The sequence below is a fragment of the Pseudoxanthomonas sp. OG2 genome (genome assembly GCF_014192765.1).
In the GTDB taxonomy this organism is placed as follows: Bacteria; Pseudomonadota; Gammaproteobacteria; order Xanthomonadales; family Xanthomonadaceae; genus Pseudoxanthomonas_A; species Pseudoxanthomonas_A beigongshangi.
On sequence record NZ_JACHYM010000002.1, the window covers coordinates 1,309,732 to 1,355,112 of the forward strand.

At 67.9% G+C, this 45,381-nt stretch carries 56 protein-coding genes (1 of these 56 only partly in view); 27 read left to right on the forward strand and 29 right to left on the reverse strand.

The annotated features are described in order from the left end of the window. Positions 1-1,409, forward strand: the 3' portion of a protein-coding gene (locus tag FHW78_RS19105) for an efflux transporter outer membrane subunit (protein ID WP_183644488.1). The gene continues 64 nt to the left of window position 1, outside the view; 1,409 of the gene's 1,473 nt are visible here — the last part of the coding sequence; its start codon lies off the left edge, out of view; its stop codon occupies positions 1,407-1,409. Positions 1,410-1,501: 92 nt separating this feature from the next. On the opposite strand, the gene FHW78_RS19110 is transcribed toward FHW78_RS19105, so the two are convergent. Further along, positions 1,502-1,741 (reverse strand): hypothetical protein, encoded by a 240-nt coding sequence (locus tag FHW78_RS19110; RefSeq protein ID WP_141454044.1) that lies wholly within the window; start codon positions 1,739-1,741, stop codon positions 1,502-1,504. A 163-nt stretch (positions 1,742-1,904) separates the two neighbouring features. Here FHW78_RS19110 and FHW78_RS19115 point away from each other — a divergent pair, with 163 nt between their 5' ends. After that, a complete protein-coding gene (locus FHW78_RS19115) occupies positions 1,905-2,252 on the forward strand; it encodes a helix-turn-helix transcriptional regulator (protein ID WP_225562174.1) in 348 nt (115 codons plus the stop codon). Between the two features lie 135 nt (positions 2,253-2,387). Here the strand turns inward: FHW78_RS19115 and FHW78_RS19120 are convergent, their stop codons facing one another. Then, positions 2,388-2,762: a BON domain-containing protein gene (locus tag FHW78_RS19120; RefSeq protein ID WP_183644494.1), complete on the reverse strand. Its 375-nt coding sequence runs from the start codon at positions 2,760-2,762 to the stop codon at positions 2,388-2,390. 157 nt (positions 2,763-2,919) lie between these two features. On the opposite strand from FHW78_RS19120, the gene FHW78_RS19125 reads away from it, so the two are divergent. After that, positions 2,920-3,963, forward strand: a complete 1,044-nt coding sequence (locus FHW78_RS19125; protein WP_183644498.1) for an oxidoreductase — start codon at positions 2,920-2,922, stop codon at positions 3,961-3,963. 349 nt (positions 3,964-4,312) lie between these two features. On the opposite strand, the gene soxR is transcribed toward FHW78_RS19125, so the two are convergent. Further along, a complete protein-coding gene (soxR, locus tag FHW78_RS19130) occupies positions 4,313-4,792 on the reverse strand; it encodes a redox-sensitive transcriptional activator SoxR (protein ID WP_305076303.1) in 480 nt (159 codons plus the stop codon). Positions 4,793-4,868: 76 nt separating this feature from the next. Here soxR and FHW78_RS19135 point away from each other — a divergent pair, with 76 nt between their 5' ends. Continuing rightward, positions 4,869-5,441, forward strand: a complete 573-nt coding sequence (locus FHW78_RS19135; RefSeq protein WP_183644501.1) for an NAD(P)H-dependent oxidoreductase — start codon at positions 4,869-4,871, stop codon at positions 5,439-5,441. Positions 5,442-5,514: 73 nt separating this feature from the next. Beyond that, entirely contained in the window at positions 5,515-7,359 is a 1,845-nt protein-coding gene (locus tag FHW78_RS19140; RefSeq protein ID WP_183644504.1) for an ABC transporter ATP-binding protein, read from the forward strand. 313 nt (positions 7,360-7,672) lie between these two features. On the opposite strand, the gene FHW78_RS19145 is transcribed toward FHW78_RS19140, so the two are convergent. The 7 genes from FHW78_RS19145 to FHW78_RS19175 all read right to left on the reverse strand — a co-directional run bounded on the left by FHW78_RS19145 (position 7,673) and on the right by FHW78_RS19175 (position 12,577). Next, the gene (locus FHW78_RS19145; protein ID WP_183644507.1) at positions 7,673-8,110 is read right to left on the reverse strand and encodes a hypothetical protein; all 438 of its coding nucleotides are present in this window, start codon (positions 8,108-8,110) and stop codon (positions 7,673-7,675) included. Between the two features lie 71 nt (positions 8,111-8,181). Beyond that, complete coding sequence (locus tag FHW78_RS19150) at positions 8,182-9,486, reverse strand: sorbosone dehydrogenase family protein (RefSeq protein WP_183644510.1); 1,305 nt, start codon at positions 9,484-9,486, stop codon at positions 8,182-8,184. 67 nt (positions 9,487-9,553) lie between these two features. Further along, a complete protein-coding gene (locus FHW78_RS19155; protein WP_183644513.1) occupies positions 9,554-9,748 on the reverse strand; it encodes a CPXCG motif-containing cysteine-rich protein in 195 nt (64 codons plus the stop codon). 14 nt (positions 9,749-9,762) lie between these two features. Further along, on the reverse strand, positions 9,763-10,050 hold the full coding sequence (locus FHW78_RS19160) for a DUF3247 family protein (protein ID WP_183644515.1): 288 nt from the start codon (positions 10,048-10,050) through the stop codon (positions 9,763-9,765). 72 nt (positions 10,051-10,122) lie between these two features. After that, the gene (locus FHW78_RS19165; RefSeq protein ID WP_183644518.1) at positions 10,123-10,800 is read right to left on the reverse strand and encodes a type 1 glutamine amidotransferase domain-containing protein; all 678 of its coding nucleotides are present in this window, start codon (positions 10,798-10,800) and stop codon (positions 10,123-10,125) included. Positions 10,801-10,917: 117 nt separating this feature from the next. After that, entirely contained in the window at positions 10,918-11,820 is a 903-nt protein-coding gene (gene gnd / locus FHW78_RS19170; RefSeq protein ID WP_183644521.1) for a phosphogluconate dehydrogenase (NAD(+)-dependent, decarboxylating), read from the reverse strand. A 49-nt stretch (positions 11,821-11,869) separates the two neighbouring features. After that, positions 11,870-12,577, reverse strand: coding sequence for an alpha/beta fold hydrolase (locus FHW78_RS19175; protein WP_183644524.1), 708 nt, complete (start codon positions 12,575-12,577; stop codon positions 11,870-11,872). Positions 12,578-12,684: 107 nt separating this feature from the next. Between FHW78_RS19175 and FHW78_RS19180 the strand changes: the two genes are divergently transcribed. Then, positions 12,685-13,578: a TIGR01777 family oxidoreductase gene (locus FHW78_RS19180; RefSeq protein ID WP_183644527.1), complete on the forward strand. Its 894-nt coding sequence runs from the start codon at positions 12,685-12,687 to the stop codon at positions 13,576-13,578. 22 nt (positions 13,579-13,600) lie between these two features. Here FHW78_RS19180 and FHW78_RS19185 read toward each other — a convergent pair whose 3' ends face one another. The 5 genes from FHW78_RS19185 to FHW78_RS19205 all read right to left on the reverse strand — a co-directional run bounded on the left by FHW78_RS19185 (position 13,601) and on the right by FHW78_RS19205 (position 19,105). Beyond that, on the reverse strand, positions 13,601-15,811 hold the full coding sequence (locus FHW78_RS19185; protein WP_255443349.1) for a TonB-dependent receptor: 2,211 nt from the start codon (positions 15,809-15,811) through the stop codon (positions 13,601-13,603). A gap of 65 nt (positions 15,812-15,876) precedes the next feature. Next, positions 15,877-16,281: a DUF2946 family protein gene (locus FHW78_RS19190; RefSeq protein ID WP_183644530.1), complete on the reverse strand. Its 405-nt coding sequence runs from the start codon at positions 16,279-16,281 to the stop codon at positions 15,877-15,879. 12 nt (positions 16,282-16,293) lie between these two features. Beyond that, positions 16,294-17,670 carry a hypothetical protein gene (locus tag FHW78_RS19195; RefSeq protein ID WP_255443350.1) on the reverse strand — a complete coding sequence of 459 codons (1,377 nt, stop codon included), beginning with the start codon at positions 17,668-17,670 and terminating at the stop codon, positions 16,294-16,296. A gap of 61 nt (positions 17,671-17,731) precedes the next feature. Further along, positions 17,732-18,130 (reverse strand): DUF2946 family protein, encoded by a 399-nt coding sequence (locus FHW78_RS19200; RefSeq protein ID WP_183644533.1) that lies wholly within the window; start codon positions 18,128-18,130, stop codon positions 17,732-17,734. Between the two features lie 96 nt (positions 18,131-18,226). Continuing rightward, positions 18,227-19,105 (reverse strand): CPBP family intramembrane glutamic endopeptidase, encoded by an 879-nt coding sequence (locus FHW78_RS19205; RefSeq protein WP_183644536.1) that lies wholly within the window; start codon positions 19,103-19,105, stop codon positions 18,227-18,229. 58 nt (positions 19,106-19,163) lie between these two features. On the opposite strand from FHW78_RS19205, the gene FHW78_RS19210 reads away from it, so the two are divergent. Beyond that, the gene (locus tag FHW78_RS19210; RefSeq protein WP_183644538.1) at positions 19,164-19,580 is read left to right on the forward strand and encodes an MmcQ/YjbR family DNA-binding protein; all 417 of its coding nucleotides are present in this window, start codon (positions 19,164-19,166) and stop codon (positions 19,578-19,580) included. Here the strand turns inward: FHW78_RS19210 and FHW78_RS19215 are convergent. Then, a complete protein-coding gene (locus tag FHW78_RS19215) occupies positions 19,562-20,074 on the reverse strand; it encodes a DUF1993 domain-containing protein (protein WP_255443351.1) in 513 nt (170 codons plus the stop codon). The genes FHW78_RS19210 and FHW78_RS19215 overlap by 19 nt on opposite strands. A gap of 341 nt (positions 20,075-20,415) precedes the next feature. Between FHW78_RS19215 and FHW78_RS19220 the strand changes: the two genes are divergently transcribed. The 7 genes from FHW78_RS19220 (at position 20,416) to FHW78_RS19250 (ending at position 26,486) form a co-directional block, all read left to right on the forward strand. Next, positions 20,416-20,958: a porin family protein gene (locus FHW78_RS19220; RefSeq protein ID WP_183644541.1), complete on the forward strand. Its 543-nt coding sequence runs from the start codon at positions 20,416-20,418 to the stop codon at positions 20,956-20,958. A gap of 109 nt (positions 20,959-21,067) precedes the next feature. Continuing rightward, a complete protein-coding gene (locus FHW78_RS19225) occupies positions 21,068-21,586 on the forward strand; it encodes an adenine phosphoribosyltransferase (protein ID WP_183644544.1) in 519 nt (172 codons plus the stop codon). 51 nt (positions 21,587-21,637) lie between these two features. After that, positions 21,638-22,111: a hypothetical protein gene (locus tag FHW78_RS19230; protein ID WP_183644547.1), complete on the forward strand. Its 474-nt coding sequence runs from the start codon at positions 21,638-21,640 to the stop codon at positions 22,109-22,111. A 416-nt stretch (positions 22,112-22,527) separates the two neighbouring features. Continuing rightward, on the forward strand, positions 22,528-22,959 hold the full coding sequence (locus FHW78_RS19235; RefSeq protein WP_255443352.1) for a DUF6326 family protein: 432 nt from the start codon (positions 22,528-22,530) through the stop codon (positions 22,957-22,959). Between the two features lie 19 nt (positions 22,960-22,978). Next, positions 22,979-23,695: a DUF4386 domain-containing protein gene (locus FHW78_RS19240; protein ID WP_255443353.1), complete on the forward strand. Its 717-nt coding sequence runs from the start codon at positions 22,979-22,981 to the stop codon at positions 23,693-23,695. Between the two features lie 111 nt (positions 23,696-23,806). After that, positions 23,807-26,080, forward strand: a complete 2,274-nt coding sequence (locus tag FHW78_RS19245; RefSeq protein ID WP_183644550.1) for a CocE/NonD family hydrolase — start codon at positions 23,807-23,809, stop codon at positions 26,078-26,080. A gap of 79 nt (positions 26,081-26,159) precedes the next feature. Next, entirely contained in the window at positions 26,160-26,486 is a 327-nt protein-coding gene (locus FHW78_RS19250) for a hypothetical protein (RefSeq protein ID WP_183644553.1), read from the forward strand. A 10-nt stretch (positions 26,487-26,496) separates the two neighbouring features. Here the strand turns inward: FHW78_RS19250 and FHW78_RS19255 are convergent, their stop codons facing one another. From FHW78_RS19255 to FHW78_RS19265, 3 genes are read right to left on the reverse strand one after another with little or no spacing between them, the layout of a single operon-like run. Further along, positions 26,497-27,642 (reverse strand): MFS transporter, encoded by a 1,146-nt coding sequence (locus tag FHW78_RS19255; protein WP_183644557.1) that lies wholly within the window; start codon positions 27,640-27,642, stop codon positions 26,497-26,499. 40 nt (positions 27,643-27,682) lie between these two features. Continuing rightward, positions 27,683-28,471, reverse strand: a complete 789-nt coding sequence (locus tag FHW78_RS19260; RefSeq protein WP_183644571.1) for a DeoR/GlpR family DNA-binding transcription regulator — start codon at positions 28,469-28,471, stop codon at positions 27,683-27,685. Continuing rightward, positions 28,468-29,139, reverse strand: coding sequence for an HAD family phosphatase (locus tag FHW78_RS19265; RefSeq protein WP_183644574.1), 672 nt, complete (start codon positions 29,137-29,139; stop codon positions 28,468-28,470). Before FHW78_RS19265 ends, FHW78_RS19260 begins: the two co-directional genes overlap by 4 nt. A 163-nt stretch (positions 29,140-29,302) precedes the next feature. Here FHW78_RS19265 and FHW78_RS19270 point away from each other — a divergent pair, with 163 nt between their 5' ends. Then, positions 29,303-30,169, forward strand: a complete 867-nt coding sequence (locus FHW78_RS19270; RefSeq protein ID WP_183644577.1) for an endonuclease/exonuclease/phosphatase family protein — start codon at positions 29,303-29,305, stop codon at positions 30,167-30,169. A 143-nt stretch (positions 30,170-30,312) separates the two neighbouring features. Further along, complete coding sequence (locus tag FHW78_RS19275) at positions 30,313-30,822, forward strand: hypothetical protein (RefSeq protein WP_183644580.1); 510 nt, start codon at positions 30,313-30,315, stop codon at positions 30,820-30,822. A gap of 350 nt (positions 30,823-31,172) precedes the next feature. Here the strand turns inward: FHW78_RS19275 and FHW78_RS19280 are convergent, their stop codons facing one another. Further along, on the reverse strand, positions 31,173-31,385 hold the full coding sequence (locus FHW78_RS19280; RefSeq protein WP_141454075.1) for a hypothetical protein: 213 nt from the start codon (positions 31,383-31,385) through the stop codon (positions 31,173-31,175). A 98-nt stretch (positions 31,386-31,483) separates the two neighbouring features. Continuing rightward, positions 31,484-32,695 (reverse strand): DUF418 domain-containing protein, encoded by a 1,212-nt coding sequence (locus tag FHW78_RS19285; protein WP_183644583.1) that lies wholly within the window; start codon positions 32,693-32,695, stop codon positions 31,484-31,486. 312 nt (positions 32,696-33,007) lie between these two features. Here FHW78_RS19285 and wrbA point away from each other — a divergent pair, with 312 nt between their 5' ends. Then, positions 33,008-33,607 carry an NAD(P)H:quinone oxidoreductase gene (wrbA, locus tag FHW78_RS19290; RefSeq protein WP_183644586.1) on the forward strand — a complete coding sequence of 200 codons (600 nt, stop codon included), beginning with the start codon at positions 33,008-33,010 and terminating at the stop codon, positions 33,605-33,607. A gap of 127 nt (positions 33,608-33,734) precedes the next feature. Here the strand turns inward: wrbA and FHW78_RS19295 are convergent, their stop codons facing one another. Both FHW78_RS19295 and FHW78_RS19300 read right to left on the reverse strand, forming a co-directional pair. Beyond that, positions 33,735-34,730, reverse strand: a complete 996-nt coding sequence (locus FHW78_RS19295; protein WP_183644590.1) for an NAD(P)-dependent oxidoreductase — start codon at positions 34,728-34,730, stop codon at positions 33,735-33,737. A gap of 455 nt (positions 34,731-35,185) precedes the next feature. Then, positions 35,186-36,163, reverse strand: coding sequence for an alpha/beta hydrolase (locus tag FHW78_RS19300; protein ID WP_183644593.1), 978 nt, complete (start codon positions 36,161-36,163; stop codon positions 35,186-35,188). A 115-nt stretch (positions 36,164-36,278) separates the two neighbouring features. On the opposite strand from FHW78_RS19300, the gene FHW78_RS19305 reads away from it, so the two are divergent. The 3 genes from FHW78_RS19305 (at position 36,279) to FHW78_RS19315 (ending at position 39,132) form a co-directional block, all read left to right on the forward strand. After that, positions 36,279-37,100, forward strand: a complete 822-nt coding sequence (locus tag FHW78_RS19305) for a helix-turn-helix transcriptional regulator (RefSeq protein ID WP_218533670.1) — start codon at positions 36,279-36,281, stop codon at positions 37,098-37,100. Positions 37,101-37,192: 92 nt separating this feature from the next. Continuing rightward, positions 37,193-38,815, forward strand: a complete 1,623-nt coding sequence (locus tag FHW78_RS19310) for a hypothetical protein (protein ID WP_183644599.1) — start codon at positions 37,193-37,195, stop codon at positions 38,813-38,815. Positions 38,816-38,871: 56 nt separating this feature from the next. Then, positions 38,872-39,132 carry a hypothetical protein gene (locus tag FHW78_RS19315; protein WP_183644602.1) on the forward strand — a complete coding sequence of 87 codons (261 nt, stop codon included), beginning with the start codon at positions 38,872-38,874 and terminating at the stop codon, positions 39,130-39,132. Positions 39,133-39,420: 288 nt separating this feature from the next. Here FHW78_RS19315 and FHW78_RS19325 read toward each other — a convergent pair whose 3' ends face one another. Then, positions 39,421-39,828, reverse strand: a complete 408-nt coding sequence (locus FHW78_RS19325) for a helix-turn-helix domain-containing protein (RefSeq protein WP_183644605.1) — start codon at positions 39,826-39,828, stop codon at positions 39,421-39,423. A gap of 79 nt (positions 39,829-39,907) precedes the next feature. Between FHW78_RS19325 and FHW78_RS19330 the strand changes: the two genes are divergently transcribed. Continuing rightward, positions 39,908-40,495 (forward strand): NAD(P)H-dependent oxidoreductase, encoded by a 588-nt coding sequence (locus FHW78_RS19330; RefSeq protein ID WP_183644608.1) that lies wholly within the window; start codon positions 39,908-39,910, stop codon positions 40,493-40,495. Between the two features lie 38 nt (positions 40,496-40,533). Here the strand turns inward: FHW78_RS19330 and FHW78_RS19335 are convergent, their stop codons facing one another. After that, entirely contained in the window at positions 40,534-40,800 is a 267-nt protein-coding gene (locus tag FHW78_RS19335) for a hypothetical protein (RefSeq protein WP_183644611.1), read from the reverse strand. A 178-nt stretch (positions 40,801-40,978) separates the two neighbouring features. Here FHW78_RS19335 and FHW78_RS19340 point away from each other — a divergent pair, with 178 nt between their 5' ends. Beyond that, a complete protein-coding gene (locus FHW78_RS19340) occupies positions 40,979-41,722 on the forward strand; it encodes a dienelactone hydrolase family protein (RefSeq protein ID WP_183644614.1) in 744 nt (247 codons plus the stop codon). 27 nt (positions 41,723-41,749) lie between these two features. Here FHW78_RS19340 and FHW78_RS19345 read toward each other — a convergent pair whose 3' ends face one another. After that, complete coding sequence (locus FHW78_RS19345) at positions 41,750-41,890, reverse strand: hypothetical protein (RefSeq protein ID WP_183644617.1); 141 nt, start codon at positions 41,888-41,890, stop codon at positions 41,750-41,752. Between FHW78_RS19345 and FHW78_RS19350 the strand changes: the two genes are divergently transcribed. From FHW78_RS19350 to FHW78_RS19365, 4 genes are all read left to right on the forward strand, one after another. Then, positions 41,889-42,317 (forward strand): VOC family protein, encoded by a 429-nt coding sequence (locus FHW78_RS19350; protein ID WP_183644620.1) that lies wholly within the window; start codon positions 41,889-41,891, stop codon positions 42,315-42,317. The two genes, FHW78_RS19345 and FHW78_RS19350, sit on opposite strands and share 2 nt — an antisense overlap. Positions 42,318-42,382: 65 nt before the next feature. Next, the gene (locus FHW78_RS19355) at positions 42,383-42,697 is read left to right on the forward strand and encodes a metalloregulator ArsR/SmtB family transcription factor (RefSeq protein ID WP_183644623.1); all 315 of its coding nucleotides are present in this window, start codon (positions 42,383-42,385) and stop codon (positions 42,695-42,697) included. Beyond that, positions 42,694-43,056 carry an SRPBCC domain-containing protein gene (locus tag FHW78_RS19360; protein WP_183644626.1) on the forward strand — a complete coding sequence of 121 codons (363 nt, stop codon included), beginning with the start codon at positions 42,694-42,696 and terminating at the stop codon, positions 43,054-43,056. The genes FHW78_RS19355 and FHW78_RS19360 overlap by 4 nt, the downstream gene beginning before the upstream one ends. A 44-nt stretch (positions 43,057-43,100) precedes the next feature. Beyond that, the gene (locus FHW78_RS19365) at positions 43,101-43,709 is read left to right on the forward strand and encodes an ATP-dependent Clp protease proteolytic subunit (RefSeq protein WP_183644629.1); all 609 of its coding nucleotides are present in this window, start codon (positions 43,101-43,103) and stop codon (positions 43,707-43,709) included. A gap of 13 nt (positions 43,710-43,722) precedes the next feature. Here FHW78_RS19365 and FHW78_RS19370 read toward each other — a convergent pair whose 3' ends face one another. Further along, a complete protein-coding gene (locus tag FHW78_RS19370; RefSeq protein ID WP_183644633.1) occupies positions 43,723-44,136 on the reverse strand; it encodes a hypothetical protein in 414 nt (137 codons plus the stop codon). Between the two features lie 195 nt (positions 44,137-44,331). On the opposite strand from FHW78_RS19370, the gene FHW78_RS19375 reads away from it, so the two are divergent. After that, positions 44,332-44,544 carry a DUF6289 family protein gene (locus FHW78_RS19375; RefSeq protein ID WP_183644636.1) on the forward strand — a complete coding sequence of 71 codons (213 nt, stop codon included), beginning with the start codon at positions 44,332-44,334 and terminating at the stop codon, positions 44,542-44,544. Between the two features lie 92 nt (positions 44,545-44,636). Here FHW78_RS19375 and FHW78_RS19380 read toward each other — a convergent pair whose 3' ends face one another. Both FHW78_RS19380 and FHW78_RS19385 read right to left on the reverse strand, forming a co-directional pair. Further along, a complete protein-coding gene (locus tag FHW78_RS19380; RefSeq protein ID WP_183644639.1) occupies positions 44,637-45,074 on the reverse strand; it encodes a hypothetical protein in 438 nt (145 codons plus the stop codon). A 187-nt stretch (positions 45,075-45,261) separates the two neighbouring features. After that, positions 45,262-45,381 (reverse strand): putative porin (locus FHW78_RS19385; RefSeq protein ID WP_183636170.1); only part of this gene is annotated, 120 nt, incomplete at its 5' end.

Sequence of the window (45,381 nt, forward strand, 5' to 3'; positions counted from 1 at the left end):
GCCCGGACTACCGTGCGCCGGAACTGGCGCCGGCCACGCTGCCCAGCGCCAGCGAGACCGCGTTCAACGACACCCGGCCGGTCGCCAACTGGTGGTCGCAGTTCGAGGATCCCACCCTCGACCAGCTGATCGCCGACGCGCTCGCCGCCAATCCCGATCTTTGGATCGCCGCTGCCCGGGTCCAGGAGGCGCGCGCGGTGTTCAGCGAGCGTCGGCTGGATCTCGCCCCGCACGTGCAGTTGGGCGTGGAGCAGACCCGCAGCAAGCAGCCGGTGGCCGATCAGGGCCGGGTGGAAACCGAAACCGACAGCGTCGGTTTCGACGCCGCCTGGGAACTGGATCTGTTCGGCCGGCTGCGCCGTTCGGCCGAGGCCGCGCATGCGGACCTGCAGGCCCAGCGCAACGACATGACCGCGATGCAGGTCAGCGTGGCGGCGGAAGTGGCGCGCAACTACTTCGAACTGCGCGGCGCGCAGAAACGCCTGGACGTGGCCCGCAAGACCCTGGGCAATCTCGGTGAGACCCAGCGCCTGACCGAGTCGCGCTGGGAGCTCGGCGCGGGCACCGAACTGGAAGTGCAGAGCAGCCTGGCGCGGATGAAGGCCATCGAGGCGACCCTGCCGGTGCTGGAAACCGCCGAGGCGCAATCGCGCCATCGCATCGAAGTGCTGACCGGCCGCCGGCCGGGCACGCTCGACGCGGTGCTGGCGCCGCGCGAAACACCGGCGCTGGTGAAGGTGCTGCCGATTGGCGACACCGGCAGCCTGCTGCGCCAGCGTCCGGACGTGCGCGCGGCCGAGCGTCGGCTCGCCGCCGCCACCGCGCGGGTCGGCGTCGCCACCGCGGATCTGTTTCCGCGGGTGAGCATCCGCGGTTTCGTCGGCTTCCTCGCCGGTGATTTCAGCGGGCTGATCAACGGCGACAACAAGGCCTGGTCGGTGACGCCGTCGATCAGCTGGGCGGCGTTCGATCTGGGCAGCGTGCGTGCGCGCCTGCGCGCGGTGCAGGCGCAGAACGACGGCGCGGTGGCCGAGTACGAGAAGGCCGTGCTGGGCGCGCTGGAAGACACCGAGAACGCGTTGCTGGGTTACGCCAAGCGGCAGACCCAGTTGCTGCGGGTCAACGAGCAGGCCACCGCGGCCCGCCGTGCCGCCGATCTGGCGGAGGCCCGCTACCGGACCGGCGCGTCGGACTTCCTCACCCTGCTCGATGCACAGCGCACGCAACTGGCCGCCGACGACGCGCTCGCGCAGGCCGAGGCCGGCGTCAACGTCGGCGTGGTCGCGGTCTACAAGTCGCTGGGCGGCTGGGGCGAACCGGACGTGGATCCGGCGCTGGCCAGCGTCAAGCGCGAGATCGGTGATCCCGCGCCGCGTGGCGAAAGCGACACGACGCTGGTGCAGCGCTGAAGTGAAGTAGAAGTACAGGACAGGCCATCGGCGGAGCCGATGACGCCAAGGAAGGCGTGGGGCCGGGTCGGGTGGACCCGGCCCCGCTTATTTCAGCCATGCCAGCGGGTGGTACCGAGCGCGCGGGTCATCTCGTCGGCCAGTTGGCGAAAGCAGCGGGCCAGCGCGGAAGGCTTGAGCCGGATCGCGTCGTCGGCATCGTCGCGGCGATGTGCCGGCATCACCAGCGCCGCCATCATTTCCAGTTGATCACGCACTTGCTGCAATTGCAGTTGCGCTTCTTCCGGAAGGTGGTAACCGGGATCTTCGTCCGGCGTTCCGCGTGCCTGCATCGTCGTCCTCCTGTCAGCGATCCTTGCATCGTGCGCGCGGATGAAAAACGTGAAAAACCACACTATAAAAACGCACATCACGATGGTTAGAGAGCCTTGCATATGCACCCGTGATAGGCAAGCCTGTTTGCCTGCCGACGGGCGCGACCGTTAGCGTATGCGCATGGTCAAGTCAGGCCCCACTCTCGCTCAGCGACTCACACAAGCGCGTGCCGCGATCGGCATGTCACAGGAACAGATCGCACAGGCGGTCGGCATCACCCAGCCGAGTTATTCCGCGCTGGAACGCGGTGTCAGCAAGAGCACTTCGAAGATCGGTTCGCTCGCCCACGTACTCGGCGTGGATGCGTACTGGCTGGAAACCGGCGAAGGCCAGCAGCCGCGCCGCGGCCACGTCGCCGAATCGCGCGCGGATTACCGGCTCGCCAGCGAACAGCGCCGCCTGTTGAAGCTGTTGGGCCGGCTGAGTCCACGCAAGCGCCAGGCGCTGCTGGATCTGTTGCAGGAGTGATCGCGCATCCGTGCATCGGCGTGCGCCCGCCGATGGGGATGGATGCGATTGCCGGCGGAAAGAGAAACGGGCGCATCCTGCGTTGGGATGCGCCCGCTTCGTGCCACACACGTTGATGTCGTTTGTCGTTTCCGGTTACTTCGCGCCGACGCTCAGGCCGCTGCTGTCGACCTTGCCGACGCCCTTGACGCCACGCGCCACCGATACGGCCTTGTCGACCTGGGCCTGGTTGTCGACCCGGCCCGAGAGCTTGACCACGCCATTGGTGGTCTCGACCTTGATGTCGAGGCCGGAGACGTCCTCGGCGGCCAGCAGTTCGGTCTTCACCTTGGTGGTGATCCAGGTGTCGTTGACCGGCTGGCTCGAATCGCCCTGCGAGGCGGACTGCGCGCGCTGCTCTTCCGGTTCGGTCTGCTGCTGCGCGAGCGCGCCGGCGCAGATCAGCGACAGGCCGGTGGCGCAGGCCACGGCCAGCAACGGACGGAAAACACGGGGAGTTGACCTGTTCATGGTTCCTCCTGTTTTGCGGAAACCGTGGCCAGTCTTCCCACGCCGGCGTACAGCAGGCGTGAAGAGCGGCGGTTTGCGCCGCTTCCGGCAGGTGCGCCATTCAGTTGCGCCATGCAGACGTTAAGATCGCGGCACGATGAGTCCGGAGAACCCGCGCATGACCACCTCCCTCAATGTCGCCCTGCTCGGTTATGGCTTCGTCGGCAAGGTGTTCCACGCGCCGCTGCTGGGCCGCACGCCCGGCTGGATCCTGCACACCGTGGTGTCGCGCGATGCCGGCAAGGTGCATGCGGACCTGCCGCATGCGCGGGTGGTGGCCGATCCGGCGGAGGCATTCGCGGATCCGGCGATCGACGTCGTGGTGATCGCCACGCCCAACGACACCCACGCGCCGCTGGCCATCGCCGCGCTCGCGCAAGGCAAGCACGTGGTGGTGGACAAGCCGTTCACCCTGTCGCTGGCGGAAGCCGAGCGGGTGATCGCACAGGCGCGTGCCAGCGATCGGCTTGTCAGCGTGTTCCAGAACCGGCGCTGGGATGCGGATTTCCTGACCGTGCGCCAATTGCTGGCCGATGGCGTGCTCGGCGAGGTGGCGGAGTTCCACTCCCATTTCGATCGCCATCGCCCGCAGGTCGCGCAGCGCTGGCGCGAAAGCGACGTGCCCGGTGCGGGTCTGTGGTACGACCTGGGCCCGCACCTGGCCGATCAGGCGCTGCAGTTGTTCGGCACGCCGCTGGCGGTGCAGGCGGATCTGGCGAAGCAGCGCCATGGCGCGCGCGCGCCGGACTACTTCCACGTCCAGTTGCGCTACCCGCGCGTGCGGGTGCACCTGCACGCGGGTTCGCTGGTGCCCGGCAACGGCCTGCGCTACGCCGTGCACGGGGATCGCGGCAGCTACCTCAAGCACGGACTGGACGCGCAGGAAGATCGGCTGCGCGCCGGCGGCCTGCCCGGCGACACCGGCTGGGGCGCGGATCCCCGCCCGGGCGAATTGGTCCTGGCCGGCGAGGACGGCGTACCGACCACGCATACGGTCGACAGCCTGCCCGGCGACTACCGGCACTACTACGCGGCGATGCGCGCGGCGATCGTCGACGGCGCGCCGCTGCCGGTCACCCCGGAGGAAGCGCTGGCGGTGATGCGGCTGATCGAACTGGGCATCCGCAGCGCCGACGAACGCCGCGAAATCCCCTACGCGTAGAGCGGAGCTTGCTCCGCAGGTGCCGCGCGCGGGAGGTTTCTTTTTCGCCGGACATCTCGGAGCCGAGCAAGCTCGGCTCTACGTGTAGAGCGGAGCTTGCTCCGCTGGTGCCGCGCGGGAGGTTTCTCTTTTCTCCGGGCACCTCGAAGCCGAGCAAGCTCGGCTCTACGTGTAGAGCGGAGCTTGCTCCGCTGGTGCCGCGCACGGGAGGTTTCTCTTTTCTCCGGATGCCTCGGAGCCGAGCAAGCTCGGCTCTACGTGTAGAGCGGAGCTTGCTCCGCTGGTGCCGCGCGCGGGGAGGTTTCTCTATTCTCCGGACGCCCCGGAGCCGAGCGAGCTCGGCTCTACGTCATGGGTCGAGCAGGCGGGGGCCGGGGCCTTCGTCCGCCAGTTCATCCAGCGGGTTGCGCAGCGGGCAGACCTTCAGCGACAGGCAGCCGCAGCCGATGCAGCTGTCCATGTGATCGCGCAGGCGGGTGAGCCGCTCGATGCGGTCGTCCAGATCCGCCTGCCAGCGCGCGGAAAGCTTGCGCCAGTCGGCGGCGGTGGGCGTGCGCCCTTCCGGCAGCGAAGACAGGGCCTCGCGGATCTCGGCGAGCGGAATGCCGGTGCGCTGCGCCACCTTGATGATCGCGACCCGCCGCAGCACCTCGCGCGGGTAGCGGCGCTGGTTGCCGGCATTGCGCCAGCTGTGTATCAGGCCCTTGCTTTCATAGAAATGCAGGGTGGAGACCGCCACCCCCGCTCTCGCCGCCACTTCGCCCACGGTCAATTCCATGCAGACGTTCGCCTTTTTCTTCGCCGTTTCCGGTTTGGCTTGCGCGGACATGGCCACACTCGCTTGACCTCAATATTGATTGAGGTTTTACCCTGTGCAGCCTCTCCCTGCAAGTCCTTGATGCGTCATGACTCCTCCCCTCGACCTGGCCCTGATCTATGGCAGCAACCGTGAAGGCCGCTTCTGCGACGTGGTCGCCAACTGGATCCGCGGCCAGATAGACCAGCGCCGCGACTACGCGGTGGACGTGGTCGACCCCGCCCTGATGGACCTGCCGCGTCGGCACGGCATGACGCCCTCCGCCGATCTGGTCAACCTGCAGCAGCGGATCTGGCGCGCCGATGCCTTCCTGCTGGTGGTGCCGGAGTACAATTACGGCTATCCCGCGGCGCTGAAGTTCCTGATCGATTCGGTCCAGGAGCATTGGCAGGCCAAGCCGGTGGCGTTCGTCGCGTATGGCGGCGTCAGCGGCGGTTCGCGCGCGGTGGAGCAACTGCGCCAGGTGTTCTCCGGACTGCACGCCTGCGCGGTGCGCAATTCGGTACTGTTCCCGATGGCGTGGGACCGTTTCGGCGCCGATGGGCAGCCGCGCGACGCGGCGGCCAGCGCGCAGGCCGCCTCCACCATGCTCGACCAGTTGGCCTGGATGGGCCATGCCCTGCGCCAGGCGCGCGCGGCCTGGCCCTATCCCGCGCGATGACGGCCCACCGCCGCCGGAGATGGCGGGGCGGCATTCCCCCTGACGTGCCGCGTGCACATGGAAGACCCGACCGATGTTCCGATTCTTCGAAAAGCGGATTGATCCCTATCCCGCCGGCGAACCCGCCACGCCGCCGCGCAAGCTGTTCGCGTTCCTGCTGCATTACTCGCGGCCGCTGCTGCCGTGGCTGCTGCTGATGTCGGTCCTGACCGGTGCCATCTCCGCGCTGGAAATCCTGTTCTTCGATTTCATGGGCGATCTGGTCGACTGGCTCGGCAGCGCCGATCGCGCCAGCTTCCTGTCCACCCACGGTTCGACCCTGCTGTGGATGGGCACGCTGGTGGTGGTGGTGTACCCGCTGCTGGTGCTGGTGCAGTCGCTGGTGATCCACCAGACCATCTTCGGCAACTACCCGATGATCGCGCGCTGGCTGTCGCACCGCTACCTGCTGCGGCAGAGCGTGTCGTTCTTCCAGGACGAGTTCGCCGGCCGCATCTCGCAGAAGGTCATGCAGACCGCGCTGGCGATCCGCGAGACGGTGATGAAGCTGATGGACGTGTTCGTCTACGTCGCCGTCTATTTCGTCGGCACGGTGATCCTGGTCGGGCGCGCGGACCTGCGCCTGATCCTGCCGCTGGCGCTGTGGCTGGTCGGCTACCTGGTCATCCTGTTCTGGTTCGTCCCGCGCCTGCAGCGGGTGTCGATGGCCCAGTCCGACGCGCGCGCGCAGATGACCGGCCGGATCGTGGACAGCTACACCAACATCCAGACCATCAAGCTGTTCGCCCACACCATGCGCGAGCAGGACTACGCACGCGACGCGATGGACGAGTTCATGGTCACCGTGCACCGGCAGATGCGGCTGGTCACCCAGCTGACCGTCAGCCTGCACAGCATCAACGCGCTGCTGCTGGCCGGCGTGGGCGGACTGGCGGTGATGGCGTGGCTGCAGGGTTCGATCTCGCTGGGCGCGATTGCGGTCGCGATCGCCCTGGTGATGCGCATCCGCTCGATGTCGGACTGGATCCTGTGGGAAGTCGCCAGCCTGTTCGAGAACATCGGCACGGTCGAGGACGGCATGAACACCATCGCCCAGCCGCTGGCGATCACCGACGGCGACGGCGCGCGCGACCTGGAGGTCAGCCGCGGCGAGATCCGCTTCGAGCACCTGCAGTTCCAATATGGCCGCACCTCCAAGGTCATCGAGGATCTGTCGCTGGTCATCCGTCCGGGCGAAAAGGTCGGCATCGTCGGCCGCTCCGGTGCCGGCAAATCGACCCTGGTCAACCTGCTGCTGCGCTTCTACGACCTGGAGGGCGGGCGCATCCTGATCGACGGGCAGGACATCGCCCGGGTCCGCCAGGAGTCCCTGCGCCGCAACATCGGCATGGTCACCCAGGACACCTCGCTGCTGCACCGTTCCATCCGCGACAACATCCGCTACGGACGGCCGGACGCGGACGAGGCGCAGATCGTCGAAGCCTCCCGGCGCGCGCACGCGGATGAGTTCATCCGCACCCTGACCGACGCCAAGGGCCGCAGCGGCTACGACACCCATGTCGGCGAGCGCGGCGTGAAGCTGTCCGGCGGCCAGCGCCAGCGCGTGGCGATCGCGCGCGTGCTGCTGAAGGACGCCCCGATCCTGGTGCTGGACGAAGCAACCTCGGCGCTGGACTCGGAAGTCGAGGCCGCGATCCAGGAACAGCTCTACGCGCTGATGGAAGGCAAGACCGTCATCGCCATCGCCCACCGCCTGTCCACCATCGCCGTGCTCGATCGCCTGGTGGTGATGGACCAGGGCCGCATCATCGAAACCGGTAGCCACGACGAACTGCTGCAGCGCGACGGCCTGTATGCGGCGCTGTGGCGTCGGCAGTCCGGTGGTTTTATCGGATTGGATGTGGCGGAGGTGGGGTGACGGCGGGGATTCGGGATTCGGGATTCGGGATTCGGGATTCGGGATTCGGGATTCGGGAATCGGGAATCGGGAATCGGGAATCGGGAATCGGGAATCGGGAATCGGGAAATGCTGCTCTTGCCTCCCCCTTTGAAAAAGGGGGATTGAGGGGGATTTGCTTTTGGCGCCAAGAGCAAATCCCCCGTCACCTGCTTACGCAGGTGCCCGCCCCCTTTTTCAAAGGGGGCAATTGCGAGCTCCGGTTTTTTGCCTCCCGCTTGGCCCGCCATTCGGCGGTTGAGAAGCGCTTGAGGTGAGGGGGATTTGCTCTTCCCTACACCAGCCATCCGCGCACCACGCACTTCTGCGCGTAGCGCCAGAACAGCAGGGCGATGACGATCAACACCGCCGGCATCACCAGCCCCGCCACGCCGTAGGCATCCCAGGCCGGCGTCACCAGGTAGGCGCCGATCATCTGCACCAGCAGCGCGAGCAGGGAGACGAAGAACATCGTCACCGCCCAGCGTTTCCCCATCAGCATGCCGATTGCACCCAATACGCCGCCGAACACCGCGATCGCGAAGGCCACGTTGAGCCACATCGGCGTCGCCTCGTAGACCTGGCGCTGCTGCTCGGTCATCGCTGCCAGCGCTTCGGCGCTCATGTTCACCTGCATCCAGAACATCGCCACGCCGATCAGGTTCCAGATCAGCGCGAGGACGGCGACCAGCCAGAACCCCTTGGAACGCGGAATCTCCATCGTGCCGTTCATATGCCCTTCCCTCCCCAGGTTGTCGGACGGCGCGAGCATACGCCCGGCGGACTGTCATTGCGCTTACGTCCTCAACGCGGGGCGAGCCTCCAGACAACATTTCCCACATCGTCCGCCACCAGCAACGCGCCGCCGCGGTCGAACGCCACGCCGACCGGCCGACCGCGCGCGTTGCCTTCGGCATCGAGGAAGCCGGTGAGCACGTCGATCGGCGATCCCGTCGGCTGGCCCTGCGCGAACGGCACGAACACCACCTTGTAGCCCGCCGGTTCGGAGCGGTTCCAGGAGCCGTGCAGGCCGATGAACGCGCCTTCGCGGAAACGCGCCGGCATCGGTTCGCCGCGCGCGAAGGCCAATCCCAGCGCCGCCACGTGCGCGCCCAGCGCATAGTCCGGGGCGATGGCGCGCGCGACCCGCGCGGGATCCTGCGGCTGCACCCGCGCGTCCACGTGCGCGCCGTAATAACTGTAGGGCCAGCCGTAGAAAGCGCCCTCGCGCACGCGGGTCAGGTAGTCCGGCACCAGTTGATCGCCAATTTCGTCGCGCTCGTTCACCACCGTCCACAGCGCGCCGGTGACCGGTTCCCATGCCAGTCCGACCGGATTGCGAAGGCCAGAGGCATACACGCGCCGCTGGCCGCTGGCGATGTCGATTTCCAGCACCGCGGCGCGGTCGGTCTCGTGCGCCATCCCGTTCTCGCCGATGTTGCTGTTGGAGCCCACGCCGACGTACAGCCGGCGTCCGTCGGCGCTGGCCAGCAGGCTCTTGGTCCAGTGGTGGTTGATCGGCCCGCCGGGCAGATCGGCGAGCTTCACCGGCGTGGCGTCGATGCGGGTCTGGCCGGCGCGGTACGGCACCCGCACCACCGCGTCGGCGTTGGCGATGTAGAGCTGGTCGCCGACCAGCGCCATGCCGAACGGCGAGAACAGATCCGACAGCAACACGTGGCGGGTCTCGGCGACGCCATCCCCGTCCGCGTCGCGCAACAAGGTGATCCGGTTGGCGCTGGGTACGCCGGCCCCGGCCTTGGCCATCGTGCGCTTCATGAACCAACTGCGCAGTCCCCCCTTCTCGCCGGGCTTGGGTGGCGCGTTGGTTTCCGCCACCAGCACGTCGCCATTCGGCAGCACGTACAACCAGCGCGGATGATCCAGATCGCGGGCGAACGCCTGCACCGCCAGTCCTTCGGCGGCGGTTGGCGCCGCGCCCTCCGGCCAGCCGACCGCGGGAGCAATGTTGACCGTGGGAATCCAGCGCTTCTGCGGAGCCGGCAGTTCCGGCCGCGGCCCGGTTTCGCTGGCCTGTTGCGCAACGGAGGGGGCGCATGCGGTGATCAGCAGCGCCAGCCCTCCTCCCAGGATCTTCCGCATGCCCATGGCCGCGCTCCTCGAGAAGGACGATTCATGCTGGCCCTCCGAGGGCGAACGCCGTGTCAAGACCAGCTCAGGCGTCGTCCTGGCGTTGCACCGACACCGCCGGCACGCCGTCCTCGTCCATCCGCACACGGATTTCGATGGGCCGGCAGCAGACCTGGCAATCCTCGACATAGTCCTGATCCCCGGCCGTATCGTCGACGAACAGCGTGATCGCTTCACCGCAGTAAGGGCAGTCGATATCGGCGGAAGGCAGTTGCGGCATGGGTCGATGCCGGCTCAGGCGGAACCGAGCTGCACGATCTCGCGGATGCGATCCATCCACAGATAGTGCGCGCGTGCGGGATCGCGCTGGTCGTCCAGGCGGACCACCGCGTTGAAGCCTTCCACGCCGTCGGCGTCGCGGAACACCTGCACGCTCGGGCGGGTGGAGACGGTGCCGGTCAGCGTGCCGCCATCGGTGAGGCGCAGTTCCACCACCGCCTCGTCGGGCAGCGCCCGCACCATCGCCTCGAGCCGTTCGATGTCGGCCTGCCGCGTGTACAGCGTCTGCGGAACTTCGATCATGGCCGCCGCTCCAGGGAGGGACGATTCCACTCTAGCGCCGCGACGATAAGCACCCGTGAAGGTGGCGGACCGTCAGGCGATCAGCTCGAGCAGCGCGCGCGCCGCCGGTTCGGACGAGGCGGGGTTCTGCCCGGTGACCAGCTTGCCATCCACCACCACGTGCGGCTGGAACGGCGGAGCGGCCTCGAAGCGCGCGCCCTTGGCCTTCAGCTCATCCTCCAGCAGGAACGGCACGATGTCGGTGAGCTCCACCGCCGCTTCCTCGGCATTGGTGAAGCCGGTGACCCGCTTGTCCTTCACCAGCGGCTGGCTGAGCGTTCCCTGCGCGTGGCGCAGCACCGCCGGTCCATGGCAGACCGCCGCCACCGGCTTGCCGGCGGCGAAACGGGATTCGATCAGGCGGATCGAATCCGCATCCTCGGACAGATCCCACAGCGGGCCATGCCCGCCGGGATAGAACACCGCGTCCACGTCCTCGTCGAGCACGTCCGCCAGCGGCCGCGTCTGCGCCAGTTCGGCGATCGCGACGGTGTCGTTGTTGAAGCGCAGCGTCGCCGGCGTCTGCGCGTCGGCGGCGTCGCTCTTCGGATCCAGCGGCGGCTGGCCGCCGCGCGGCGAGGCGAGCACGATCTCCGCGCCCGCATCCTTGAACACGTAGTACGGCGCGGCGAACTCCTCCAGCCAGAAACCGGTCTTGTGGCCGGTTTCGCCCAGGCGATCGTGCGAGGTCAACACCATCAGGATCTTCATGATCCGGCTCCATGCGGGAACATCGGGGAAGTGGCGACGCTAGCAGCGCAACCGCTAAAGGCAGGTAACGATCCCGTGGCGATCGCGTTACCGTCACCGCCCTGTCAACTTTCCGGATCAGCCCTGCTTGATGCGATGCCCGCCGAATTCGTTGCGCATCGCCGCCAGCAGCTTGTCGGCGAAGGAATCGTCCTCGCGCGAACGCAGGCGCTCCAGCAGCGACATGGTGATGACCGGTGCCGACACGTCCAGATCGATGGCCTCGGCCACCGTCCAGCGGCCTTCGCCCGAATCCTCGACGTACGGCGCGATGCCGGCCAGGGTCGGATTCTTCTTCAGTGCATCGGAGGTCAGGTCCAGCAGCCAGGAACGCACGACGCTGCCATGGCGCCAGATTTCCGCGACCTGCTGCAGATCGATGCCGAAGGCTTCCTTGCGCTCCAGGATGGCGAAGCCTTCCGCGAACGCCTGCATCATTCCGTACTCGATGCCGTTGTGGATCATCTTGGTGAAATGGCCCGCGCCGGAGGGACCGACATGGCCCCAGCCGCGATCGGCCGCCGGCGCGAGGGTTTCGAACACCGGCCGCAGCGCTTCCACCGCCTGCTTATCGCCGCCGATCATCAGGCTGTAGCCTTCGGCCAGGCCCCACACGCCGCCGCTGGTGCCGCTGTCGACGTAGTGCACGCCGGCCTCGGCCAGGCGCGCGCCGCGGCGCATGGTTTCCTTGTAGTTGGAATTGCCGCCGTCGACGACGGTGTCGCCGGCCGACAGCAGCGGCAGCAGCGTATCCAGGGTGTCGTCGACCACGCCCGCCGGCACCATCACCCAGACAATGCGCGGCGACGGCAGCGCGGCCACCACCGCCTGCAGGGAATCGGCAATGGCGATGCCGCGCTCGGCCGCCTGCTTGCGCGCGGGTTCGCCGGGGTCGTAGCCGTGCACGCGGTGTCCGCCGCGGGTGAGGCGTTCGGCCATGTTGGCGCCCATGCGGCCCAAGCCGATCATTGCCAGTTCCATAAATGCTCCTGAGTTCGGGGGAAGTGAGTGGAGGGGGAAATCGCGTGGCTCAGGCGGCCAGCCAGGCCCGCAGCAGGTCGTTGGTTTCGCGCGGCTTTTCCATCGGCGGAAGATGGCCGCAATGGGTGAACACGTGCAATCGCGCGCCGGCGATGCCGGTCTGGAGGATCCTGGATTCCTCCGGCGCGGTCATGCGGTCGTCGTCGCCCACGCCGACCACGGTCGGCATCGACAGGGTGGGCAGCAGCGGCTGCGAATCGGGGCGTTCCAGGATCGCGCGCTGCTGGCGCAGGAAGGCGTCGCGGCCCACCCGCTCGGCCATCGCCATCACCTCCTCGCCGACCGGCGTGTCGACCCGGCTGGCATGCACCAGTTGCGGCAGCAGCTTGCGGGTGACCCCGGCGAAGCGGCCGCGCTCGGCCAGCGCCAGGCTGGCCCGGCGCACCGCCGCGCGCTTGGGCGGATCGGCACGCGCGCTGGTCGACAGCAGCGCCAGCCGCTCCACCCGCTGCGGCGCCTGGCGCAGGATCTCGAACGCCACGTAGCCGCCCATCGACAGCGCGCCCAGCGCGAACCGCGCCGGCGCCCGCGCCAGCACGCGCGCGGCCATCGCGCCGACGCTGTCGTCCAGGGTCAGGTCGGGGACGGTGATGTCGGCCAGGTCGGCCAGGCCCTCCACCTGGTCCCGCCACAGCCGTGCATCGCACAGCAGGCCGGGGAGCAGCAGGAGGGACGGGCGCGGGGAAGAAACGGGCATCCGCGAATTTTAGTCGCCCCGCGCCCCGAAGCCGAGCGCACGATGCTTTCCACGGGCGGAACACGCGCCTGGGCGTACCCTGAAAGGCCCCACGACGCCCCTCCTGAATGCGCATCCTGCTCACCGGCGGCACCGGCTTCATCGGCCGCGCCCTGTGTACCCGGCTCCTGGCCGGCGGCCATCGCCTGACCGTATGGTCCCGCCGCCCCGCCCTGGCCCGCCAGCGCCTGCCCGGCGTGGCGGTCATCGAGGATCTGGCCGAGGCGGGCGAGATAGAGGCGGTGGTCAACCTGGCCGGCGAACCGCTGGTGGGACGCCGATGGAGCGCCCGGCAGAAGCAGGCCATCCGCGATTCGCGCCTGAACACCACCGCCCAGCTGGTGCGCTGGATGGCCCCGCGCCTGCGCCGTCCGCATGTACTGGTCTCCGGCTCGGCGATTGGCTACTACGGCGCGCACGGAGACGCCCTGCTGGATGAATCCACGCCGGCCGGCGACGATTTCGCCGCCGTCCTGTGCCGCGACTGGGAACACGCCGCCATGCAGGCCGAGGATCTGGGCCTGCGGGTGTGCCGCCTGCGCACCGGCATCGTGCTCGGCGCCGACGGCGGCGCGCTGGGGAAGATGCTGCCGCCGTTCCGCTGGGGCCTGGGCGGCCCGATCGGCCACGGCCGCCAATGGATGAGCTGGATCCACCGCGAGGATCTGATCGGCCTGATCCAGTGGCTGCTCGAATTCGAATCCGCGGGCGGCGCCTACAACGGCACCGCCCCCGAACCCGTGCGCAACCGCGAGTTCGCGCGCACCCTCGGGCGGGTACTGCATCGTCCGGCATTGCTGCCGACGCCCTCGCCGCTGTTGCGGCTGGCCTTTGGCGAGGGCGCGCAGTTGATGCTGACCGGCCAGCGCGTCATGCCCATGCACGCGCTGGTGGAAGGCTTCCGCTTCCGCTTTCCGCAATTGGAAGACGCCCTGCGCGACGTACTGGACAAACCCGCCTGACCCGCGCGCAGGCGCATCGCGATCAGAACGACTGCCGCAGCACCAATTCCCAGCTGCGCGGATCACCCAGGTAGACCATGCTGTCGTTCAGCGCGTACACGACGTGGGTGCGGTCGCCGAGGTTGCGACCGCGCAGGGTGAGCCGCGTGTGCGGATTCCATTGCCAGCTCACGTGCGCGCCCCACAGCGCGTAGCCGGCGGTGGACAGCGTGTTGGCCGCGTTCGCATGACGCGAGGACACGCCACGCAGGTCCACGCCGGCCGACCAGCGATCGTCGAAGGCGTAGTCCACCCACAGGTTGCCGACCCGCGCGGGCGTGTTAGCCGGCCGGTTGCCCGCGCGCGACACCGGCACGCCGCCAACGTTCTCGAAGAAATCATCAAGGCTCGCGTCCACCCAGGCCAGGTTGCCCTGCGCATCCAGTCCCTCCAGCGGTTGCCAGCCGAAGGTGGCTTCGACGCCGCGCGCCGATTGCCTGCCGATCGGCAGGGTCTGGCCGGGATTGGCCGGATCGCTGATGGCCAGGTTGTGGCGCACGATTCGGTAGGCCGCCAATGTCGCGAAGTGGCGGCCATCGCGCGACTGGAATTTCGCGCCCAGTTCGCCCTGGCGGCCGGTGGTCAGATCGAAGTCGCGCACGTTGGCGAAGCTGGCCGTGCTGAGGATGCCGGCAGGCGGATCGGCGGCGGTGCTGTACTGCACGTACACGCTGGCCTGCGGCGTGATCGCCCAGTTCAGCGCGGCGCGGCCGGTGGTGGGCGTGTACTCGCGTTCGAACCGTGCCGGATTGCTCGCGCTGGCGGCGCGATGATTGACCACGTCCAGGCGGATGCGATCCCGGCGCAGGCCGGTCAGCAGTGACAGCGACGGGGTCAGTTCGGTCAGGTTCTCGACGAACAGGGCCTGGGTATGCAGTCGATTGGTGCGATCCGGCCGGTAGGCGAGCTGCGCGCCGGGCACGTCGAGGAAATCGCCCGGGGTGACCGCATCCAGCGGCACGGTGTCGATCACCGCCGGCAGCGATTGCGGGAAGCGGGTCTGGCGGTTGTAGCTGATGTCCAGTCCCGCGTTCCAGCGCGACGGCAGCCGGCCCAGGGCTCCGTCGTGCGACCACTCCAGCCGGTTGCCGTAGACCTGCTGATCGTGGCGCTGAAGCAGCGCGCCCGAGCGGATCACGCTACGGTTGTCGGCGCTCAGGCGATAGCTTTCGACATTGCGGTAATCACGCAGGGCGTCGTAGTGGTAGATCGTGTTGCGCACGGTGTCCGCCGCGCCCGGCGACCACTCCAGGATCGAGCGCGCCCACAGCACGTCCTGCCCGTAGTAGCCATCGGACACGTTGTAGTTGCGACCCACCGTTTCCGGCAGCACCGCCAGGCGCCCGCCGGCCGGTTGGCGCACCGGCGTGCCCCAGTAGGGACGGTCGTTGTCTTCCCGCTGATGCTCCAGCGCCAGCGTGTGGCGCAGCGTGGGCGTCCATTGCGCCAGCCACGACGCGGCGACGGTGGTCGCCTGGCGCCGCTGGCCGTCGATGGCGCTGCCGGCATCGCGTGTGCTGACATCCAGCCGCAACGCCTGGCGCGCGGCGTCGCCGCCCAGGCGCAGGTTGGCGCCCATCGCCACGCTGCGATCACGGAAGGAGCCGATGCCGGCCTGCCATTGCGCGTCGTCGCGTTCGAGGTTCGCCAGCCGGGTGACGTAGTTGATGGTGCCGCCGACCGCGCCGGCGCCGTACAGGAAACTCGACGGGCCGCCGATCGCTTCCACCCGTTCGTACTGCCAGGCGTCGACCGGGCGCGCGGCGATCGAGGCGTACTGCACGTCGATGCCATTGAACAGCTGGGTGATCTGGCTGCCGGAAAAACCGCGCAGGGTCACCGCGTTGCCGTTGCCCGGCGGCGAAGCCACGGTCAGGCCGGGAATGCCGGACAGCGCCTCCTGGGTAGTGCGCACGCCGCGCGCATCGAGCGTGTCGCGATCGAGGATGGTGATCGAGGCTGGCGTCTCGCGCACGCTCAACCCGAGCCGGGTGCCGGTTCCGGCCGGCGCATCCAGCGCGGCGCGCCGGCCTTCGACGCGGACGGCGTCGAGGGTGGTGGCCTGCGCATCGGCGGGTTGCGAATCCGCATCGGCGGCGCGCGCCATCGCGGACGGGAGAACGGAAGACAGGGCCGCGAGCACGGCCAGGGAAAGGCGGGACGCGCGAAGCGCGCCGCGATGATGCATCGACATGAACGTAAGACTCCGGAAGCGGCGCATGCGGCGCCGTGGGGAACAGGGGCGGTGATGGCGTTGCGCTACGCCGCTGGTGGTCCCCGGCAACCCGCTCCCGCCGGCCGGAATGCTTTTCGCGTCAATGATGTTTCAAATCCACGCCCAGGCGCGGGCGGGCACGGCGACGCCGCCCAGTCGAACGCCTCCGGTGGCGGCGGCAGCGCGGCGGCCAGCGGGCATTGCGGACAGGCGTCGCCCTCGTCCGGCCAACTAGACGTCGGCGCGGCCGGCGCTTTTTCCCGTGCCGCGTTCGCGCGGGTATCCACCCACTTCAATCCGACGGGCGTGCACAGTTCGACCCATCTGGTCAGCACGTCGCCGCCGCGGCTGGCGAGCACGCGACTGATCGACGGCGCGAACACGAGCAGCAGCGCGGCCAGCAACGCCAGCCGCGCCGCCGCCCGCGCGATCGGAATTCCGGGACGCACCCGCGCGCTCCCTCAGCGCACCGACGCGCCTTTCAACCGCGGTTTTCCGTCATCCACATCGGTCCACACCAGCCAGGCGGCGCCATCGGCCCAGCGCAGGCGCGGCATCCCGCTGGCGCGTCCGCGCGCGGCCAGCGTGGCGACCTCCACGCGGGTGGCGGATTGCCAGCGCGGATCGTAGCTGCCCAGCACGATGCGCTGGCCGCCCGCGCCGGTTTCCTCCAGCCAGCTGGCCAGCACGCGGCCATCACCCAGCGCCAGGCCCAGCCGGCCCAGCACCTGTCCGCCGCGCGCGAGCGTGACCGGTGCGTCGAAATGATCGCCCGCGTCGCCGGAGTGGGCCGCGCGCAGTTCCGGCGTACCGTCGGCCTCGGTGTACCACGCCACCCAGACATCGTTGCCGCGCGCGGCCACCACCGGACCATTCACCGGGCATGCGGGCATGTGCCAGCCATCGGTGTGCACATCGCGCGGCGTGGTCCATGCCTGCCCATCGAAGCGGACGATGCGGGTGTCGCGGATCTCGCCCGCGGTGCGTCCGCGATACACCACCACCACGCCGCGTTCGGTGATCGCCGACGCGGTGGTGCAGCAATCGCAGGTGGACGCATCGAGCGGCCATTCGGCCAGTTGCCGCGCCTGCGCGCCGTACAGCGCCGCGCGCAGCATCATCGCGCCGCCACCGCCGTGATGGTCGCCGTCGTGCGCGGCATCGGCGGAACGATCGACGCCGGCGGCCGCCTTCTGGCGGCTGTCCAGCCAGGCGATGCCGAGCTGGTCCTGCGCCTGTGCCCAGAAGGTCACGAAGCCGTGATCGCCACGGGTACCCGCCGGATGCACCAGCTGCGGCGCGCTCCAGCTGCGTCCACCATCGCCGGAACGCACCAGATCGATGCCGTAGTCCATCCGCGAAGGCCCGGTGCTGCGCAGCCAGTGCGCCCACAGCGAGCCATCGGGCAGCGCCTGCACATGCGGGGTGTCGGCCCAGTTGAGGAACCAGTCGTTGCCTTCGGCGATCGTGATCGGCGCCTGCCAGTTCTCCTGGTCGGCCCACGCCAGGCGCAGGCGATGCGCATCGCCGGTCGCCGGTTCCACCCAGCTCAGCAGGCGTCGGCCATCCGGCGCGATTACCAGATCCGGCTGCGCGGCGCCGACGGGCGCGGGCAGGCTCCACTCGCGCACCCGGGCGGGCGCGGGTTGCGCCGGCGTGGATGCCGCGCGCTCCGTTTCCGGCTCCATGCGTTCGCGTTCACCGCAGGCGGCCAGCAGGCCGAGCAGGCCCAGCGCGCCCACGCGCAGCAAGGTGGAAACGGCAACAGCGGGAGCACGACGGCTCCCGCGGACGGCAAACGGCGACGCGCTCCGGCGCGTCGGCAGATGAACGGACATCGGCATTCTCCAAAGCACGGGCGCGGCCACACGACCGCGGGAACAGCTCGGTACGCGTGGTTCAGAAAATCGTGGGCGGGCCCTGTCCGCCCAGTCCGCGCACGCGGACCGGCGCACGTGGCATGGAATGGCGTCCGTGTACCACGAGCCTCGGCAAGGGCGGCAACGGCACCTGCGCGATCAGCGACAGCGGCATCGGCGGCAACGACGACGCCAGCGGGCAATAGGCGCAATCCGCGTCGGCGGGCGTGGCCGGATGCGCGGGCGTGGCGTCTCCGGCCGGCGCGGCCGTGTCCACCCACTTCAGACCGCTGGCGGTGCACAGTTCGACCCAGCCGGCCATCGCGCCGGAAGCACCCGCGGCCAGCACCCGGCTCAGCGCGGGCGCGAACGCCAGCAGCAGCATGGCGCAGAGCGCCAGCCGGGCCATCGGACGGGAAAAGGCGGGGTTCCGGATCACGACCGGGATTCTAGTCATCGGCGACGCCCCGTGCGCGCCAGGCCAGCCGCGCAAGTGCCTGATCCGGCGGGCGTGCGACGAAATGTCGCACGTCGGTCAGGATGCCGCGGCCTCCGCCAACGCCCGCGCGCCGGCCTGGCGGGCACGATGGCGCCAGCACCACAACGCCATCAGCACGCTGGTGATCGCCAGCATGAAACCGAACTCGTCCACCGCGTACACGGTGACCAGACCCGTCTCGACCGTCAGCAGGGTGAATACCGGCGTGATCACCGCGTTGTGGCTGCCGTGCAGGATCGCGGCGGTCCAGACGCTGCCGGTGCTTTCGCGCAGCCAGGCATAGACGAAACTCAGGCCGGTCACCATGACGGTGAAGCACGCCATCGCGAAGGGCTTGGGCGGATCGCCGGGAAAGTTCAGCCAGAACAGCACCGGGTAGTGCCAGGCCGCCCAGATCAGGCCGGTGGACAGGGCACCCGCCCCGAACCCGAATCGTCGCGCCAGCCGCGGCCCCAGCAGCCCGCGCCAGCCGATTTCCTCGCCCAGCGCCATCGCCACGTTGAGGATGAAGCCCATGCCCAGTTGCAGGGCCAGCATCATCGCGATGACTTCGCCGTCGGAGGCATCGGGCAGGCCGATCACGCGACGCGCGTACGGCAGGTAGATCTCGGTGGAGAGCCGCCCCAGGCCGGTCGCCCAGATGATCCCGTAGGCGAACAGGCCGTAACCAATCGGAATCAGATAGCTCAACCGGGCAAGGCGCCCGCCGGGCCAGCGCCAGCCCAGGTTCGCCAGCGGTATCCGCGCCAGCAGGCAGGCGGCCACGGCGGCCAGGCCCGGACTCCACATCAGCCCGGTGACGTACAGGCGCCGCCCTTCGGCGTTGGCGAAGGACAGGTTGAGCAACAGATAGAACGGCAGGCTGAAAAGAACGGTCAGCAGCAGGAACAGCACCACGGGATGGCGACGCAGCATGACGACGACTCGAGGGGCCCCGGTGGCATCATGCCAGCTTGTCCCCCCGCCCGCAGCCATGGACCTCCAACAGACCCAACGCTTCTGCGCCGGCCTTCCCGGCGCCACCGTCACCGAATGGGGCGAGCCGGCCAACCTGTTGGCCTACTTCGTCGGCGGCAAGCGCTTCGCCCACTTCAAGACCAGCGCGCCGGAGCGCTGGCGCTTCAGTTTCAAGGTCGCGCCGGAGCGCTTCCTGGAGCTGACCGATCAACCGGGCATCAAACCGGCACGCTGGCTGGGCCGCTACCGCTGGATCACCGTGGTGGACGTGTGCGCGATGCCCGATGAGGAATTGCAATCGCTGATCCGCTGGTCGTACCGGGCGGCGCTGGCCACGCTGAGTCGCGCGCGGCAGCGGGAGATCGCCGGCACCACGACGACGCCGGCGAATCAGCCCGCGCGCGTGAAGAAGCGTCAGGTTTCGCCCAGGTAATCCATCTTGCCCAGCGGCACGCCGTTGTGGCGCAGGATGGCGTAGGCGATGCCGACATGGAACAGCAGGTTGGGCAACACGAAGCCCAGCAGATAGTCGCGACCGCTGAAATGCTGGTCGCCGCTGCGACGCGGCAGCACCACGTCCCTGCCCTCGCTGCCGTCGACCTGCGCCGGCGTGAAGCTGCCGAGGAACTCCAGCGCGCGATCCAGCCGCGCCTGCAACTCATCGAAACTGGTTTCATTGTCCTCGAAGCGCGGCGAGTCCACGCCGGCCAGCCGCGCCGGCGCGAACTTGGCGGTATCGGTGGCGATCTGCACCTGCCGCAGCAGCGGCAACATGTCCGGATACAGGCGCGATTGCAGCAGCACCGCCGGGTCGTAGCCCTGCGCCAGCGCATGCGCCTGGCCCTTGGCGAGGATGTGCTTGAAGTTGCGCAGGGCGCGGATCAGCACGGGAACGGAGGCCTGGTACATCGACAGCGATTCGCTCATGGCGGCGGCTCGGGACAGGGAAGCGCGCAGCTTAGACAAGTCCGATGGCGGTGATTAGTCCTTCCCGGCGGGAGAGTCCATCCCGAATCGCGTGCTGCGTCCGCATCCCCCGCGTCAAGGAACGGGCGCGCGTTGCGCGCAATCCATCGCGGAAGTCCAGTGCCGATGCGTCATTCCTTCGTTCCATCGACGGGAAACTGCATCGCCGATGCCGCCGTTTGTTCCGGCGTCCGCATCCCTATCTTTGCTTCGCACGACGGCTGCCCAGGCACTCCGCCAGGACCCGTCGCCACACGCATCGCAACTCCCTCCCCCGCGCGATGCATGCAGGAGTTTCAGACATGAAGAACAACAACAAGCTGTCCCGTGCCCTTCTTTCCGCCGTGCTGCTGGGCGGCATCGCCTTCGGCGCGCAGGCCGCCGAACCCAAGGGCTTCTATGCCGGCGTCGGCGCCGGCCAGTCCAGCGTGGACGAACAGCGCTACGACGACGAGGACACTGCGTTCTCGGTGTTCGGCGGCTACCAGTTCAACCACTGGTTCGGCCTGGAAGCCGGCTATTCGGATCTCGGCAAGCTGGAACCGCGCGGCAACCTCGGCCGTCCGCTGGAAGCCAGCAGTATTTCGCTGACCGCGGTCGCCACCGTGCCGTTCACCGACAAGTTCTCCGGCTATGCCAAGGCCGGCATCCAGCGCTGGGATCTGGATCGCGCGTTGCCGGAAGTCACCCGCACCCGCGACGACAGCGGCACCGATGCCACCTACGGCCTGGGCCTGCAGTACCGCTTCACCGACAAGGTGGCGTTGCGCGGCGAATACAGCCGCTTCGAGATCGAGGACGCGGACCTGGATCTGGCGCAGTTGCAGGTCCGCTACGACTTCTGATCCCCCAGCAAGTCGCGCCTGGAAAACCGCCGGCCCGTCCGGCGGTTTTCGTTCGTATGCGGGGACGCGGTAGCATCGCCCTCCCCCTTGTTCCCTGGCGAGCCTCCCGATGTCCCACTGGTCCGATCTGATCCGCGACGTACCCGATTTCCCCAAGCCGGGCATCGTGTTCAAGGACATCACCCCGGTGCTGGCCGACGCCGACGGCTTCGCCGAGGCGATGGCCGAACTGGCCGAACCCTGGCGCGGCACCGCGCTGGACGCGGTGATCGGCGTGGAATCGCGCGGCTTCATCCTGGGCGCGGCGCTGGCGCGCGAACTCGACATCGGCTTCGTGCCCGTGCGCAAACCCGGCAAGCTGCCCGCGCGCACCCTGACCCTGGACTACGCGCTGGAATACGGCAGCGACCGGCTGGAAATCCACGCCGACGCCCTGCCCGCCGACGCGCGCGTGCTGGTGATCGACGACGTCCTCGCCACCGGCGGCACCCTGCGCGCGGCGGTGGCGCTGGCGCGCCAGCAGGGCGCCGAAGTGGTCGGCGCCGCGGTACTGGTGGAACTGGCATTCCTCGGCGCACGCGAACGCTGGAACGACCCGGCGCTGCTATGGTCCGTCCTGGCGTTCTGAGCGCAAACACCATTCCCCCTGCAGGAGCGACGTAAGTCGCGACAGCCCGCGATGACGATAGGAAAAAAGCTCGCGACTCACGTCGTTCCCACAGGCTGGCTCCTGATCATCCTGCCATGCCTGGGCCTGCTCGCCGGATGCCTGTCGGACACCCTCGATGCGGTCTATGACAACCTGGCCGAGGCTCGCGCCGATGGCGCCATCGACCGCGGCTGGATTCCCGCCTGGGTGCCGGAGAGCGCGACCGCGCTGCATGAAGTGCACAACCTGGACACCAACGTCAGTGCGCTGGCGTTCGACCTGCCCGGCGATACCCGCATACCCTTGCCCGACGGCTGCCTCCCGGCCACTTATGCGCAGACGCTGCCGGTTCGGTTCGCGCGTTCCTGGTGGCCTTCGCAGGGGATGCTTGCCTCGCAGTACAACTTCTTCACCTGTCCCGCCCCTTACACTGGATTCGAGTTCGTCGGGATGCGCCACGACGGCCGCCACATGGTGCACTGGCGTACCTACGCACCGGATTGACCTCCGTCCCCCTCTCCCCTGTGGGAGCGACGTGAGTCGCGAGCTCTTGTACCTTCACCCAGGCAGGGTCGCGACTGACGTCGCTCCTGCATAGGAAGATCGTCTTGCTAGCCTGTGGGAGCGACGTGAGTCGCGAGCTTTTCCGGCAGCCCATGGTTGCATCGCTTTCATTGGGAATGCGGACCGGATTTCTCCCTGCCGACAGGCACTAGCCCATCCGGCATATGGCCCGGCAGGGAGCCCGTGCTAACGTCGCCCACGGCCACAACGGGCGTGGACAGGCGAGGAGAGACGCGTGGCCTGCCCGTTGTCGGCTCCTTGGTTTCTCCCGGCCCGCATTCGCTTCCCCGGCCGCCGCTGCTCCGCACCACGCTCCAGCTGTCCGTTTCCACGACACGTTCCGGCAAGGGGAATCCATGGCATCGATGAAGCAAGCCGCGCCTCCGCTGGAGGACGCGAAGATACCGGTGAAGATCAAGTTGTCCGCGCTGTGGGCCAGCCTGATGCTGTGTTTCGTGTACGGCGACTATTTCGGCCTGTACGTGCCGGGCAAGCTGGGCAACATGATTGACGGCCGGATGGGTCCGCTCGGCGCGGTGACCCAGAACGTGCTGGTCGGCACCTCGATCATGATGGCGATACCGGCATTGATGGTGTTCCTGTCGCTGGTGATGAAGCCGGCGATCAGCCGTTGGGTGAACGCGCTGCTGGGCCTGGCCTATGCCGCCATCATGGTGCTGACCATGCCGGGCGCATGGCGCTTCTACCAGTTGCTCGGCGTGGTCGAGATCCTGCTGTGCCTGGCCATCGTCGGCCTCGCGCTGAAATGGCCGCGCCGGCCGCTCTGACGCTCCCGGACTCATGCCCATGAACATGGATTCCGCCGTCACCCTGCACCATCCGCGCACTACCGCCCGCATCGCCGGGTTGCTTTACCTGATCGTGGTGTTGGCCGGCATCTTCAGCATTGCCTACGTACCGTCACAGACGCAGGTGGCGGGCGACGCCGCCGCGACCGTCGCGAAGATCACCGCGAACGAAGGCCTGTTCCGGCTCGGCATCTCCGCCGGACTGGTCTGCTATCTCGCGTTCCTGTTGCTGCCGCTGGCGCTGTACCGCCTGCTGGCACCGCATGGCAGGACCGCGGCCACGCTGATGGTGGCGTTGGCGGTGGCCAGCGTGCCGCTGTCGTTCTTCAACCTGCTGCACAAGCTCGACGTGTTGAGCCTGCTCGGTGGCGCCGACGACCTGCGCGCGTTTTCTCCCGACGTACTCAACGCGCAGGTGATGCTGGCGCTCAAGGGCTACGCCAACGGCATCCTGGTGTCCAAGCTGTTCTGGGGACTGTGGCTGCTGCCGTTCGGCTGGCTGGTGTTCACTTCGCGCCTGTTGCCGCGCGTACTGGGCATCCTGCTGATGCTGGGTTGCCTGGGTTACGTGATCGATGTATCCGCCCGCCTGCTGATGCCCGGCTTCGCGGAGACCGCCGTGGCGGGATATATCACCCTGCCCGCGACCCTGGGCGAGATAGGCACCTGCCTGTGGCTGCTGGTGATGGGCGTGCGCGCACCCGCACGCCGGTAACCGCCATCGCGGCCGCTGGCGTCCGCCGATGGGCGGCAGGTGCGCGATGCCGGCGCTTCCGGCATCATCCGCCGACCTTCCGGCCACCGGCCGGACACCACGGAGCAACGCATGCGGACGCGGAACCGGCAGGCACGGACACAGGCGTCATGGAAAGCGGCACTGCTGGTATTCGCATGGTTCGTCATTCCCCTCGGCGTGCACGCGCAGACCCTGGCCTGGCCGGACAAGCCGCTGGACTCCGGCACGGCGCTCGAAGGACAGGTGCCCGCGCTCGCCCGCAAAGTGCTGGCCGGCTACGAGGATCCGGATCGCGAACGCGAGCTGATCAACCGGGTGCGCCTGCAGATGGCCGCCGGGCAACCGAAGGCCGCGCTGGCGAGCATCGCCGCGTTGCGCGAGGTGCGCCGGGAAACAGCGCCGGAGCAGGCCGACGTGCTGTTCATCCAGTACGCAATCGATGCCGATGCGCGCTTGCGCGGCGAAACCCATCCGGCCGCCGCGTTCCGCCGCGCATTCGCGCGCCTGGATGACCGACAGGCCGCCCGCACCCTGCCGGTGATGGGCGCGGATCTGCCGCGCGCGCGTCGCGATCTCGACGCGGCGCTGGAAAAGCAGCGCGGCAAGACGCGCATCGAGCAAACCGACGCGCTGGAACTGATCCGGCTGTACCAGTTCCACACGGTCTACGCGGCGCTGCTGCCGGTGCTTCCGGACCTGTTGGCCGAGGACGAGGCCAGGCGCTATGTCATCGAACGCGACGTGGTCGTCCCCGGTGCGGACGGGACGAGCCTGCGCGGCCTGGTGGTGCGGCCACGACGTATGGCCGCGCCGCAGCCGGTGCTGCTGGGCTTCACCATCTACGTCAACGACAGCTGGTCGCTGGCCGATGCGAAGGCGGCGGCCGCGCACGGCTATGTGGGCATGTTCGTCTACAGCCGCGGCAAGGCCGGCGCGCCGGGTGAGCCCGTACCCTATGAACACGACGGCGAAGACGCCGCCGCCGCGATCGACTGGATCAGCCGGCAGCCGTGGTGCGACGGCCGCGTGGGCATGTACGGCAACAGCTACAACAGCTTCACCCAATGGTCCGCGGCCAAGCACCGCCCGCCCGCGCTGAAGGCGATGCTGACTTCGGCCTCGACCGCGCCGGGCATCGATATCCCGATGCAGGGCAACATCTTCCTCAATTTCTTGTACCCGTGGCCGCTTTGGACCGCCGCCAACGCGACCCTGGACGCCGACAGCTACGGCGACGAGGAACGCTGGCGGCAACTGGATGCGAACTGGTACCGCAGCGGTCGCGCCTACCGCGACCTGCCCGCCATCGACGGCCACCCGAATCCCTATTTCTCGCGCTGGCTGGAACACCCCACCTACGACGCCTACTGGCAGGCGATGACCCCGCAGGGCGACGAATTCGCCGCCATCGACATCCCCGTGCTCGCGGTCACCGGCTATTTCGACGGCGCGCGCGTGGGAGTGCAGCACTACTTCGACGAACACAGGCGGCACAACCCCAACGCGAATCACACCCTGCTGATCGGACCGTACAACCACTTCTCCATGCAGGCCGGCGTGGCGCGCGTCCAGGAAGGCTACGAGGTGGATCCGGTTGCGCTGATCGATCTGCCAGCGTTGCGTTTCCAGTGGTTCGATCACGTCCTGCGCGGCGGCCCGCGTCCGGACGTCCTGAAGGACCGGATCAACTACCAGGTGATGGGGGCCAACACGTGGAAGCATGCCGCCTCCCTCGACGCCATGGCCAACCAGCGCCAGCGCCTGTACCTGCAACCGGCCATGTCCGGCGGCACAGAGGGAGCGCTGTCGGAACAGGCGCCTGGCAAGCGCGCCGAGAGCCTGCTGACCGTGGATCTTTCCGACCGCAACGACGCCAACTGGAATCCGCCGGCGCTGTCGATGCTGGATGCGCTGGATCCGCACGCTGCGCTGGTGTTCCGCAGCGCGCCGCTGACGGCGCCGGCCGAGCTGTCGGGCCTGTTCTCGGGCCAGCTCGACTTCATCACCAACAAGCGCGACTTCGACCTCAACCTGGCCCTGTACGAACAGCTACCCGACGGACGCCACCTGCTGCTGTCCTGGCATCTCGGTCGCGCCAGCCACGCGCGTGACCGCGGCCGTCGCGAACTGCTGACGCCCGGCAAGCCGCAATCGATCACTTTCCGCAGCGAACGCCTGGTCAGCCGGCAGTTGCAGCCCGGCAGCCGGCTGGTGGTGGTGCTGGGTGTCAACAAGCAGCGCGACATGCAGGTCAACTACGGCAGCGGCAAGGAGGTCGGCGAAGAAACCATCGCCGACGCCGGCGCACCGCTGGAAATCCGCTGGCGGGACAGTAGCCATATCGAGGTGCCGTTGCTGCGTTGAGCGTCTTCGCCACGCCACGCTTGCGACTGGCGCCTCCGTGTCGTAGACATGCGTTCGTCCGTCGCAAAAGCAATCCTTCATGAACTCGCCTTACCAACCACCGCAATCACCCATCGGCGCGCCGTCCCGCAAGCGCAGGTTCGCCCACGTGGTGACGGCCTTCGCTGCGGGGCTGGTGGTGGTTCCCCTATTGGCGCATCTGCTGGACCGCCTGGGCCTGCGGTTCGGCCGCATCGGTTCCGCCAACACCGCGTTCTGGAGCGCGGTCGCATGGGGAAGCCTGCTGGCCGCCGCCTCGGTCTACCGGCATCAGCGCCTTCCGCTGGCATGGGCAGGCGCCATCGGCGTGGCGATCGTGTTGCTCCTGCTGGCCGCCCCTTCGATTTGGGCGTGGGTGCTGCCCTAGCCTCCGGACGTCAGTTGCGCAGCGCGCGCCCGCACATCGCCACACCGACCATCATCGCCGCCAGCAGCAGGAACGCGATGGGCAGGCTGCTGTGGTGGGCGACGAAGCCGATGCCGGCCGGACCGGTCAACACGCCGGCATAGGCGATCGTGGTCATCGCCGGCACCGCCAGCGCCTGCGGCATGACCTTCTGCCGGCCGGCGGCGGTGAACAGCACCGGCACGATGTTGGAGCAGCCCAGGCCCACCAGCGTGTAGCCGACCAGCGACCACTGCCATTGAGGCAGGCAGGCCGACAGGGTGATGCCGGCGGCGGCCAGCAGGCCGCCCTGCCACACCACCCGCGAGGGTCCCAGCCGCGCGACGATCGCATCGCCGGCAAACCGTCCGGCGGTCATCGCCAGCGCGAAGCAGGCGTAGCCGAACCCGGCCTGCGCCGACGCCATGCCCCGCTGTTCGGTCAGGAACACTGCGCTCCAGTCGAGCATCGCGCCTTCGGTCAGGAACACCACGAAGCCCAACACGCCCAGCAGGATCACGAAGCCGTGCGGCACCGCGAACAGCGGTCCCTCGTGCGGACTGCCATAGGGCAGCAGGCCACGCCAGTTGAAAGCCAGCAGCAGCAGGATGAAGGCCGACCAGAACAGGGTCATCGCCAGCGGCGCCACGCCCAGCGACATCATCACCGCCGCCCCGGCCGCGCCAACGATACCGCCCAGGCTGAAGAAGCCGTGGAAGCCGGACATCATCGGACGGCCCGCCGCTTCCTCCACGATCACTGCCTGCACGTTGAACGCGCAGTCCGCCGCGCCAATCGCCGCGCCGAACACGAACAGCACCGCGCCCAGCGCGTACACCGACGGCACCCAGGCCAGCAGCGGCAACATCAGGCTGGACACGACCGTGCACAGCACCAGCACCACCCGGCAGCCCTGTCGCGTGGTCCAGGCGCCGGCCAGCGGCATCGCGATCAGCGAGCCCAGGCCCAGGCACAGCAGCAGCGCGCCGAGCGAGGCTTCATCCAGCGCGGTGCGCGCCTTGGCGAACGGCACCAGCGCCGCCCAGACCGCCACGGCGCAGCCGGCGGCGAAGAACAGCAGGCGGGTGGCGCGGTACTCGACACGGGAGATGGGGGAATCGGAGGCGGCAACGGACATCGGACGATTCTCGCGGGGGACGGGAACGGAGCAGCGGCGTTCAGCGCCGATCGGCGCGGAGCACGGCGATTTCCTGCTGCTCGAAGGATCTGCGCAGGCTTTCCAGCGCATCGTGCTCGACGATGAGGTGGTCGATCTGGTGCAGCGAGGCGAACTGGAAGCGCGCGTCGGCGCCGAACTTCTCGTTCATCACCACCACCGCGGTCTCGCCGCTGCACTCGATCATCGCACGCTTGAACAGCGATTCCTCGGCATCGTTGCCCCACAGGCCACTGTCGATGTCGACCGCGCAGGTACCGGGGAAGCACAGATCCGCACGCACGCGCCGCAGCTCCTGCACGGCCTGCGCGCCGATGGCCGCGCCGATCCGGTGTTCGATGCGCCCGCCGATGATCAGCACTTCCACGTCCGTGCGTTCCATCAACCGGAAGGCGATGTCGGGCGCGTTGGTGACCACGGTCAGCTCGAAGTTGCGCGGCAGCGCGTCGGCGATCGCGCTGTTGGTGGATCCGGCGTCGAGGATGATCGTCTGGCCCTTGCGCAGCAGGCCCAGCGCCTTGCGCGCGAGCAGCTGCTTGCGCTCCGAATCCTGGCCCTGGCGCTGCAGCAGCGGCTTCACTTCCGGCGCATGCAGCAGCGCGCCGCCATAGATGCGCCGGCACAGGCCGCGTGCGGCCAGTTCGCGCAGATCGCGGCGGATGGAGTCCTCGGACACCGCGAATTCCTGCGCCAGTTCCACCGCCAGAACCCGGCCCTGCGCGTGCAGGCGCTGCAGGATGCGCTGCTGGCGTTCCTCGGGCAGCAGATCGATGCCGGTCGACTGGCTCATGGCATCGTCTCCGCCAAGTTGATGGCCACGCCCAGCCGCGCGAGTTCGTGGCGCAGCAGGGAGGCGTCGCGGAAGTGGATCGCATGCATGCCCAGGCGCGCGGCGGCCTCCGCGTTGTAGGCCATGTCGTCGATGAACACCGTGCGCTCGGCGAGCAGGCCGTGGCGCTCCATCAGCAACCGGAAAATCGCCGGATCCGGCTTGGCCAGGCGCTCCTGGCCGGACACCACGATGCCGTCGAACCAGCCGAGGAAGTCATAGCGTTCGAGCGCATGCGGGAAGGTCTCGCGCGACCAGTTGGTCAGCGCATAGAGCCGGCAGTCGCCACCGCGCAGTTCGTCCAGCACCCGCACGGTCGGCGCCAGCGCCTCGCCCAGGGTTTCAATCCAGCGGTCACGGTAGGCGCGGATGCGCCCGGCCTGGTCCGGATGCCGCGCGATCGCCTCGTCCACCGCCTCGTCCCAGCTGCGGCCGGCATCCTGCGCGGCGTTCCAGGCCGGACTGCACACCTCGGCGAGAAACCATTCCATGCCGGCGACGTCTTCGCCGAACAATTGCCGGTAGAGATAGCGGGGATTCCAGTCGACCAGCACGCCGCCCAGATCGAAAACGATGGCGTCGATGGCCGGTGCCTGGGCGGGCACGGGAGCGGGTTCCGGGCGGTTCATGGGGGAATGACCTGGTGCGGATTCGCCATGATTGTGCATAAACATGCACAATCATGCAATATCAGGCAAGCGTCCGCCGGTTCCGATCGTTGCTGCGCCACGTCACGAGGGGTTCGTGGGCGACGGTTACACTCCGGCGCTCCCCCGCACGAACCCGGAAGCCATGCGCCGACTCGCCGCCCTGCTGCTCGTCCTGTCCACCGCCCTGACGGGGTTTGCCGCCTCGGCGGCCGACGCCGCCATCGCTCCCTTGAAGGTGATGGCCTTCAACGTCCGCCTGCCCACCGACGCCGATGGCGACAACCGCTGGCAGGCGCGCAAGGACATCCTCGTGGACACCATCCGCGACCAGCGTCCCGTGGTGTTCGGGACCCAGGAACTGTTCGCCGAGCAGGGCGATTACATCGTGCGGCAGTTGCCGGAATACGCCTGGTTCGGTGTCGGCCGCCGCGGCGACGCCGAAGGCGCCGGCGACGAGCACATGGGCGTGTTCTACCTGCGCGACGAACTGAAGGTGATCGAGTCCGGCGATTTCTGGCTGTCGGACACGCCGGAGGTGGCCGGCAGCATCACCTGGGGCAACCTGTATCCGCGCATGGTCACCTGGGCGCTGTTCGAACGCATCGCCGATGGCCGCCGCTTCTATTTCTTCAACACCCACCTGCCCTATCGCGACGAGGACGAACCCATCCGCGAGCGCGGCGCCGCGCTGCTGCTGAAGCGCCTCTCGGCGCTGCCGGCGGAGGTGCCGGTGGTGGTCACCGGCGATTTCAACACCGGTCCGGAAAGCCGCGTGCATGCGCTGCTCACCGCCGATCTGGCCGATGCCTGGGAACGCAGCACGCAACGCAGCGGTCCGGAGGCGACGTTCCATGCCTTCTCCGGCAAGGCCGATCGCCGCATCGACTGGATCCTGGTGCGTGGCTTCGAGGTGGGTCCGGTCTCCACGGTGACCGACCACGAGAACGGCCGTTACCCTTCGGATCACTTCCCGGTGGTGGCCGAATTGCGCTGGACGGCCATGCCCTGATCGAGGGGCTGGCGTCACGGTCGCGTCCGGCATAGGCTGCGCGGACGCGCGGTGACCGTCCCGGAGGGGGAAGGCACGACGACCGGGGGCATCCCGTGCGGCAGGTCGAAGTTCCTTTTCCTCCCTTCGAAAGGACACGCACCATGACGCCCTCGTTCTCGCCGCTCGGCATCGTCCATACCGTCCTCAGCCTGCTGCCCGTCGTGTTCGGCGCGATCGCGCTGATCCGCGACGGCCGCATCGAACCCACCTCGCGTATCGGCAAGGCGTATCTGGCCGGCATGCTGATCTCGATCTTTACCTCGTTCGGACTGTCCAGCACCGGCGGTTTCAACGAGGCACACGCACTGGGCGTCCTCGCCCTGCTGGCGCTGGCCGTGGGCTTCACCGCGCGCCGCCATGCCTGGCTGGGTGCTGGCGCCGAGTATCTGCAGAACCTCAGCCTGTCCTTCAGTTACATGCTGCTGTTCATTCCCGCCATCAACGAGACCCTGCGCCGCGTGCCGCCATCGCAGCCGCTGGCCGACGGACCGCAGTCACCGCTGGTGCTGGGCCTGGTGTCGGTCGTGTTCGTGCTGTTCGTGATCGGCGCGGGCTACCAGGCATTGCGACTGCATGCCCGCCGCAAGGTCATGGCCGCCAGCACTGCGTGACGGTTCTTTGGCACGAACCGGTCGGCCGGTCCACCCGCGTAGAGCCGAGCTCGCTCGGCTTCGGATTCCCGAAAGCACCGTTGCCCGATGGGCGTTCGCGATCAGCGGAGCAGGCTCCGCTCTACCCCTCCCTGTAGAGCCGAGCTTGCTCGGCTGCGCATTCCCGAAAGCACCGTTGCCCGATGGGCGTTCGCGATCAGCGGAGCAAGCTCCGCTCTACCCCTCCCTGTAGAGCCGAGCTTGCTCGGCTGCGCATTCCCGAAAGCACCGTTGCCCGATGGGCGTTCGCGATCAGCGGAGCAGGCTCCGCTCTACCTAACGTAGAGCCGAGCCTGCTCGGCTTCGGGATCTCAATCGCGGAGCACGGTGACGTAGGCGCCGGTGCCCAGCACGCGGAAGGTATCGCGGTCGATCCGATGCAGGCGCGAGCCGTCTTCCAGCAGGTAGACCGGCGCGTTGTCGTGCAGCGTCGCCTCCCGCTCCCTCATGTCGCAGGCACGCAGCACATCGACGCGGCAGCGGTTGCCCGCATCGTCCTGGGCGAAGAAGTAATCGGTATTCATGCTTGCCTCCTCTCGACGACGGCAAGCGAGACTATTCCGCGGCGCGTTAAAAAGACCGTAGCGATTCGTGATCCTGGCGTGGCGATCCGTGGCGGCGGTCACGAAGCGACGGCGGCGTGCGGCAGGCGCATCGGCTGCGGCGCCCCGTAGGTCAGGCTGCGCCACAGCCATTCGCAGGGTCCGTAGCGGAAACGCGCGAGCCACCAGTGGCTGAACAGGATCTGCGCGCCGAAAATGCCGACCCACGCCAGCAACCAACCGACCGCTCCGGTCTCCGGCCCCACGCCCAGGCCGATGCCGTAGAACACGAAGATGCCCACCACGCTCTGCGCGAGGTAGTGGGTCAAGGCCATGCGCCCGACCGGCGCGAGCACGCCAAGCAGGCGCTCGCCGCGCGGGCGCAGGAACAGGAGGGTGAAGCCGGCCGCCCAGGTGATGCCCAGCGCCAGGGAGTCGAGCCGGAACAGGAATCCGTTGATCCAACGCGGCAGGAACTCCGCGCCCCAGCCCAGGTGCGCTTTTGCCAACTGGAGCAAGGTACCCGCGACCGCGATCGCCAGGCTGCCCCAGAACAACTTGTGGAACAGCGCCCGGTGGTTTCGCGGCTGTTGCAGCAATCGCCGGCGACCGGCCCAGTAACCCAGCAGGAAACGGCCCAGCACGAAACACAGCAGCATGCCGCCGGACAGGCGGGTCCAGTTCACCATCGCCGCGTTGGCGGTGAATACGCGCTGCCAGTCGTCGGTGCGGAAAGCCTGCAATGTCGTCGCGTCGATCTCGGCGCGCGACGGCAGGCCGGGAAATCCGCCTCCCAGCCAGGGCACCAGCAAGGTGGGCAGGACCAGCGCGACGAACAGGCCGCCCCAGAGCAGCACGCCATCGGGCGCGCGCCGGAACAGCACCAGCAGCAGGCCGACCACCGCGTAGGTCATCAGGATGTCGCCCCACCAGACGAAGTAGCTGTGGACCACTCCGATGATCAGCAACCAGCACAGGCGCCTGACGAACCGCGACAGCCCTGCGCCGCGCGCCTGTGCGCGCTCGATCTGGATGGCGAAGCCCAGTCCGAACAACAGCGAGAACACCGTGATGGCCTTGGCGCTGACCAGCCATTCGATGACTCCGATCGCCATTGCGTCGAAGCCCGCGGTGGGCAGCGCGGCGCGCGCCGGTTCGGTCAGCAGGTTGTAGAGGCTGAGATAGCCCAGGTTGGCGAGCAGCACGCCGGCAAGCGCGAATCCGCGCAGCGCGTCGATGAGGTGATGGCGATCTTCGGGACTGACCGGTGCATCGGCTGCGGGCATAGGCATTCGTTCTTCCATGGACGGGATGCCACGCTGAAGCCGCCACCGGACGCCTGCACGCGGATCGTTCCGCGCGCCCGCCGCTGCTCCATCGGGGTGTTTCGAAATGTAACACCGCTAACGTCTAAGTGGCCTGTGCCACCGCCGATCCGGTTGTTGCGGATGCACCAACAACCGCGCTGACCGGGTCCTGTCAGCTGCACGGATGGAACAATCCAATTCCCCCAAGGGCCTCAATCCGGCGCGGGGGGCTGGCCTATAGTCACCGCGCTGCCGCAGTACGACCCGCTCCCCCTCCTGCCACCCGTGGAGATTTCCATGTCCAAGATCCTCGTCCTCTACTACTCCGCCTACGGCCATATCGAGAAGATGGCCGAAGCCGTCGCCGAAGGCGCGCGTTCCACCGGCGCCACCGTCGACATCAAGCGCGTGCCCGAACTGGTGCCCGAAGACGTCGCCAAGGCCTCGCACTACAAGCTCGATCAGGCCGCGCCGATCGCCAAGATCGACGACCTCGCCAACTACGACGCGATCATCGTCGGCACCGGTACCCGCTTCGGCCGGATGGCCTCGCAGATGGCCAACTTCCTGGACCAGGCCGGCGGCCTGTGGGCCAAGGGCGCGCTCAACGGCAAGGTCGGCGGCGCCTTCACCTCCACCGCCACCCAGCATGGCGGGCAGGAAACGACCCTGTTCTCGATCCTGACCAACCTGCTGCATTTCGGCCTGGTCACGGTCGGCCTGCCCTACAGCTTCCAGGGCCAGATGCGCCTGGACGAAGTCACCGGCACCAGCCCGTACGGCGCGTCCACCATCACCGGCGGCGATGGCTCTCGCCAGCCCAGCGACAACGAGCTGGAAGGCGCGCGCTTCCAGGGCCGCCATATCGCGGAAGTGGCGAACAAGCTGTTCGGCTGATGACGTCGGCGCCCCCCCTCTTCCGCCCGCGGGAGAGGGGGGGCGGACACCGTGGAATGGACGGCACGGTTATCGTCCGTCACTCAGTACCGATACGGACGCAGGCTTCGCCCACGGTCGCTTCGCTTCAGTGGCTTTCGACGGGATACGGTCCATCCGCGAAGGATTCGGCGTGGTAACCCTTGGCGCCGATGCGCTCGGCCAACGGGCTCAGTACCGTGCCTCCCGCCTGGAGACGCGCCAACACGTCGGCGAAATCATGCCGCGGCCGCCAGCCCAGTTCCTCGCGCGCCCGCGCATTGACGTAGACGCGATCGATGCCGGCCGGCAGATGCCAGCCGCGCCGCGCGTATTCCGGTTCGAATCCCGGTACGCGGTCGCGCAGCACGCCCGCCATGTCGGCGCGCAGCCGCGCCATGTCCGCCTGCGCGAAGGGCGTGGTGGCGCTGACGATGTAGCGGCCGAAGCCCAGCGCGGGCGCACGTTCGATCGCACGCAGATGCGCGTCCACCACATCCTCGATGTCCACCCGCCGGTACAGGAATTCGTTGGCCTTCAGGTTGGCGTCGCTGAAGCTTTCGCGCGCCCGCCGGTCGTCGTCCTCCTCGGCGAAGAAGCGCGACGTGCGCAGGACAATGCACGGCAGCTTCTGGTTGCGCTGGAACAGCTGGCACAGATCCTCGGCGGCGGCCTTGGTGACGCCGTAGATGTTCTTCGGTTCCGGCCGCACATCCTCGGTGATCCAGGCCGCCGGCTCGCCCGGCGGCGGCACCAGCGCATCGCCGAACACGCTGGTGGTGCTGGTGTAGACGAACGCGCGCACCCCGCCGGCCACCGCTTCCTCCAGCAGATTGAGCGTGCCGGTCAGGTTGGTGTCGATGAATTCCTGCCGCGAATGGGTCGCCACGTGCGGCTTGTGCAGGGTGGCCGGGTGCAACACCACGTCCACGCCCGCCATCGCCTCGCGCACGAAGGCGCGATCGGCGATCGTGCCGACCCGGTGCGTGTGCGCGCCGGGCAGCAGATCGACGCCCACCACCGCGTGCCCGCGCGCCTGCAATGTGGAGACCAGGGCTTCGCCCAGATGCCCCGAGCTGCCCGTCACCAGGACCTTGCCGTACATGCTTCATGTTCCTGCCGTGTCGCCGGGGATCCTACAACGCGTTGCGTCGGGAACCGATAGCGGCAGGAGCGGCGTAGGCCGCGACCGGTGGTTCCGGATTTACGGTATCGCGACTGACGTCGCTCCCACAGGGTGGGGATTTCCTGTGGGAGCGGCGTGAGCCGCGATGGGCGGTTCGGATTTACGGTCGCGACTTATGTCGCTCCTACAGGGGGGATTTCCTGTGGGAGCGGCGTGAGCCGCGATGGCGTTCGGATTTACGGTCGCGACTTATGTCGCTCCTACGGGGTGGGGATTCCTGGTGGGAGCGGCGTGGGCCGCGATGGCGGTTCGGATTTACGGTCGCGACTTATGTCGCTCCTACAGGGTGGGGATTTCTGTGGGAGCGGCGTGGGCCGCGATGGCGGTTCGGATTTACGGTCGCGACTCATGTCGCTCCTACAGGGATGGGGTTATCACACAGCCCACAGGCGGCGTGCCTCCTCGGCCACCACATCCGGGAACTCTTCCGGCCAGAACAGTTTGGCGCCATCGATCCGGCGCACGCCGCGCGAATCGCCAAACACCCCGGCCAGGTAGTCCGGGCTTGCCTTGGAAAAGATGTCGTCGCCGGTGCCCCACAGGATGCGGGTGGGGTAACGGCCCTGCTTAAACGCGGCTTCCACGCCGGCCAGCACATTGCTGTCCAGGCCGATCGCATAGGCGTGGGTGCGCGCGGCGTTGTCGACCAGCGGACGCAGGTACATGTCGATGGCCTCGTCGCTGGGGTTGTGCGGATGGGTGAAGGTCATGCCCCCCAGGCCCTGCGGCGAGCGCGCCAGCGCGTGGTCCGCCTGCCAGGGGGCCAGCCATTCGCTGACGAACCGCCCTTCGCGCGCCAGGTCGATGACGGGCTTCAGCGCTGGTGGCGGGCAGTCGATCTCGGCGTCGCAGTTGGTCAGCAGCAGGCTGCGCACGCGGGCCGGATGCGCCACCGCGAACAACTGCGCCACCGCGCCGCCACTGTCGTTGGCGACCAGATCCACGTTTTCCACGCCCAGCCGATCCAGTAGGTCCGCCAGCATCCGCACCTGATCCGCCGGCGTCACGCCTTGGCCTTCGGCCACTTCGGTGTATCCCAATCCCAGCATGTCCGGCGCGATGCAGCGGCGGTGCGCGGACAACCGTTCCAGCGCGCCGCGCCACTGGAAACCGTTGAGCGGGAAGCCATGCAGGAACAACGCCGCGGGACCGCCGCCGCGCTCGACGTGGGCGATGCGCCCGAACGCCGTACGCGTCCACTGGCGCGCGGCGTTCCAGGCCGCCGCGTCCAGGGTGTCCGCACCGGCCGCGACGGAACCGCCCGATGCCGCCGCCCACGTCCGCCCCGCACCACCGGCCCAGGCCACCGCCGCCATGCCCAGTCCCAGCTTCAATATGTCTCTGCGCTGCATTTCCTTTCTCCGTAGTCCACGTTGGGGTGGCGGCAGGATGGGCGTCCCGGCATCCACGCTCAATTACCTCGGAGGTCATGGCGGCGATGACCGGGCGGCCGCTATGCTCGGCGCCATGATCAACGCCATCGCTTCCGTGCCGGGTCCGGGTCCGCTGCTGCGCGAATGGCGCGCGGCGCGTCGTTTCAGCCAGCTCGATCTGGCGTTGGCCGCGGACATCTCCGCGCGCCATCTCAGCTATGTGGAAACCGGCAAGTCGCAGCCCAGCCGCGAGATGGTGGTGCGACTGGCCGACGCGCTGGCGTTACCGCTGCGCGAACGCAATGCCCTGCTCCAGGCCGCCGGCTATGTCGCGCAATACCCGGAAACACCGCTGGACGCGCCCGAACTCGCGCGCATCCAGTGCGCCATCGACTTCATCATCGCCCAGCAGGAACCGTATCCCGCCTTCGTCCTGGACCGGCACTGGAACATCCTGCGCGCCAATGCCGCCGCCCTGCGGGTCAACGGCTTCCTGCTGGCCGGGCGTGCCAGTCCGCACGCCAACATGCTGCGGCACGTATTCGATCCGAACGACCTGCGCGCCGCGCTGGTCAACTGGGAGGAAGTCGCCGGCGATCTCGTCCATCATCTGCACGCCGAGATCGCCGCGCATCCTTCCGATCCGGTTCCGCGCCGCTTGCTGGAGGAAATCCTGGCCCATCCCGGCGTGCCGCAGCGCTGGCGCCAGCGCGATCCGGGACAGCGGACCTCGCCGCTGCTGACCACGATCTTCGAGCGCGATGGCCGGCGCCTGCAGTTCTTCTCCAGCATCACGGTGTTCGCCGCGCCTCGCGACGTCACCCTGGACGAACTGCGCATCGAATGCTGCTTTCCCATGGACGACGCCACCGCCGCGTTCTGCCGGCGCCTGGCCGACGAGGCGGCACCGGGCTGAAGGCATTGGCCGTGACCGGCGTCCAAATCCGTAGCCATGTCTGGGACTAAGCTGTCCCGCGCATACGGTTCCCCCGCCGACAGGAGTTCACGATGGCCAAGATGGAAGCGCCCTACTACCCGATCATCTACGTCCGCGGCTACGCGATGACCCGCGGCGAAATCGACGAGACCACCGCGGACCCGTTCTGCGGATTCAACCTGGGCTCGACCGTGTATCGCGCGGTCTCGGATCCCTCGCGCAAACCGCGCAAGTACGTGTTCGAATCGCCGATCGTGCGGTTGATGTCCGAATTCGGCTATTCGGACGTGTACGAGGACGGGCGCGACATCCTGGATCCGGAATGGGAAACCGATGCGGAGGGCCAGCCCACCCGCAACCGGCTCGGCAGCCGCTCCATCATCATCCATCGCTACTACGACAACGCGTCGGGCCTGTTCGGCACCGGCAACACGCCGAAGATAGAGACGTTCGCGCGCGAGCTTGGCGATCTGATCGTCAAGACCCGCGACCTCATCTGCGGCAATCCCGACAACGGGGTGAGTCCGGCCAATTTCCGCTGCTATCTGGTCGCCCATTCGATGGGCGGGCTGGTCTGCCGCGCATTCCTGCAGAATCCGGTGCTGGATCCCAAGCAGGCGCGCAAGTACGTGGACAAACTGTTCACCTACGCGACTCCGCACAATGGCATCGACGTGGCCGGGGTCAACGTGCCGCAGTGGTTGTCCGCCTTCGACATCAACAATTTCGACCGCGACAAGCGGATGCCGGAATACCTGGACCTCAAGACGGCATTCAAGCAGCACAAGCGCGTGGACCTGCTGCCCGAGGATCGCTTCCCGTCGCGGCGGGTATTCTGCATGGTCGGCACCAACCGGATGGACTACGCCACCGCCGCCGGCCTGTCGCGCACCTTCGTCGGACACGGCAGCGATGGGCTGGTGCTGATCAAGAACGCGACCCTGCGCGGGCTGAATGCGGACGGCTCCATCGGCGCGTATTGCGCCAAGGCGTTCGCCTACCGCGCGCACTCGGGCTTTTTCGGCATCGTCAACAGCGAGGAGGCGTTCCAGAACCTCGCCCGCTTCCTGTTCGGCGACGTGCGCGTGGACGTGTGGCTGGACGTGGACGAGATACGCCTGCCCGAACCGGTGCAGAAGGCCGCCGACCAGGGCCGCCAGATCGACGCGCTGTACCAGGTCGAAGCGCTGGCGGCGCCACGCGGCAAGCTGTGGTACCTGACCCGGCGCATGTCGGAGGAGGACTCGGTGTCGTGCTTCTCGCACGCCGAATGGAAGCAGCAGAAGTCGCACTACCTGTCCAGCGTGTTCCTCGCCAACCGTGCCCGGGTCAATCCGGATCGCCGCTCGCTGTCCTACAGCATGACCCTGGGTGTGCGGGTGCCTGACTACGAGATTGAGCGCAAGCTGTGGATCAACGAGCACTACGAGGGCGGCTACCTGTTCCGCAATTCGTTGATCCTGGATCTGACCCCGCCATTGCAGGCTGGCGGCAAGTGGAAGATCAGCTATGCCTGGCAGGACGCCGGCGTGGCGGCGGCGCATACCGAAATCGACGCGAAGAAGATCAGCGGCGAGGAAGTCGAGATCGCCATTCCCTTCGACAGCCATACTGTCGCCGCCGACGGCAGCCGCCGGCCCAGCGTGCCGGGCATCCGCGGCAAGGTGCGGCTGCGGATTTCGGCTTGGGAGTGAGGCAATATGGTCCACGCGCACTGGCTCCCGGCGCCACACGACACAAGGAAGATCGCATGAACATCTGCAAGCAGGAGCACCGTTACGACGAACGCTTCGAATCGTTGCCCCTCGACCAGGGTGGGCCGGGGCGCCATCGTTGCGCAGGCTGTGCCTATCAATTGGGTTATGACGCGGGCAAGCGCGGCGACCCAAGATTCCAGCTGGATCTGGATTCGTTGCCCGAAAGCCAGGCGGGCAGCGTGCGCCATCGTGATCCGGAGGCGGCGTTCCAGTTGGGTCTCCATCTGGGCGCGTTGGCGGCGCGAGGCGCTTAGGACGGGTTTCGATTGACGGAATTACCGGGATTTGGTTGGAGTCGAGCGCGCGGTCGCGACTTACGTCGCTCCCACAAGGATGGTTGGACGCAGGCACCACCGCGCCGGAATTTCCGTTTGCCTGGCCGTGACGCCAAACAAAGCCGTTCAAATTGCCGATGCTGACGGTGGGTGTATGGGAGAACGGGGTGATGAAGGAGGAATACCTCTACTGGGACAACCAGGCGCTGATGAAGCAGATCGGCCTGGCCCAGTAGCGCCCACGGAGCAACGGTGGGCGGACGCCGCTTACCTCGCTCCCGCGAGGGGCGTGGCGCCGGACGCGGCTTCCGCCATCACCGGTTCCGTGGCGTTGCGGCCCTCGGCCATCCAGGCGAAAAGGGCTTCGAACACCGGGCGCAGGCGGCGCGCGGGCTCGGCGATTGCGTATTCCACGCGCGGCGGTACTTCGGGATAGATGGTGCGGCTGATCAGCCCGTCGCTTTCCAGCTCGCGCAACTGCTGGGTCAGCATGTGCTGGGTGACGCCCGGAATCGCGCGACGCAGTTCGTTGAAGCGATGCATCCTGTGGCTGAGCAGCCACAGGATCTCCAGCTTCCATTTTCCGCCGATCGATTGCATCGCGGCACGAATCTGGTCATGCCGTGGAGCCACTTCCTCGTAGCTGCCTTCGCAGGGTTCGGTATGGTTTTGCATACTAGGTATTGAAAAGCATCCTTCTTGAAGGAAGCGCGATACGCCAATAGTTTCATGCGCCCCACACGAGCAATCGCGCATGAACATCCTGCACATCGATTCCAGCATCCAGGGCGACCTGTCGGTCACCCGTTCGCTTTCGGCCGCCATCGTAACCCACCTGCGCAAGCACCAGCCGCAAGCGCGGGTGACCTACCGCGATGTCGCCGCCGCACCGCTGCCTCAATTCTCGACGGACGCATTCGTTGCCGATCCCGCACCGGCGTCGACTGGCGAACTGGCCGTCGCGCTGGAGGAGGTGCTGGCGGCCGACGTCATCGTCATCGGCGCGCCGATGTACAACTTCGGCGTGCCCAGCCAGCTCAAGTCGTGGCTCGACGCGCTGGCCATCCCGGGCCGGACCTTTCGCTACAGCGAACAGGGCGTGGAAGGATTGCTCGGCGAAAAACGGGTCATCGTCGCGTCGGCGCGCGGCGGCTTCTATGGCCCCGAAAGCCCGATGGCCGCGCTGGAACACCAGGAAAGCCACCTGCGCGCGTTTTTCGGTTTCCTCGGCGTGACCCGCCTGGACGTGGTCAGCGCGGAAGGGGTGCGCATCAGTCCCGAGCGCGCCGATGTGGCGATGCGCCAGGCGATGGCGCAGGTCGAACAGTTGCAAGCGGCGTAAGGGCGAAGTGGTCGCGCGCCGCGGGACGCGGCGCGTGGCTACGGCCTGGGAGGATGGCGCACCACGAGCCTCGCGGCCGCCTCGGTCTCGGGTCCGAGCATCGGCGCCGCGATCGCCGCCGCGCTGGCGACGCGCGGCAATCGAGCCGGAGTGGCACCAGCGGGTTGACGTGCGGGGATCGGAATCGCATCAGGCGAATTGGACGACATGGCCTGTCCGGGCGCTCCGGCGCGCTCGTGCGCGGCATCCCGTCCCAGCGAATAGGCGCTGGCCCAGAGGCACAACATGCCGGCCAGCAGCAGCATGTGGCGTGTCGCGCTTTTCATCCTGTTTCTCCGGGTCGGCGCGCGGGTCGACCGTGCAGCGCAGGTTGCCCCATTCCGGGTGACGATCCGGTCAAATCCCGGATTCATTGCAGCGCGTTCATTGCGGCGCGCCCGCTCCGGCGCTAGCGTGGCGGTCCCTCCTCGGTCCGACTCCGCCATGCGCCTGTTCATGTACCTGCTGATGGTGGCCTGCCTGGTCCCTGCGTCGGGCGTCCTGGCGCAAACGTCGCCGCCGCGCGAGGAACTGGCCGCCGGATCGCGATACCTGGTGTACGAAACCGGCGCTGCCGGACCCGCCGATGCGCTGCCGCTGATCGTCGCCCTTCATTATTCCGGCGCCCATCCGGAGGTGCTGGTCGACGCCTTCACCGGCCTGCAGGTGCCGGCGCGGGTGGTGCTGCCGGAAGGCCCGCACCCGCGTCCACAGGGAAAGTCATGGTTCCCGCAGGGGTATGGCCAGCGTCCCGACATCGAACAGGCGGCGCTGACACGCGAAAGCGAACGCCGGTTGCTTGAGGTCGTCGGCGCGGTGGAAGCGCGGTATCCGGGACGCGGCAAGGCAATCGTCACCGGCGTTTCCTATGGCGGCGATCTGGCGTTCCTGCTGGCACTGGATCATCCCGCTCAGTTCCGTGCGGCGTTCCCGGTGGCGGCACGGTTGTTGCCGGAGTGGCTGCCCGCGCGTCCGGCGTGCGCGGCGGACTGCCCGTCGCTGCATGCGCTGCACGGGGAAGACGACGCCACGGTGCCGATCGGCCCGACCCGGGCGGGGGTGGAGACCTTGCGCGAGCGCGGTTTCGATGCCGCGCTCACCCCGTATCCCGGCATCGCCCATGATTTCAGCGCGGACATGCAGGCGGACCTGCGCGCGCGCATCGAGGCATTGCTGCGCTCACCCTGATCCGCGCACCTGCTCGGCAGCAACCGGTCATCGGATACCTGCGCGCGCCATCGCCATCTCCGACGTCGTCTTGAAGCAATGCTGTTCCGGCTTGAAGAAATCGTGAAGCGGCGCGCCACGCGCCGATGCTATAAGACGAATCCACGCCATCTCGGGAACTTCGTCCATGGATACCAACGAACTCCACCGCGGTCGCCTGATCGATCACCTGCAACTGGTGGTGCGCGATCTGGAGGCCAGCCGCCGTTTCTATCAAGCCGTCTTCGATGCCTTGCAGATTCCGATGAGCGGCAGCGGCGACGATTATTTCTGGGCCGACGAACTGTTCGTGTCCACCGCCAGCAGCGAGGCCGCGCAGGGCGAACTCACCGGCCGCCATCACCTGGCGTTCCAGGCGCAGGACCGCGCGATGGTGGAGGCCTTCCATCGCGCCGCGCTCGCCAACGGCGGTCGCGACAACGGCCCGCCCGGCGAACGCGCCTATCACCCGGGCTACTACGGCGCGTTCGCGCTGGATCCGGACGGCAACAACATCGAGGCGGTCTATCACGGCGAGGCCAAGCGCAGCGCACCGTCGGTAAAAGTCACCTTCTAGCCGCGCGGTCACGCTTCCCCGGAAGGCACTTGCGCAACACATAAGTAATCGCTAATGTGTTGCGCATGGTCGAAAACGACATCTTCAAGGCCCTGGCCGATCCCACCCGCCGCGCGATCTTCGAGAAGCTGGCGGCGGGACGGATGAACGCCAGCGCCCTGCGCACGGGCCTGGACATCAGCCAGCCGGCGATGTCCCAGCACCTGGCCGTGCTGCGCGGCGCGGGACTGGTGCGCGAGGAACGCGAGGGCCGGTTCGTGAATTACGAAGTCGATCCGGACGGCCTGGCGCTCATCGCGCGCTGGCTGGCGAAGTACCGCGCCTACTGGCCTGCCCGGATCGACGCCCTGAAGGCGCTGTTGAAGGACATGGACCAATGAACGACTCCGCGATCGAAACGCAGGCCGATGATGGCGATCTGGTGCTCGAATACGATCTGGACGCGCCACCGGCCCAGGTCTGGCGCGCCATCAGCATCCCGGAATTCCGCGAACAGTGGCTGCCCGACGGCGCCTTGGCCGACGCCACGCCGGTATCCACCGTGGGCGGCGAGGAAATCCGCTATCGGGTGCGCGATGACGAACCACCCTTCCTCGAAAGCGTCGTGACCTTCCGGATACGTCCCAACGAAGGCGGCGGCAGCACGCTGCGGATCATCCATGCGCCGCCGGATCCGCGGCTGACCTCCGCCGTGCCGGCCGCCAACGACGACGCCCCCGTCCTCATGCGCGCGGCCTGACACCGCGCGCCCCTCGCCACTTTCTGGAAACCGGGAGTTCGCGCATGCGCGAAACGATGCAACTCGTCCCCATGGTGCTCGAACAATCGAGCCGGGGGGAACGTTCCTTCGATATCTATTCGCGGTTGCTGCGCGAACGGATCATCTTCCTCAACGGCGAGGTCAACGACACCGTCTCGGCGCTGGTGTGCGCGCAGTTGCTGTTCCTGGAGGCGGAGAATCCGGACAAGCCCATCCATCTCTACATCAATTCACCTGGCGGATTGATCACTGCCGGCCTGGCGATGTACGACACCATGCAATACATCAAGGCGCCGGTGCACACGCTGTGCATGGGAACCGCCCGTTCGATGGGTTCGTTCCTGCTGATGGCGGGCGAACCGGGCGAGCGCAAGGCGCTGGCCAATGCCAGCCTGCACGTGCACCAGCCGCTGGGCGGTTTCCAGGGGCAGGCCTCGGACATCTTCATCCACGCCGAGGAAATGCGGAAAACCAAGGAGCGCGTCATCCGCCTGTACGCCGAGCATTGCGGACGCAGTTGCGCGGAAGTCGAACGAACGCTCGACCGCGATCACTACATGAGCGCGGAGGAAGCCAGGGAGTGGGGCCTGATCGATCACGTGCTCAAGCACCGCGACGCCAAGGCGGCCTGACCGCCGCGCCGGTTCAGGCGCGCAGCACGCCTTCCACGTGATCGCCGAACGCCGCGTGCAGCGCGTCCGGATCGCCGCCCAACGCGCCGCGCATGCGCTCCTCGTCGATCGGGCGCACCACCCACTGGTAGCGCCCGCTGCGCCAGCCGTTGCGCTGGTACTCGGCGACGGCGACGTAGTAGTTCGGTCCCGGACCCACGCAGTACCAGAACGCCGCCAGCGGTGCGTGGTCGCTGTGCCGCGAAACCTCATGGGTCACCCGCTTGACCACGGTGATTTCATCCACCCGCAAGGTACCGGTCCCGGCTGGAAACCGCAGTCCCTCGAAGGAGCGTTGCAGCAGGCGATCGCCCACCCGGCTGTGCTGGACATGCAGCATCACCACGGCGGCGAAAATCAGGACGGAAGCCAGGAACGCGTAGACCATGGCAAATGGACCGGAATGCGTGGAAAGGCCGCGGCTATCTTAGCTTGGTCCCGCCCAGCAGGGGCGGCGTGCCCCGGGCGCATGAAGATCTGTCCTGGACGCGCACAGGTTGTGAAACACGCCTCGTTTTCGCGGGGAAACGCCACCTATGGTCTCCATGCCACACGGGTGGCCAACGTCAAATGGAGTTTGCACATGAAAACCCGCAACCTGCTTGCCCTGTCTTCCTTGCTGCTTCTGGTGGCCAGCTTTCCGGCCATCAGCGGGCGCCAGTACGCAAGTCATACCACGTACTTTGACGAGAACGGCAGCGTCGTCGGCTGGGAGGTCATTCCCTGCCAAGGCCCACCGACGACCTGGGGCGTGGTCACCAACAACTATCATGAGGATCTGTTCGAATGCTCATGAAGATTCCTGCACTTCGCTGAAGTGTCTCCCGACGGGACCTCATCAGGTCCCGTCGTCGTTGGGGGAACCCATGCGCAGCTTGCGCTATCGCCCTACAGTTCGGGGGGCGGCGGGTTCTGCTCGGCTTGGCCGGGATGCACCCAGACCCGGATCGCCTCGGTACCCGCATCCATCGGCTTGGGACACTTGCCGTCCCCGGCGCCGGTGAAACCGCCGGACGGACTGCAGATCTCCTTGCCACGCGCATCGAGCAGCGGGTTGAACTGATCGCAGCAGGGCGACACCAGGTAGAACGCCGGCGATCCCTGATGGGTGATCCGCCAGATCGAACCGGGCGCGCCGCGTGCGGGCAGTCGTTCGTAGTCGGCGATTCTCGCGCGCAGCCAATCCGGCAGCGGTGCCTGTCCCGTACTCGCCGTCGTGGCCGCGCTCGTGGTGTTTCCGCTGTTTCCGCTGTTTCCGCTGCCCGCATCCGCGCCGCTGTCCGCGGGCGCATGCGTGCAGGCGGCCAGGGCGACCGATAGCAGCAAGCATGCGGTGATCCGGAAACGCGTCGCGCGCCGTGGCGATGTCATGGTCCAGCCACGTGATCATCGAAGGAGGACACAGCCTACCAGTCCTCCCGGCGGGCCGGTGTCGTGATCCGGCCCGCCACATTTCGCATGCTTCGCGACCCGGCATCAGGACGCGTCGCCAGGACACGTCGCCAAGGTCCGGTCAGAACCCGGCATTGACCTCCAGTTGGAAGACATCGATGGACAGCGGGGCGCCGCTGACTTCCTTGGCGGCCATCCAGCGGCCGGTCAGCCAGACCTTGCGGTCGAAGGCGTAGGAGGC

Bases quoted from the DNA above. Each gene is read 5' to 3' on its own strand.
- FHW78_RS19150 (WP_183644510.1), bottom strand. From the start codon at position 9,486: ATGGGCATGCGGAAGATCCTGGGAGGAGGGCTGGCGCTGCTGATCACC.
- FHW78_RS19235 (WP_255443352.1), top strand. From the start codon at position 22,528: ATGGCATCGATGAAGCAAGCCGCGCCTCCGCTGGAGGACGCGAAGATA.
- FHW78_RS19350 (WP_183644620.1), top strand. From the start codon at position 41,889: ATGGATACCAACGAACTCCACCGCGGTCGCCTGATCGATCACCTGCAA.
- FHW78_RS19340 (WP_183644614.1), top strand. From the start codon at position 40,979: ATGCGCCTGTTCATGTACCTGCTGATGGTGGCCTGCCTGGTCCCTGCG.
- soxR (WP_305076303.1), bottom strand. From the start codon at position 4,792: ATGTCCGCGCAAGCCAAACCGGAAACGGCGAAGAAAAAGGCGAACGTC.
- FHW78_RS19355 (WP_183644623.1), top strand. From the start codon at position 42,383: ATGGTCGAAAACGACATCTTCAAGGCCCTGGCCGATCCCACCCGCCGC.
- FHW78_RS19185 (WP_255443349.1), bottom strand. From the start codon at position 15,811: ATGTCGATGCATCATCGCGGCGCGCTTCGCGCGTCCCGCCTTTCCCTG.
- FHW78_RS19345 (WP_183644617.1), bottom strand. From the start codon at position 41,890: ATGGACGAAGTTCCCGAGATGGCGTGGATTCGTCTTATAGCATCGGCG.
- FHW78_RS19175 (WP_183644524.1), bottom strand. From the start codon at position 12,577: ATGCCCGTTTCTTCCCCGCGCCCGTCCCTCCTGCTGCTCCCCGGCCTG.
- FHW78_RS19270 (WP_183644577.1), top strand. From the start codon at position 29,303: ATGCGCCGACTCGCCGCCCTGCTGCTCGTCCTGTCCACCGCCCTGACG.
- FHW78_RS19335 (WP_183644611.1), bottom strand. From the start codon at position 40,800: ATGCTGCTGCTGGCCGGCATGTTGTGCCTCTGGGCCAGCGCCTATTCG.
- FHW78_RS19180 (WP_183644527.1), top strand. From the start codon at position 12,685: ATGCGCATCCTGCTCACCGGCGGCACCGGCTTCATCGGCCGCGCCCTG.
- FHW78_RS19230 (WP_183644547.1), top strand. From the start codon at position 21,638: ATGACGATAGGAAAAAAGCTCGCGACTCACGTCGTTCCCACAGGCTGG.
- FHW78_RS19255 (WP_183644557.1), bottom strand. From the start codon at position 27,642: ATGTCCGTTGCCGCCTCCGATTCCCCCATCTCCCGTGTCGAGTACCGC.
- FHW78_RS19155 (WP_183644513.1), bottom strand. From the start codon at position 9,748: ATGCCGCAACTGCCTTCCGCCGATATCGACTGCCCTTACTGCGGTGAA.
- FHW78_RS19250 (WP_183644553.1), top strand. From the start codon at position 26,160: ATGAACTCGCCTTACCAACCACCGCAATCACCCATCGGCGCGCCGTCC.
- FHW78_RS19140 (WP_183644504.1), top strand. From the start codon at position 5,515: ATGTTCCGATTCTTCGAAAAGCGGATTGATCCCTATCCCGCCGGCGAA.
- FHW78_RS19165 (WP_183644518.1), bottom strand. From the start codon at position 10,800: ATGAAGATCCTGATGGTGTTGACCTCGCACGATCGCCTGGGCGAAACC.
- FHW78_RS19330 (WP_183644608.1), top strand. From the start codon at position 39,908: ATGAACATCCTGCACATCGATTCCAGCATCCAGGGCGACCTGTCGGTC.
- FHW78_RS19215 (WP_255443351.1), bottom strand. From the start codon at position 20,074: ATGAGCGAATCGCTGTCGATGTACCAGGCCTCCGTTCCCGTGCTGATC.
- FHW78_RS19375 (WP_183644636.1), top strand. From the start codon at position 44,332: ATGAAAACCCGCAACCTGCTTGCCCTGTCTTCCTTGCTGCTTCTGGTG.
- FHW78_RS19120 (WP_183644494.1), bottom strand. From the start codon at position 2,762: ATGAACAGGTCAACTCCCCGTGTTTTCCGTCCGTTGCTGGCCGTGGCC.
- FHW78_RS19115 (WP_225562174.1), top strand. From the start codon at position 1,905: ATGGTCAAGTCAGGCCCCACTCTCGCTCAGCGACTCACACAAGCGCGT.
- FHW78_RS19305 (WP_218533670.1), top strand. From the start codon at position 36,279: ATGATCAACGCCATCGCTTCCGTGCCGGGTCCGGGTCCGCTGCTGCGC.
- FHW78_RS19360 (WP_183644626.1), top strand. From the start codon at position 42,694: ATGAACGACTCCGCGATCGAAACGCAGGCCGATGATGGCGATCTGGTG.
- FHW78_RS19145 (WP_183644507.1), bottom strand. From the start codon at position 8,110: ATGAACGGCACGATGGAGATTCCGCGTTCCAAGGGGTTCTGGCTGGTC.
- FHW78_RS19110 (WP_141454044.1), bottom strand. From the start codon at position 1,741: ATGCAGGCACGCGGAACGCCGGACGAAGATCCCGGTTACCACCTTCCG.
- FHW78_RS19220 (WP_183644541.1), top strand. From the start codon at position 20,416: ATGAAGAACAACAACAAGCTGTCCCGTGCCCTTCTTTCCGCCGTGCTG.
- gnd (WP_183644521.1), bottom strand. From the start codon at position 11,820: ATGGAACTGGCAATGATCGGCTTGGGCCGCATGGGCGCCAACATGGCC.
- FHW78_RS19310 (WP_183644599.1), top strand. From the start codon at position 37,193: ATGGCCAAGATGGAAGCGCCCTACTACCCGATCATCTACGTCCGCGGC.
- FHW78_RS19260 (WP_183644571.1), bottom strand. From the start codon at position 28,471: ATGAGCCAGTCGACCGGCATCGATCTGCTGCCCGAGGAACGCCAGCAG.
- FHW78_RS19300 (WP_183644593.1), bottom strand. From the start codon at position 36,163: ATGCAGCGCAGAGACATATTGAAGCTGGGACTGGGCATGGCGGCGGTG.
- FHW78_RS19195 (WP_255443350.1), bottom strand. From the start codon at position 17,670: ATGTCCGTTCATCTGCCGACGCGCCGGAGCGCGTCGCCGTTTGCCGTC.
- FHW78_RS19125 (WP_183644498.1), top strand. From the start codon at position 2,920: ATGACCACCTCCCTCAATGTCGCCCTGCTCGGTTATGGCTTCGTCGGC.
- FHW78_RS19325 (WP_183644605.1), bottom strand. From the start codon at position 39,828: ATGCAAAACCATACCGAACCCTGCGAAGGCAGCTACGAGGAAGTGGCT.
- FHW78_RS19240 (WP_255443353.1), top strand. From the start codon at position 22,979: ATGAACATGGATTCCGCCGTCACCCTGCACCATCCGCGCACTACCGCC.
- FHW78_RS19275 (WP_183644580.1), top strand. From the start codon at position 30,313: ATGACGCCCTCGTTCTCGCCGCTCGGCATCGTCCATACCGTCCTCAGC.
- FHW78_RS19315 (WP_183644602.1), top strand. From the start codon at position 38,872: ATGAACATCTGCAAGCAGGAGCACCGTTACGACGAACGCTTCGAATCG.
- FHW78_RS19160 (WP_183644515.1), bottom strand. From the start codon at position 10,050: ATGATCGAAGTTCCGCAGACGCTGTACACGCGGCAGGCCGACATCGAA.
- FHW78_RS19135 (WP_183644501.1), top strand. From the start codon at position 4,869: ATGACTCCTCCCCTCGACCTGGCCCTGATCTATGGCAGCAACCGTGAA.
- FHW78_RS19265 (WP_183644574.1), bottom strand. From the start codon at position 29,139: ATGAACCGCCCGGAACCCGCTCCCGTGCCCGCCCAGGCACCGGCCATC.
- FHW78_RS19280 (WP_141454075.1), bottom strand. From the start codon at position 31,385: ATGAATACCGATTACTTCTTCGCCCAGGACGATGCGGGCAACCGCTGC.
- wrbA (WP_183644586.1), top strand. From the start codon at position 33,008: ATGTCCAAGATCCTCGTCCTCTACTACTCCGCCTACGGCCATATCGAG.
- FHW78_RS19205 (WP_183644536.1), bottom strand. From the start codon at position 19,105: ATGCTGCGTCGCCATCCCGTGGTGCTGTTCCTGCTGCTGACCGTTCTT.
- FHW78_RS19285 (WP_183644583.1), bottom strand. From the start codon at position 32,695: ATGCCTATGCCCGCAGCCGATGCACCGGTCAGTCCCGAAGATCGCCAT.
- FHW78_RS19295 (WP_183644590.1), bottom strand. From the start codon at position 34,730: ATGTACGGCAAGGTCCTGGTGACGGGCAGCTCGGGGCATCTGGGCGAA.
- FHW78_RS19210 (WP_183644538.1), top strand. From the start codon at position 19,164: ATGGACCTCCAACAGACCCAACGCTTCTGCGCCGGCCTTCCCGGCGCC.
- FHW78_RS19370 (WP_183644633.1), bottom strand. From the start codon at position 44,136: ATGGTCTACGCGTTCCTGGCTTCCGTCCTGATTTTCGCCGCCGTGGTG.
- FHW78_RS19245 (WP_183644550.1), top strand. From the start codon at position 23,807: ATGCGGACGCGGAACCGGCAGGCACGGACACAGGCGTCATGGAAAGCG.
- FHW78_RS19365 (WP_183644629.1), top strand. From the start codon at position 43,101: ATGCGCGAAACGATGCAACTCGTCCCCATGGTGCTCGAACAATCGAGC.
- FHW78_RS19225 (WP_183644544.1), top strand. From the start codon at position 21,068: ATGTCCCACTGGTCCGATCTGATCCGCGACGTACCCGATTTCCCCAAG.